Origin of the sequence: Streptomyces spinoverrucosus, assembly GCF_006539505.1 — a bacterium.
Lineage (GTDB): Bacteria > Actinomycetota > Actinomycetes > Streptomycetales > Streptomycetaceae > Streptomyces > Streptomyces spinoverrucosus.
The window spans coordinates 1-49648 of record NZ_BJND01000065.1; the positions used below are offsets into that span (position 1 = coordinate 1).

Here is a 49648-nt window from a genome sequence, read left to right on the forward strand (position 1 = left end):
CGGCAGGCGCGGGGCCCGGCGCGGCAGGCCCGGGAGCCGATACGGCCTGCGTCGGGGCCGGTACGGCAGGCGCGGGACCCGGCACGGCCGCTGCGGGACCCGGCACGGCCGGTGCGGGACCCGGCACGGCCGCTGCGGGACCCGGCACGCCAGGCGCGGGAGACGGCGGCACTGCGGGCGCCGGAACCCCCGGAGCGGGCATCCCGTGCGGCGGCGCCACCGGCGGTGCCATCGCCGTGCCCTGCGCGGGTGTGGTCGCCGGATGCTGTACGGGCGGAGCGGGCGCCCACGGGCCGGGCTCGCCGTAGGGCGGGGTGCTGTACGGGTCGGGATCGTGGAGGGGCCTGACGTCCTCGACGGCGGGCGCGGGGACCGGAACCGCAGCGGACGCGGTCATGTCACCCTTCGATGCCTGCGACGCATCGTCCCGCGAAGCCTCACCCGGCGGCGCCTCGTCGGACGCCGCCCCCTCGGGCACATCCTCCGGGCGCCTCAGCTCGAAGTCGCCCTCCCCCTTGCCCGGCGTCGGCACGCTGCCCTCGTTCATGCTCTCCCCACAGCTGGCCGCGGCCCGGCTCGTCGTTGGTGTGGCCGCAGTTCGTCGATTCCGCGCCGGACGCCGTGGCGTGGGCGCGGTCCACCCTGGATTCAACCAGGTTCGCGCACCGCGCCGCAGGGCCCGGTCAGCGGGGCATGCCGGGAGAGGACGCGGAGGAAGTGGGCGTCCCGTCGGTGACGGGTGCCGCGAGCAGGCCGGGAGCCATGACCTCCGGTGCCGTCGACCAGCTGGTGAGCGTGATCGGCGGGGTCGCCGCCGGCGGACGTATCAACGGCGACGTCGCGGCCGCGCCGACCACCCCGGGAGCCGTCAGCGCGTGCGCCGGCTGGGCCGCAACCCCCGGCAGCAGCGGGGCGGACACCTCCGTCGGGGCCACCGGCGTGTCCCCGAGTGTCCGGCCGCCCTGGCCCTGGGCGAGCAGTGGGCCGGCGCCGCGGCGCCGCTGGTTCTCGGGCACCGTCGCCGTACCCGAGCCCGGGCGGGCCGGGGTCACATTGCTTCCCGAGCCGCCCCGGGCGTCCGTGTCGCCCGGCGCGCCCGTGGTGACGCCGCCCAGGGCGATCGCCGCCAGGGACACCGCCCCGGCGGCCACGAAGGCGAACCGGCGCCCACGCGAGGCCGCCGCCCGCTCGGCCTCACTGCGGCCGACGTCATGGATACGGAAGCCGCGCTGTGCGGATGCGGGCAGCACGGAGGCGTGCGCGGCGGTGGGGACGTACTCGAAGTCGAAGCGCTCGCCGCGCCTCATGCCGAAGACGCCGGTGGCGCCGGGCCGTGCCGTGGGCAGCCCACCGCCGAATCCTCCCCCGACCGGTGGGACACCACCGTCGAGGTCACCTCCTCCGGGGAGCCCCTGAAGACGGGCCAGGAAGCTCTCGGAGGGCGGCGGAGGGGCGGCCTCCGCGAAGACGTTCTTCAGCCGGCGCTGGGCATCGACCTCCGCCTTGCACTTCGGGCAGGTCGCCACGTGCGCCAGCACACGCTCACGCGTGTCATGACCGAGCTCGCCGTCCACCAGGGCGGCGAGTCGGTCTCCCAGGTGCTGCTCTGCGAGGCGCTCCTCGGCAGCTGTCGGTCGTGTGCCACTCACGCGGACGCGCCCCCTCCCCCCAGAGCGGGGATACGGGGCACGAAGGAGCGGCGCTCGGCGCGCGCCTCCGGGGACCGGTGCGCCAGGGCCTTGCGCAGCTGGGAGCGGCCGCGGTGGATCCGGGAGCGGACCGTGCCCAGCTTGACGCCGAGGGTCGCGGCGATCTCCTCGTACGACAGTCCTTCGATGTCGCACAGGACGACCGCGGCGCGGAACTCGGGCGCGAGGGTGTCGAGGGCCTGCTGGACGTCCGCGTCGAAGTGCGCGTCGTTGAAGACCTGCTGCGGGGACGGCTCGCGGCTGGGCAGCCGCTCGGCCGCGTCCTCACCGAGGGCGTCGAAGCGGATGCGCTGCTTGCGGCGGACCATGTCCAGGAACAGGTTCGTCGTGATGCGGTGCAGCCAGCCTTCGAACGTGCCCGGCGAGTACGTCGACAGGGAGCGGAATACCCGGACGAAGACCTCCTGGGTGAGGTCCTCGGCGTCGTGCTGGTTGCCTGTGAGGCGGTAGGCCAGCCGGTACACACGACCGCTGTGGGTGCTGACGATCTCCTCCCAGGTGGGCGGAGTCCACGCCTGCCCGTCCGCGTCGGTGGAGAAGGTCGCGGTCCGGTCGTGGCCGGCGGCGTGGCGGTGGTCAGCAGCGGTGTCGTTCACGGATTTCGGCCTGCCCGCCGACCCGAGGAAGCGCCTCAGCACTCCTGTGCGGGCCACAGGCGCAGCCGCACCTCCCCTGTCAGCTCTGGTGGTGTCCAGTGGAGCCCCTACCATAGCCACCTCGCCCGTTAGCTCCCCATAAGCGGTTTTACGAGAAATTGATCTGTGCTGATACGGCTCATACGGCTGCGTCAGCACTTGCTCGCCGTCCCGCTCGTCGTCGTGATCCAACTGTGTCCCCCGCCGTCGTCTCCCACCCTTCTAAACGCCCGGTCCCATCTGCGGGTTCCCGGCGCCAACGGATACAGTCACGCCCAGGCAACCACGGGGACAGGAGAGGGTCATTACCGGCAACCGGCTGACGAGCTGGGCGTTCGCCGACGCCTTTGTCGCCGAGGACGAGGCGCTGCACTGGGCCCGGGACCGGGCCCGGGAGGCAGGGCTGCGCTCGGTGTCGCCCGGCACGGGCGCGGCGCTGCGGTTGCTGGCAGCCTCCGTGGACGCCAAAGCCGTCGCCGAGATCGGCACCGGCACCGGTGTCTCCGGGATCCATCTGCTGCACGGGATGCGTCCGGACGGCGTGCTGACCACCGTCGACCCCGAGCCGGAGCACCAGCAGTTCGCGCGGCAGGCCTTCCGCGCCTCCGGGTTCGCCAGCAATCGGGCCCGGTTCATCCCCGGCCGGGCTCTGGACGTGCTGCCCCGGCTCGCGGACGCCGGCTACGACCTCCTCTTCTGCGACGGTGACCGGCTGGAGGTGCTGGACTACCTCGCTGAATCGTTGCGTCTGCTGCGGCCGGGCGGGCTCGTGGCGTTCGAGGGTGTCTTCGCCAACGGGCGCACGGTGGACTCGGGGCCGCAGCCGACGGAGGTGCTGCGGCTGCGGGAGCTGCTGCGCGCGGTGCGCGAGAGCCAGGAGCTGGTGCCGTCGCTGCTGCCGGTGGGCGACGGGCTGCTGTGCGCGGTCAAGCGGTGACCCTGTGACTCCTGTGACGCCGGTGGCCTGCATGTTCGTACCGGACATTGCCGGACATGCAGCCGCCCCGGCACCGGATGCGGTGTCGGGGCGGCTGAAAGGGTATGGTCGCCTGCGGGTCAGCCCACGACCTTCTTGAGGGCGTCGCCGAGCGCGTCGGCCTCGTCCGGGGTCAGCTCGACGACGAGCCGACCGCCGCCTTCGAGCGGAACGCGCATGACGATGCCCCGCCCCTCCTTGGTCACCTCGAGCGGGCCGTCGCCCGTCCGCGGCTTCATGGCCGCCATGCTCGTTCCCCTTCCTGAAAACCAGCTCATCGTCAAGGCCGACGGCCCGCTGAAGGGCACGCGCGGTCCGTGAAGCCAGACACGCGACACCGGCATCGAACACATTGCTTCCCAGCCATTATCCCGCATCTCACGACCCGATGACCAACATCAGTCGGCATCGCTTGGGCAACGCGCGCGAGCAAAACCACTCAATTCGGCGATGTGACTGCGATACTGCGCAGCCGCATGGACTTCCGCGGACCGGAAACCGGCCCGAATTCTTTGACGCAGCTCACACGGACGCTCGGGGCCGTTGTCGGTGATCTCCGCCATGCTGTCCTCAGACAGGACGTACCGAGCGGTACGCCCCAAGCCGCCGACCCGGAGGGGATACGCCATGGCCGACACCGTGCTCTACGAGGTGAACGACGGGCTCGCGACGATCACGCTGAACCGCCCCGAGGCGATGAACGCGCTGAACATCGAGGCCAAGGTCGCCCTCCGGGACGCGGTCCAGTCCGCGGCGGCCGACGCCGCCGTGCGGGCGGTGCTGCTGACCGCGGCCGGTGACCGGGCGTTCTGCGTGGGCCAGGACCTCAAGGAGCACATCGGGCTGCTGGCCGCCGACCGGGAGGCGGGCGAGGGGCAGACGATGAGCACCGTGCGTGAGCACTACAACCCGATCGTGCGGGCGCTGACCGACATGGCGAAGCCCGTGGTGGCGGGGGTGAATGGGGTCGCCGCCGGGGCCGGCTTCGGTTTCGCGCTGGCCGCGGACTACCGGGTCGTGGCGGACACGGCGGCCTTCAACACGTCGTTCGCGGGCGTGGCGCTGACGGCCGACTCCGGCGTCTCCTGGACGCTGCCGCGCGTGATCGGGCCCGGGCGCGCGACCGACCTGCTGCTCTTCCCGCGCAGCGTCAAGGCGCAGGAGGCGTACGAGCTGGGCATCGCGAACCGCGTCGTGCCGACGGCTGAGCTGCGGGCGGAGGCCGAGCAGGTGGCCCGCGCGCTGGCCGAGGGGCCGACGGTGGCGTACGCGGCGATCAAGGAGGCCGTGGCGTACGGGCTCAGCCACTCCCTGGCCGAGACGCTGCAGAAGGAGGACGAGCTGCAGTCGCGGGCGGGGGCGTCGGAGGACCACGGGATCGCGGTGCAGGCGTTCGTGAACAAGGAGAAGCCGAAGTACCTGGGGCGCTGAGCCGGGTCCCCCGACAGGCCCTAGCCGATGCGGCGGGCGAGGCAGTCCACGAGGTGGTCGTCGACCAGGCCGCATGCCTGCATCAGCGCGTACGCCGTCGTCGGGCCCACGAAGCGCAGGCCCCGCTTCTTCAGGGCCTTGGACAGGGCCGTCGACTCCGGGGTGACCGCGGGGACGTCGGCGATGGTCTTCGGGACCGGGCGGGTGGCCGGGTCTGGGGCGTGCGACCAGATCAGGGCGTCCAGCTCGCCCGGCGCCCAGTCGGCCAGCGCGCGGGCGTTGGCGAGGGTGGCGTCGATCTTCGCGCGGTTGCGGATGATGCGGGCGTCGGTGAGGAGGCGGTCGCGGTCGGCGTCCGTGAAGCCGGCGACCGTAGCGATCTTGAAGTCGGCGAAGGCGGCGCGGAAGCCGGGGCGGCGGCGCAGGATGGTGATCCAGGACAGGCCGGACTGGAAGGCCTCCAGGGACAGCCGCTCGAACAGCGCGTCGTCGCCGTGGACCGGGCGGCCCCACTCCTCGTCGTGGTACGTCACGTAGTCCGGCGTCGACAGGGCCCAGGGGCAGCGCAGCGCGCCGTCCGGGCCGGCCAGGGCGGTGCCGTCGCTCACCGGTGGTCCTCCTCCCGGGCGGTCCGGTCCGTGGGGACGCGGGCGGCGGCCTGGGCGCCGGCCAGGGCGGACTCCAGGTCGGCGATCCGGGCGTCCCGCTCGGCGAGCTCGGCGGCGATGCGGTTCAGGGCGTCGTCGACGTCGGCCATGCGGTAGCCGCGGGCGGCGAGGGGGAAGCGCAGGGCGTCGATGTCCGTGCGGCTGACCGGGCGGTCCGGGGGCAGCGGGTCCTGCAGCCGCTCGGGCGCGGCCTCGGGGAGCGGGCCGTGCTCGCCGCCGCCGACCACGGCGAGGGTCACCGCGGCGACCACGACGGCGAGGGCGACGACCAGGAAAAAGAACATAACCATCGCTTCAGGGCCCCCACGCGGAGTGTGCCGGCGTACGTGTGGCGTACGACGGCGTCGGATGTGTCAGGGTCCGATCGTGCCATGCGAGTCTGACAGTTAGGGTCGCAGGCGGTCGCAAGGGGCCTGGGGCAGGGCCTAGGACAGGGTCCAGGGCCAGGATGAACGAGGAGAGGTCACAGGGGATGCTCAGGCTGGGCAGGCGGGAGTTCGACCCGCGCGAGCCGGTGATCATGGCGATCGTGAACCGGACCCCGGACTCCTTCTACGACCAAGGGGCCACGTTCGGCGACGAGCCCGCCCTTGCTCGGGTGGAGCAGGCGGTGGCCGAGGGGGCCGCGATCATCGACATCGGCGGGGTGAAGGCGGGGCCCGGCGAGGAGGTGAGCGCGCGGGAAGAGGCGCGGCGGACGGTGGGGTTCGTGGCGGAGGTGCGGCGGCGGTTCCCGGACGTGATCATCAGTGTGGACACCTGGCGGCACGAGGTCGGGGAGGCGGTGTGCGAGGCGGGGGCGGATCTGCTGAACGACGCGTGGGGTGGGGTGGATCCGCGGCTGGCGGAGGTCGCCGCGCGGTACGGGGTGGGGCTGGTGTGTACGCACGCGGGGGGTGCGGAGCCGCGTACGCGGCCGCATCGGGTGACGTACGACGACGTCATGGCGGACATTCTGCGGGTGACGTTGGGGCTGGCTGAGCGGGCGGTGTCGTTGGGGGTGCCTCGGGAGTCGGTGCTGATCGATCCCGGGCACGACTTCGGGAAGAACACGCGGCACAGTCTGGAGGCGACGCGGCGGCTCGGGGAGATGGTCGAGACGGGGTGGCCGGTGTTGGTGTCGCTGTCCAACAAGGACTTTGTCGGGGAGAGCTTGGACAAGCCGGTGAAGGAACGGGTGATCGGTACGTTGGCGACGACGGCGGTGTCCGCGTGGCTCGGGGCGCAGGTGTACCGGGTGCATGAGGTGGCGGAGACTCGGCAGGTGCTGGAGATGGTGTCGGCGATCGCGGGGTGGCGTGAGCCGGCGGTTGCCCGCAGGGGGCTGGCCTGAGGCCTCGGCCCACCCGACTCGCTCGGCCAAGAGGTGGCCCGACTGGGGCTCCGCCCCAGACCCCATTGCCCACCCGCCCACCCGACTCGCTCGGCCAAGAAGTGAACGCCCCTGGGGCTCCGCCAGACCCCGGCGGGGCTCCGCCCCTGCACCCCCGTTGCCCACCCGCCCACCCGACTCGGTTGGGCAAGAGGTGACCCACTGGGGCTCCGCCCCAGACTCCGCCGGGGACTCCGTCCCCCGGACCCCTGACAGGGCTCCGCCCCCGCGCCCCCACCCGACTCGGTTGAGCAAGAAGTGGCCCCCACTGGGGCTCCGCCCCAGACCCCGCCGGGGACTCCGTCCCCTGGACCCCTGGCTTCCGCTCCCGCCTTCCCCAGACGGGTTCCAGCCCACCCAGCAGACTGAACCCACGCCCTCCCCGACCAACACCGTCGGTCCCAACGCCTCAGCCCGTCCGGCGTTTGAGGACGAGGCCGTTCAGGCCGAAGCGGGGGGCTGGGGGCGGCAGCCCCCAGAGGGCGTCGCCCCGGCGCCGGGTGCGGGGCAGGCGCCGGGTGACTGACGGACCGGCTCGAGCCCAGCGCTAGCGGCCCGCCTCCTTCGACACCAGCGCCACCGCCTCGTCCACGTCGTCCGTCAGGTGGAACAGGTGGAGGTCCTTCTCCGATGCCTTGCCCTGGGTGACCAGGGTGTTGCGGAGCCAGTCGATCAGGCCGCCCCAGTAGTCGGTGCCGAACAGGACGATGGGGAAGCGGGTGACCTTCTGGGTCTGGACCAGGGTCAGGGCCTCGAAGAGTTCGTCCAGCGTGCCCAGGCCGCCCGGCAGGACCACGAAGCCCTGCGCGTACTTGACGAACATCATCTTGCGGACGAAGAAGTAGCGGAAGTTCAGGCCGATGTCGACATAGGGGTTGAGGCCCTGCTCGAAGGGCAGCTCGATGCCCAGGCCGACCGAGATGCCGCCCGCCTCGCACGCGCCCTTGTTGGCCGCCTCCATCGCCCCGGGGCCGCCGCCGGTGATGACCGCGAAACCCGCCTCCACCAGGCCTCGGCCGAGGCGCACGCCGATCTCGTACTCGGCGGACTCCACCGGCGTACGCGCCGAGCCGAACACGCTGATCGCGGGCGGGAGTTCGGCGAGCGTGCCGAAGCCCTCGATGAACTCCGACTGGATGCGAAGGACGCGCCACGGGTCGGTGTGGACCCAGTCCGACGGGCCGCCCGCGTCCAGCAGGCGCTGGTCCGTCGTGCTCGCCGTCACCTGGCTCCGCCGACGGAGGACCGGGCCGAGGCGCTGCTCCTCCGGCGGCTGCTGCTTGCCCTCAGGGTTGCCGGTGGCCATGTGCGCTCCCTCCGCTTGCGGGGTGTTTCCACCTCAGCGTAGATCCACGCCGGTTACGGGAGGGGGACATGTGTATGTCTGGCCCAACAAAGCGCGCCCCCGCACGCACAGAGCCCCGCGTGCTCGTCACGTCGTCAGCCAAGCCCGCAGCCGCTCCTCGCCCGCCAGGATCTTCGCCGTCTCCACCCGCTCGTCCCGCTTGTGCGCCAAGTGCGGGTTGCCGGGGCCGTAGTTGACCGCCGGAATGCCCAGCGCGCTGAAGCGGGAGACGTCCGTCCAGCCGTACTTGGGCTGCGGGGTGCCGCCCACCGCCTCGACGAAGGCCGCCGCGGCCGGGTGGGACAGGCCGGGCAGCGCGCCCGGGCTGTGGTCGTCGACGATGAAGTCGGTCACGCCGCAGTCCGCGAACACCTCACGGACGTGGGCGATCGCCTCCTCCTCCGTACGGTCCGGGGCGTAGCGGAAGTTGACCGTGACCACGCACTCGTCGGGGATGACATTTCCGGCCACACCGCCCGAAATCCGTACCGCGTTCAGGCCCTCGCGGTACTCCAGGCCGTCGATCACCGGGTAGCGGGGCTGGTACGAGGCGAGGCGGGCCAGGATCGGGGCCGCCGCGTGGATCGCGTTGGAGCCCATCCAGCCGCGCGCCGAGTGCGCCCGCTCGCCCGTCGTCGTCAGCAGCACGCGCAGCGTGCCCTGGCAGCCGCCCTCGACCTGGCCGTCGGACGGCTCCAGCAGCACCGCGAAGTCGCCCTGGAGCCACTCCGGGTGCGCCTCGGCGACGTGCTTGAGGCCGTTGAGGTCGGCGGCGACCTCCTCGTTGTCGTAGAAGACGAAGGTCAGGTCGCGGTTGGGGGCCGGGACCGTGGCCGCGATGCGCAGCTGCACCGCGACGCCCGCCTTCATGTCGCAGGTGCCGCAGCCCCACAGCACACCGTCGTCGTCCAGCCGGGACGGTACGTTGTCGGCGATCGGCACCGTGTCGATGTGCCCGGCGAGGATCACCCGCTGCGACCGGCCCAGGTCGGTGCGGGCGACGACGTTGTTGCCGTAGCGGTCGACCGTGAGGTGCGGCAGGGCGCGCAGCGCGGTCTCGATCGCGTCCGCGAGCGGCTTCTCGCTGCCGCTCTCCGACGGGAAGTCGACAAGCTGGGCGGTGAGCTGTGCGGCGTCCAGGGTGAGATCAAGCGGGGAGTCGGCCATGCCTTGACCCTAGCCTTTCGCGACCTGGGAGTACTTTCCGCACCAGGCTCCAGTCACTCCGTACTCTCCAGTACCTTGTACGCGTGCCAGAGCCGTCCCCTACTCTCCAGCGTCGCGGCCGCCTCCTCCGTATCGGGGCGGCCTTCGTCGTCCTTCTCGCGGTCGCGGGCTATCTCGCGGTGCAGTACATCACCGGAGGCACCGGCGGCCCGGGATGCAAGGTCGTCTCGGCCGACGGCGACGGGGCGACGTACGAGTTCAGCCCCGAACAGGCCGTCAACGCCGCGACGATCACCGCCGTCGGCACCGCCCGCGGGCTGCCCGAACGGGCCGTCACCATCGCCCTCGCGACCGCCCTGCAGGAGTCCGCGCTGCACAACATCAGCCACGGCGACCGCGACTCGCTCGGGCTGTTCCAGCAGCGGCCCTCGCAGGGCTGGGGCACCGAGGAGCAGATCATGGACCCGATCTACTCGGCGGGCATGTTCTACGACCATCTGGTCAAGGTCCCCGGCTACACCCGGCTGCCCCTCACCGTCGCCGCCCAGCGCGTGCAGCGCAGCGGCTTCCCGCAGGCGTACGCCAAGCACGAGCCCGACGCCACCCTGCTCGCCGCCGCCCTCACCGGGCGCTCGGCGGCCACGCTGACCTGCGAGGGCCGGCCGGGCGCGACCGCGACCGCCGGTCCCGACGCGGTGCGCTCCGCGCTCGTACGGGACTTCGGGCGGGACGCCGTGCAGCAGGCCGGTGCCGAGGTGGGCGCCACGACGCCCTCTCCCACGCCGACCCTGGTGACCGAGACCAGCGGGCGGACCGTGACCGTGCCCGTCGCCGAGGACACCGACGGGCGCAGCGCCCGGGAGCGCGGCTGGCAGCTCGCCCACTGGGCCGTGGCCAACGCCTCCGCGCTGCACATCGAACGCGTCTCGTACGCCGGGCGGGAGTGGGTCGCGGGGCACACCGACAGCCAGTGGCGTGCCGGGACGGGCGACGCGAGCAATGCGGACCGGGCGCAGAGCGCGGGGACCGCGAACGCCGTCCGCATTGTCACTGCGCAGTAGTACGAGCGGTCACTCGCAGGGGTTACGTGCGTCCACTCGGGGCGACGGGGTGCTCAGGTTTTCGCGCCCTCACCCTCGTATGCGTCAAAGCCCTTGGGAACACGGGGCTGTAAGGATTCGGCAGACTTTCGGACCGGGTGTTCTTTGCCCGTTTTTATCCACAGCCGATAATGCGACGCATTACCAACTCTTTACGTTGGCCCGCCGCAACCTTCGGGGGCTTCGAGCGGTAGTCAGTGCGTCCGAGCCCGAGAGCGAGACCCACAACGCGACCGACATCGCGGGGTCAACTCCCGGGCACGGCTGGACACTTCACCGTTATCTCCGTCGAAGGAGCACCATGTCCCTCCCCCTGACCCGTCGGATCGCCCGTGCCGCGCTGCTCGTCGCAGCGGGAGCGGCTGCCGGGGTCGGTGCGGCCGGCTCCGCCAGCGCGGCCCCCGAACTGCCCGCCGCCCCCAACCTCGGCGGACTCTCCGCCCTGGACGGGGCGAGCGTCGGCAACACCGTCGACAGTGCGGCGCAGAGTGTCACCGGCACCGCCGGTGACACCGGCAGCAAGGCGGTCAAGACGGCGGTGCCGGCCGCGGGCAAGACCGGTGGCCAGGCCGCGAAGAAGGCGACGCCGGCCGTGCAGAAGGCCGTGGGTGACACCGCTGGGGCGGCCGGGGTCGCCGTGGGTGACGCCGCGTCCACCGCGACCACGGGCGGGCTGCCGACCGACGGGCTGACCAAGGGCGGGCTGAGCACGCAGTCGCTGCCGACCACCGGGCTGCCGATCGGCTGAGTGCCGGGCGCCGCTTACTGAGCGACGGGGTCCAGGACGTTGTTCCTGGGCGCCGTCGCTGTGCTCAGAGTCCGCTCAGAGTCGCTGTGCTCAGAGGCTCACGCGAGCCGCTTCACCGCTGCCGCGATCCGCTCGTCCGTCGCCGTCAGGGCCACGCGTACGAACTTCTCGCCCGCCTGGCCGTAGAAGTCGCCCGGTGCTACCAGGATGCCCAGGTCGGCCAGGTGGGCGACCGTGTCCCAGCAGGACTCGTCCCTGGTGGCCCACAGGTAGAGGCTGGCCTCGCTGTGCTCGATGCGGAAGCCGTGGCCCAGCAGGGCCTCGCGCAGGGCCGTACGACGGGCCGCGTAACGCTCGCGCTGCTCACGGACGTGGGTGTCGTCGCCCAGCGCCGCCACCGCCGCCGCCTGTGTCGGCGCGGACGTCATCATGCCGCCGTGCTTTCGGATCTCCAGCAGCGGGCCGAGGACGGCCGGGTCGCCGGCGAGGAAGGCGGCGCGGTAGCCCGCGAGGTTGGAGCGCTTGGAGAGGGAGTGGACCGAGACGATGCCCTCGTACGAGCCACCGTTGACGTCCGGGTGGAGGACCGAGACCGGGTCGGCCTCCCAGCCGAGTTCGAGGTAGCACTCGTCGGAGAAGACCAGGACGCCGTGCTCGCGGGCCCAGGCGACGATCCGGGTCAGTTCCGCCTTCGACAGCACCTTGCCCGTCGGGTTGGAGGGCGAGTTCAGCCACAGGAGCCTCAGGTTCGCCGGGTCGAGGTCCGTCGGGTCGTCGTACACCTCGTAGTCCGCGCGGGCCAGGCGCGCGCCCACCTCGTACGTCGGGTAGGCCAGGCGCGGGTAGGCGACCTTGTCGCCGGGGCCGAGGCCCAGCTGGGTGGGGAGCCAGGCGACGAGTTCCTTGGAGCCGACGATCGGCAGGACGTGGTGGTGGGTGACGTCGCGGGCGCCGAGGCGGCGCCGTACCCAGCCGGTGATCGCGTCGCGCAGTTCGGGCGTGCCCCAGACGGTCGGGTAGCCGGGCGAGTCGGCGGCGGCGATCAGCGCCTTCTGGATCAGCTCGGGGACCGGGTCGACCGGGGTGCCGACGGAGAGGTCGACGACGCCGTCCGGGTGAGCGGCGGCCGTCTGCTTGTACGGCGCGAGCTTGTCCCAGGGGAAGGTGGGCAGGCGGTCGGAGACTGCGGACACGGTGTCTGGCTCACTTTCTGCTGCGGCAAACGACTCGGTCCCGTGCGGCGACGATCGGGGTGATCGGGCCGTACGGGACCGAGGCGGCGCGGTTCGGGCCGCTTACGGCGTCAGTCGGCCTGCGGCGGCAGCGCGGCGACGAAGGGGTGGTCCCGCTCGATCAGGCCGAGCTTGCTGGCGCCGCCGGGCGAGCCGAGCTCGTCGAAGAACTCGACGTTCGCCTTGTAGTAGTCCTTCCACTCCTCCGGCACGTCGTCCTCGTAGAAGATCGCCTCGACCGGGCAGACCGGCTCACATGCCCCGCAGTCGACACATTCGTCCGGGTGGATGTACAAGGACCTGGAGCCCTCGTAGATGCAGTCGACCGGGCACTCCTCGATGCACGCCTTGTCCTTGACGTCGACACAAGGCTGCGCGATGACGTAGGTCACGCTGTCGTTCCTCCTCGGATAGGGCGCTGGCGGGCCTCCTCAGGCTCCGCCGCCTGGCGCGCGGGAGCGCGGCGTCGTCGATGCCCGCCTCTAGTATCTCCGTTCCTGGGCATGATCCGAACAGGAGGGGTGAACCGACCTGTGGAAATATCGGCGGCAGGACGCCTTGAGGTCCGTATCACCGCTGCTGACGTGGGCAAACGCGTCTCGGTACGGCGGTTGGGGGACCCTCGTGTCACGGAGCAGAAATTCACCGACACGGTGGGTGTTCTCACATCCTGGGACAAGGGTGTGCTCGTGATCACACGGCGGGACGGCGAACGCGTCCGGATCGAGGAATCCTCGCTGGTCGCGGGCAAGGTCGTGCCTCCGGCACCGGCCCGGCGACGCGGCCCCACGGCCTCCTACGAGGAGCTGGCCAGGGGCACCGCGCGCGCCTGGCGGCCGCTGGAGAGCGAGCGGCTGGGCGAGTGGGAGCTGCGCGCCGCCGCCGGGTTCACGCGGCGCGCCAACTCCGTGCTTCCGCTCGGCGACCCCGGCGTGTCGCTCGACGAGGCGCTGTCCGTCGTACGGCGCTGGTACGGCGACCGCGGCCTGCCCGCGTACATCCAGACCGCCACCGGAGCCGAGGGCACGCAGGAGCTGCTGTGCGCGGAGCTGGAGCGGCGGGGGTGGGTGCGGGAGGTGTCCGCCGAGCTGTGGGTCGGCGGGCTCGCGGCGGTCGCGGATCGGGCCGAGGGTGCCGGGGTGGTGTTGTCCCGGGAGGCGGATGCGGGGTGGCTGGCCCGGTATCAGCGCAAGGGGCTGAGTGAGGTGGCGCTGCGGGTGCTGGGGAGCGGGAGCTCGGTGTGGTTCGCGAGTGTGCCCGGGGAGGGCGACGTGCCCGCGGCCATCGGACGGTGTGTCGTCGACGGGCGGTGGGCCGGGTTCGCCGCCGTCGAGGTGGATCCCGCGCTACGGCGCCGGGGGCTGGCGAGCGAGGTGATGGCCGCGTTGGCCCGGCGGGCGCTGGAGGAGGGCGCGTCGGCGGCGTGGCTCCAGGTCGAGACGGACAATGCCGGTGCACGGGCGTTGTACGCCGGGCTGGGCTTCGGTGTGCACCACACGTACCACCACTTCCGGGAGCCGGAGGGCAGGTAGCCATGCGTCCACCCTTCCCACCACCGCCGGAGCGGTCCGCCGAGCTGCGGCGCCGGTTCGCCGAGGAGGCGCGGGCCGAGCGGCCCGATCTTTCGACGCTGTGTCTGCTGGTGAGCGCCCAGGCCGACGGGACGCTGGACGAGGCGGGCATCGACGCCGCGCAGGTGGAACTGGACCGGCTGGCCGGGCTGCTGCCGTTCCGGCCGGGTGGGGCGCGGGCGTGGGCGGTGGCGTTGCGGGAGCTGCTGGGCGAGCAGTGCGGGTTTCGCGGCTCCGCCGCGGACTATCAACGGCTGGAGTCGTCGCTGCTGCATGCCGTGCTGGTGCGGCGGCGGGGGTTGCCGATTCTGCTGTCGGTGGTGTGGATGGAGGTGGCTCGGCGGGCGGGGGCGCCGGTGTATGGGGTGGCGTTGCCGGGGCACTTCGTCGTCGGGCTCGGCGAGGCGGATGAGCAGGTGCTGGCGGATCCGTTCGACGGGGGGCGGGTGCTCAGTGGGAAGGATGCGGAGTTGCTGGTGGTGGGGGCCACGGGGGCGCCGCTGGATGCTTCGATGCTGGTGCCTGCGGATCCGTTGGATGTGGTGCTGCGGATTCTGAACAACATCCGGGCGTGGGCTGCGGCGCGGGTCGAGCGGTCGGATGTGGGGTTGTGGGCTGTGGAGTTGTCGTTGCTGCTGCCTTCGCATCCGGCTCGGTTGCGGTATGAGCGGGCGCAGTTGCTGGTGCGGCGGGGGGATTTTTTGGGGGCGGCGGAGGAATTGGATGCGTATGCGGAGGTTGTGGGGGCTGTGGATGAGGGGGCGGCGGAGAGGGTGCGGGGGGAGGCTCGGGCGGCTCGGGCGTTGTTGAATTAGCGGTTCGTTGTGGGGGTTCTGAGCGTCGGCGGGTGCGGGTTTGGTGTGGCTGGTCGCGCAGTTCCCCGCGCCCCTGGGGGCGCTGCCCTGATCGGTGCTTATAGCCAGCCCTTGTCTTGGGCGATTCGGGCCGCTTCCGTTCTGTTGCGGGCCGCCAGTTTTTGGATTGCCGTTGAGAGGTAGTTGCGGACCGTGCCCTGGGAAAGGTGCAGGGTTGCCGCCAGTTCCGCGTTTGTGGAGCCGTCCGCTGCCGCTCGCAGTACCTCTCGTTCGCGGTCCGTCAAAGGGTTCGCGCCCTCCGCCAGGGCCGCTGCCGCCAGGGTCGGGTCGATGACCCGCTCGCCGGAGAGCACCTTGCGGATCGCCTCCGCCAGCTGGGCGGCCGGGGCGTCCTTGACCAGGAAGGCGTCGGCGCCGGACTCCATGGCGGTGCGGAGGTAGCCGGGGCGGCCGAAGGTGGTGAGGATGACCAGGCGTACGTCGGGCAGCTCCTGGTGGAGTCGGGCCGCCGCCTCGATGCCGGTCGCACCCGGCATCTCGATGTCGAGGAGGGCCACGTCGACGTCCTGCGCGCGGGCCAGCGGCAGCACCTCGTCGCCGCGCGCCGCCTGGGCGACCACCTCGATGTCGTCCTCCAGGCCGAGCAGCGCGGCCAGTGCCTCGCGGACCATCGCCTGGTCCTCGGCGAGCAGGACCCTGATCGTGCGGCTCATGTCCCGGATCCTACGGCCGGGCCGGCGGGGACCCTCGCGACCAGGCGGAAGCCCTGCTTCAGCGGGCCCGCCTCCAACGTGCCGCCCGCCTTGTGCAGGCGCTCGGCGAGGCCGGTCAGGCCGTGGCCGGGGCCTTCGCCGGTGCCGCCGCCCGTTCCCGGGCCGTCGTCCTCGACGCACAGGTCCAGTACCGGGCCGTCGAGGGTCTGCCGACGGGCCACGGTGACCGTGCATCGGCTGGCGCCGCTGTGCCGTACGACGTTGGTGACCGCCTCGCGCAGCGCCCAGGCGAGGGCGGACTCGCTCTCCTCGGGGACGTCGGCGACGTCCGGTTCCAGCGGGATGTCGGGGGTGACCCCGGCCGCGGTCAGGGCGACCCGGGCGCCCGCGAGTTCGGCGGCCAGGCGGGGGCGCCGGTAGCCGCTGACGGCCTCGCGGACGTCGACGAGGGCCTGGCGGCTGACCCGTTCGATGTCGGCGACCTGCTGGGCCGCCTTGTCGGGGTGGTCCGGGAGCATCCGGCCCGCCAGTTCGCTCTTGAGGGTGATCAGGGACAGGGAGTGGCCCAGGAGATCGTGCAGGTCGCGGGCGAGCCGCAGCCGTTCCTCGTTGGCGGCCAGGTGGGCGACGGTGGCGCGGGCCTCGCGCAGGGCGACGGTGGTGCGGACGAGTTCGCGTACGCCGGTCATGGCGAAGCCGCCGAGCAGGGCCGGGATGAGCAGCCCGGCCAGGTAGGCGGTGCCGTCCGGGACGGCCAGGGCGACGGACGTCATCAGGGCGGCCGCGCCGGGGATGGTCCAGCGCGCGTACCGCAGGGGCAGTGCGGCGCCGGACGCGATCGAGACGTAGACGAAGAGGACCAGCCACTCGCGGCCGAGGGTGACCGCGAGGAGCGTCGACTGGGCGGACAGGACCGCGAGCGAGCCCAGCACCGGGACGTTCCTGTCCCAGCGGCCGGTGCGGAACAGCAGGATCATGTACCAGATGACGAAGGCCACCAGGCCGATCCAGCCGAGGACGCGGACGCCCGTGCTGTGGCCGCCGTGCAAGAGGTCGGTGACGGGGGCGCTCAGGTAGACGAGCCAGATGCCCGTCCACAGGGTCTTGATCATCCGCTGCTTGCGGTTCTGCGGGCGCTGCCCGATACCGACGCCGATGCCGCTCACGCCTTCAGCGAGTCCTTCCGGTACAGCCAGGCCGCCCCGCCCGCGAAGAGCAGGAAGGAGACGGCGAGTACGGCGATGTCCCCGGCCTGCGGGGCCTGGCTCTGTTCGATGGCCCGCCCCAGAGCAGCGTACGCGTGCGTGGGCAGCCACTCGGCGATGTCCTGGAGCCAGCCGGGGAACGTCGTCGTCGGCATCCACAGACCGCCGAGCATGGACAGACCGAAGTAGACGATCATCGTGATCGGGCGGACCGCGTCCCCACTGGCGAGGTAGCCGATGGCCACGCCGAGCGCGGCGAAGACCAGGCTGCCCGCCCAGATCGCGCCGGTCAGGGCGAGCCACTGCCAGGCGTCCAGCCGTACGTCCTTCGCCACCGCCGCGACCACGAAGACGATCACGATCGAGGGCAGGCTGACCACGGCCGCGCTCGCCGTCTTGGCGAGGACGTAGCCGCGCCCGGGCAGCGGGGTGAGCCTCAGTTGCCGTACCCAGCCGTTCTCCCGCTCCTTCGCGATGCGCTCGCTGTTGCCCATCAGGACGGCGGTCAGGGCGCCGAAGGAGGCCATGGAGACCATCATGTACGTCGGGAGGGTCAGGCCCGTGCCGTCGATCGTGGTCGTGCTGTCGGCGGTTCCCGAGATCAGCAGGAACAGCACCGAGGGGTAGATCACCGAGAAGAAGAGGAACTTGCGGTTGCGCAGGGCGCGGGTGAGTTCGAGGGTGACCAGGTTGTTCATGCGGTGCGCGCCTCCTCGGCGGTGGTGAGCGCGACGAAGGCCTCCTCCAGGCCCAGGCCGGCGACTTCCAGGTTGCGGGGGTAGGAGCCCTGGGCGTAGAGGCCGTGGACGGTCGCGTCGGCGTCCGTGGAGCGGATGCGGACGGTGGGTCCGGAGACGTCCAGGGAGGAGACGAAGGGCAGGGCGCGCAGGGCGGTTTCGTCGATCGGGGCGTCGAGGTCGAAGGTGATCCTGCGGGCTCCCGCCTTCGCCTTGATCTCGGTGGCGGTGCCGTCGGCGAGCAGCCGGCCGCGGTGCAGGACGAGGACGCGGTCGGCGATGGCGTCGGCCTCTTCGAGGTAGTGGGTGGCGAAGAGGACCGTACGGCCGTGGTCGGCCTGGTCGCGCATGGTGGCCCAGAAGGCCTGGCGGGTGGTGACGTCCATGCCGGTGGTCGGCTCGTCGAGGACGATCAGGTCGCTGTCGCCGGCGGTGGCGAGGGCGAACCGGACGCGTTGGGACTGGCCGCCGGAGAGTTTGTCGACCCTGCGGTCGGCGAGGCGGTCGATGCCCGCGCGGGACAGTACGTCGGTGACGGCGTAGGGCCTGGGGTGCAGGGCGCAGGCCAGCCGCACCAGTTCGGCGACCGTGACGCCGTCCATCAGTCCGCCGCTCTGCAGCATCGCGCCCACCCGCCCGGCGACGATCGCCTCGCGCGGGGTGCTGCCGAAGAGACGGACCGTGCCGGTGTCGGGCTGCCTGAGGCCGAGGAGGAGATCGAGGGCGGTCGACTTGCCGGCGCCGTTGGGGCCCAGCAGGGCCACGGTCTGACCGGGGTGCAGGGTCAGCGTCAGGGCGTCTACGGCGCGGACGGTGCCGTAGCTCTTGCTCACCTGGTCGAAGGCGACCGCCGTGGTCGCTGTTGTCGTCATGGCAGCCATCGTGTCCGGGCGGGCCGGGCGCCCGGCAGTGTCGGTGATCCTGACTGCCGGATGACAGATGTCATGGACGAGGAGGGCACCCGGCGGGCGGGTGCCCCTTCGCTAGTTGGGGTTGGTGTCGATCGTCGCCACGCGGTTCGTCGTGCTCTTCAGGGCCGGGCGCAGGGCGCCGATGACGTCCTGGACCGTGACCGGGGTCTTCTGGCCGGTGGCCCGGGTGATGAGGACGCCGTCGAAGGTCTTGCCGTAGAGGTCCTTCAGGGCGGCCTCGTCGTAGGTGTCGACGAGCTTGCCGTCGATCGCCTTGACGCGGAGGAACTTCCACAGGGAGTTCTCCGGGCTGAAGGCGATCGTGTGGGCCGCGTCGGTCTGGACGATGACGTTGGCGGACATCGCCGGCTCGGCGAACTCCTTCATCATCCGGTCGACCTCGGCGTTGGACACTGTCGGCTGCTTGGTGGTGGTCGGCACCTGGACCGGCGTGGCCGTGCCGGTCTGCACCTGGGTGCGGTAGGCCTCCTCGACGGCCTCGGTGGCCCGGTCGACGGCGATGCCCTGGCCGGCCTTGCCGTAGACGGCGACCGCCTTGCCCGACTCGAACTTGATCGTGCCCTCGGTGGCGCTGCCCGCGCCGCCCGCCGCGGTCTGCAGGGCGGACTGCAGCTTCTCCTCGTCGACCGGCATGACCGGCTCGACGACCCGCTCCTGCCCGAAGAGCGAGCCGATCACGGAGACGGGGTTGTAGTCGCTCTTGGCGGCGGCGTCGACCGTGGCGTCGGCGTCGAACTGCAGGCCCGACTGGTCCGGCTTGAGCGAGACGGTCTCGCCGTCGACGGACAGCTTCAGCGGGTTGTCGATGCGGTCACCGAGGGCCTCGTCGAGCTTCTTGACGGCGTCGTCGCGGGTGCCGCCGCCGATGTCCACGCCGAGCACGGTGGTGCCCTTGGGCACGTCGGAGTGGTTCATCAGCAGACCGGCGCCGTAGGCCACACCGGCGATGGCGAACACGCCGCCACCGAGCAGCACCAGCTTGTTGCGGCCCTTCTTTTTCTTCTTGGGCGCGGCCGCGGGCGCACTCTGCTGTGCCGGCTCGGGCCGCTTCGGCGGGGTGTGCGGCAGCGGCCCGCCGGTGGGCGCGCCGCCCGGCCCGAACGGCGTGCCTCGGTCGGCGGGCGGCACGACCGGGATGCCGCTGCTGAGGGTGTCCCCGGAGACGTTGTCGACAGGGGCGAAGGGGCTGCCGGGGGGCGGCTCGGGGGCCGGCTTCTGCGGGGTGAGGATCGCGGTGTCGTCGCTCAGCCCGCCGCCGGGGCCGGGGTGCGCGGCGGTGCCGGGTGCGCCGGCCGCGTTCGGCGTCGCGAGGGGGCTGTCGCCGGTGACCGGGCCGCCGGTCGGGCCCGCGGGGCCCTGCGGGCCGACCGGTCCACCGGGGCCGCCGGGGCCGCCCAGGCCGCCGTAACCGCTCGGACCGTTCTGGCCGTTGGGCGCGGCGCCCTGACCGCCGTACGGGGGCTGAGTGCCGTACGGAGCCTGCCCGTTCGGCGCGCCCTGGCCGTTCTGGCCGTTCTGGCCGGGCTCCGTGAAGTACGGCAGGTCGTCGCGGCGCGGCTCGCCCGGGTGGGAGCCGTTGCCGTTGCCGTTGCCCCGCGGGCCCGCCGCGAGCGCCTCGGTGACGTCGAAGGAGCCGGTGCCGCCGCCGTGGCCGGGGGCCACCGGGCCGCCGGTCGCGCCGGGGAGCCCGGCGCCGTTGGTGCCGCCGGGGCGGGCGCCGTTCGGCGCGCCGGGCCGGGAGGCGCCCGGCATGTTCATGGAACCGACGACACCGCCGGGACGCGCGCCGCCCTGAGCGGCGGCCGGGGCGCCGGGATCGGCCGAACCGCCGGACGGGCCCGCGCCGTTGGTGGCACCGCCGCCCTGACCGGGCTTGGGCGCACCGGACTTGCGGGGCGCGAACCAGTCGCTCGTCTTCTCCTCGCCGGTCCCCGGCTGTTGCTGCTCGGCGGGGGACTCGACCGTGCTCGTGGAGGTGGCCGCGCCCGGCGCCGCCGCCTCGGCGCCGCCGCCGTCGGCGCTGTCGGTGTCCGCGACGGGCTTGCGTACGACGACCGGCGGAATGGGCCGCGATCCGGGGATGTTGATCCGGATCCGGGTCGTCAGCGTCGTCTCGGTCTTGCGCTCCTCGGGCTGTCCGCCCGAACGGCCCGCGTCCGCACCGCTGTCGGAAGCCGTGGGGGTGCCGTAGGGCGGCGTGCCCGAGGGGTATGCGGTACCCCCGCGCCCGTTGGGCCCGGAGGACGGACTGTCAGTTTCACGACTCAAGGCAGGTTCTCCCGGTTGGCTCCACCGCCCGTTACGACCTCAGATATACGCGGGCAGCTCGGCGGCGGCTCCACCATACTGGCCACTTCGGGCGGGTATCCCGCGACCGCTGGGGAAACCCACACGGGACTCGCACGAGCGCCTGACGGCGAACTGGTACGTCATTCGCCAAGTCGGACGGACCGGCCACCGGGTTGCCGCGTCGGCGCGAGGGTGGCACAGATCACAGCGACGGCCATCCCGCCGAGCAGGTAGGCGTACGAGCCCACGCCCGCCGCGAAGAGGAAGTCCCCTTCCGGACGGCTGGCGGTGAGGAGGATGACGGCGAGCATCCAGCCGGCCGCGCCCGCGAGGGCCCCACCCCGGCCGCCGGTCGCCCACGCCCCGCCGAGAAACGCCCCGGCCGCGCCCGCGAGGGCCAGCAGCAGCCCGCCCGGGAACCACGCGGCCTGCACCAGCGATCCGGCGGCTCCCACCACCAGGCCGAGCATGAACAGGCCCAGGTAGGCGGCCATCCGCCCGGCGGAGGGGCGGTGCAGGGGCTGCGTGAGCATCGACTGCCGGTCGCTCATGAGGCCACCTCGATCCCGGCGAACAGGTCCGTCTCCCGGCCCTGAGCACCCTGCTGACCGCGCACCAACTCGTAGTACTCGGTGCTGAACAGCGGCTGCGCGAGCTGGTTGGAGAGCGCGAAGTACGGCTCGGCGACCTCGATCTGCGTGGCGTGCGCGGCCATCGCGGCGGCCTTGGCGGCGGCGTACGCGGTGCCGTCGATCTCGGTGGTGATCCGCTCGTCGTCGACCACGCCGGGTACGTCGTCGATCACCGCGCTCTTGGGGAAGGTGAGGCCGGGCAGCACCTCCTGGAGGCGGGCGAAGGCGTCCTCGGCGATGGTGCGCGGGACGCGGTTCCAGTAGACCTTGGCGATGCCGAGGCCCGCCTCGGCGGCCAGGTCGGCGGCGCGCATGGCGATGCGGTGGGCCTGGATGTGGTCGGGGTGGCCGTAGCCGCCGTCGGGGTCGTAGGTGACGAGGACCTGGGGCCGTACCTCGCGGATCACCTCGACGAGGTGGGCGGCGGCCTCGTCGACGTCCGCCTGCCACAGGCAGCCGGGGTCGTCGTTGTCGGGCAGGCCCATCATCCCGGAGTCCTGGTAGTGGCCGGGGCCGCCGAGCAGACGGAAGTCCTCGACGCCGACCGCGCGCATGGCCGCGGTCAGCTCGCGCAGGCGGTGCTCGCCGAGGCCGGCGCCGGTCAGGTGCGCGAGTTCGGGCGGGATGACCTCGCCGCGCTCACCAAGGGTGCAGGTGACCAGGGTCACATGGGCACCCTCGGCCGCATACCTGGCCATGGTCGCGCCGTTGTTGATCGACTCGTCGTCCGGGTGCGCGTGCACCAGCAGCAGACGCCTGGAGGGCCGTTCCGTCATGGACCCCACCCTACGAGCAGAGCGGGCCGCTCAGAACTTGATGCTGCCGATCATGCCGGCGATGTTGGTGGTCAGCTCGCTGATTGTGGGCGCGATGGTGGACGAGGCGAGGTAGAAACCCAGCAGCATGCACACGACCGCATGCCCGGCCTTCAGCCCCGACTTCCTGATCAGCAGGAAGACGATGATCGCCAGCAGCACCACCGCCGAAATCGAGAGTGCCACGGCGGCTCACCTCCAAGAACCCGGGATGTGGGGAAAACAGTGCGAGGGAACTTGTAAATCCATACAGCGGCCAGCAGGTTCATACCCACACAGCGCTAGTGATCATAACTATCCGTACGCGCGCATCGAATGGCGCACAGCCGCACAAGGGGGCGCATGGCCAATATGGTCGGGGCATGACGACCGAGCCTGACTCCTTCCCCCGACGGCACGCCCGCACCCAGCGGTTCACGCTCGGCGCGCCGCGTTCGTTCACCGTGGCTCCCGACGGTTCCCGTGTCGTGTTCCTGCGCTCGCCCTCCGGCACGGACCGGGCGAACGCCCTGTGGGTGCTCGATCTGGCGGACTCCGCCGAGCGCCTGGCGGCCGACCCGCGCGCCCTGCTGGGCGGGGCGGCGGAAGACCTCTCGCCCGAGGAGCGGGCGCGCCGCGAACGCAGCCGTGAGGGCGGCGCCGGCATCGTCGGCTATGCCACCGACACGGCTGTGGAGTTGGCCTCTTTCGCCTTGTCAGGGCGGCTTTTCGCGGCGGAGCTGCGGGCCGGCACGGCACGCGAACTCCCCGTCCGCGCACCGGTGATCGACCCGCGCCCGTCCCCCGACGGGCGGCACATCGCCTACGTCGCGCAGGGCGCCCTGCGGGTGATCGGCGCCGAGGGCGAGGGGGACCGGGCGCTCGCGGAACCTGACGGGGAGTCGGTTTCCTACGGTCTGGCCGAGTTCATCGCGGCCGAGGAAATGGCACGTTCGCGAGGTTTCTGGTGGGCGCCGGACTCCGACCGGCTGCTGGTGGCGCGCGTGGACGACACGCCGGTGCGGCGGTGGTGGATCTCCGATCCGGCCCAGCCGGAACGTGAGCCACACCACGTTCCGTATCCGGCGGCCGGGACGGAGAACGCGGACGTACGGCTGTTCGTGATCGGCCTGGACGGGACGCGCACGGAGGTCGTCTGGGACCGGGCGCGGTATCCGTATCTGGCGCGAGTGCACTGGTCAGCGGCGGGTGCGCCACTGCTGCTCGTACAGGCGCGCGACCAGCGCAGTCAGCTGTATCTGGCCGTCGATCCGGACACCGGGGGCACCCGGATGGTGCACGCCGACGAAGATCCGATTTGGCTGGATCTTTTCCCTGGGGTGCCGTGCTGGTCCCCCTCGGGGCAGCTGGTGCGGATCGCCGACGAGGGCGGCGCGCGGGTGCTGGCGGTGGGTGAACGCCCGCTGACCGGGCCGCAGTTGCATGTGCGTGCGGTGCTCGACGTATCGGACGACGACGTGCTGGTGTCGGCCTCGGCGGGCGAGGAGGCGGCCGCGCCGGAAATCGGCGAGGTGCATGTCTACCGCGTCAATGAACTCGGCCTGGAGCGCGTGTCCCAGGAGCCCGGCGTGCACTCGGCGGTACGCGCAGGGAAGGTGACCGTCCTCGTGACGGCGACGCTCGACCGGCCTGGGGCCCGGGTGCAGGTGCTGCACGACGGCAAGCCGGTGGCGAGCATCCCGTCGTACGCCGAGGATCCCGGTATGTCCCCGCGGGTGACCCTCACCGAGGGGGGCGCACGGCGGATTCCGTGCGCCGTGCTTATGCCGCGTGACTACCCCGGTGACACTCCCCTGCCGGTCCTGCTGGATCCCTACGGCGGTCCGCACGGCCAGCGGGTGGTCGCCGCGCACAACCCGTATCTCACCTCGCAGTGGTTCGCCGACCAGGGATTCGCGGTCGTCGTCGCCGACGGACGGGGCACCCCGGGCCGTTCCCCCGCCTGGGAGAAGGCGGTCCGCGACGACATGGCGTCGGTGGTCCTCCAGGACCAGGTGGACGCGCTCCAGGCCCTCGCCGCCGACTTCCCGCTCGATCTGACCCGGGTCGCGATCCGCGGCTGGTCCTTCGGCGGCTACCTGGCCGGGCTCGCGGTGCTGCGCCGACCGGACGTCTTCCACGCCGGGATCGTGGGCGCGCCGGTCACCGATCTGCGGCTCTACGACACCCACTACCAGGAGCGCTACCTCGGCCACCCGGACGAACAGCCGGAGGTCTACCGGCGCAACTCGCTGGTCGACGACGCGGGCCTGGTGGACGCCGTGGAGCCGGCCCGGCCGATGATGATCGTCCACGGTCTGGCGGACGACAACGTGGTCGTGGCCCACTCGCTGCGCCTGTCCACCGCCCTCCTGGCCGCCGGCCGCCCGCACGAGTTCCTGCCGCTCTCGGGCGTCACGCACATGACCCCGCAGGAAACGGTCGCGGAGAACCTGCTGCTGCTCCAGCTCGACTTCCTGAAGCGGTCGCTGGGGCTGGCGTAGGGACAGCAACAGGCCGGGGCGACATGGCGCGCCCCGGCCTGTTTACGGCACCCGCACGGCCGTACGTTGTAGAGACTGACGCGTCCGTATATCGGAACCGGGTCGGCGGAGTTGCCTGTGTGTTACCGCGTCTCCTCACCGCGTCTCCTCGGGCGGCACGACCTGCTTCTCCTCCGCGAAGAGGCAGGCCGAGTCGTGCGCCGCAGGCCCCGTGGTCAGCCGGAACTCCGCGGGGACCGCCAGCGCCGGGACCTCCAGGGCACAGCGTTCCCGGGCCTTGAAGCAGCGGGTGCGGAAGCGGCAGCCGGACGGGATGTTCGTCGGGGAGGGCACGTCACCGGCGAGGATGATCCGCTCGCGGTGCTCACGGGCCTCCGGGTCGGGCACGGGGACGGCGGAGAGCAGGGCCTGGGTGTAGGGGTGCGTGGGGTGGTCGTAGATCTCCTCGTCCGTGCCGATCTCCATGATCCGCCCGAGGTACATCACCCCGACCCGGTCGGAGATGTGCCGGACGATGGACAGGTCGTGCGCGATGAAGATGTACGACAGGTCGAACTCGTTCTGCAGCCGCTCCATCAGGTTGATGACCTGGGCCTGGACGGACACGTCCAGCGCGGAGACCGGTTCGTCGGCGACGATGATCTCCGGGCGCAGCGCCAACCCCCGTGCGATGCCGATGCGTTGGCGCTGCCCGCCGGAGAACTGGTGCGGGTAGCGGTTGATGTACTCGGGGTTGAGGCCGACGACCTCCAGCAGCTCCTGGACCCTGCGACCCCGGTCGCCCTTCGGCGCCACCTCGGGGTGGATCTCGTACGGCTCCCCGATGATGTCGCCCACCGTCATCCGGGGGTTGAGGGAGGTGTACGGGTCCTGGAACACCATCTGGATGTTGCGCCGTACGGCCTTCAGCGCCTTGCCGGTCAGCTGGGTGATGTCCTCGCCCTTGTACCGGATCACCCCGGCCGTCGGCTTCTCCAGGTTCACCAGCATCCTGGCGACCGTCGACTTGCCGCAGCCGGACTCCCCGACGATGCCGAGGGTCTCGCCGCGGTGCAGCGTGAAGTCGACGCCGTCGACGGCCTTCACCGAGCCGACCTGCTTCTTGAAGAGGACGCCCGTGGTGAGCGGGTAGTGCTTGACGAGTCCGCGCACTTCGAGGATCGGCTCAGCCATGGAGGCACTCCCTCCAGAAGTGGCAGGCACTCCCCCGCTCCTCGGACACCTCGTACAGCGGGGGTACGTCCGTCCGGCACACGTCCCGGGCCATCGGGCAGCGCGGGTGGAAGGCGCAGCCCGGCGGGATGTTCAGCAGGCTCGGCGGCAGGCCCTTGATGGCGTAGAGCTCCTGGCCCTTCTGGTCCAGCCGCGGGATGGAGTCCAGCAGGCCCCGCGTGTACGGGTGGGCGGGCGCCTTGTAGATGTCGTGCACCGGCGACGACTCCACGATCCGGCCCGCGTACATCACGGCGATCCGGTCGGCGACGTCGGCGACCACGCCGAGGTCGTGGGTGATCAGGATCAGCCCCATGTTCAGCTCGCGCCGCAGCTCCGCGAGCAGCTCCATGACCTGGGCCTGGACGGTGACGTCGAGGGCGGTGGTGGGTTCGTCGGCGATGATCAGGGCGGGTTCCAGGGCGAGCGCCATCGCGATCATGATGCGCTGGCGCATCCCGCCGGAGAACTGGTGCGGGTACTGCCTCACCCGCTCCTTGGCGCCCGGGATGCGCACCCGGTCCATCAGCTCGACGGCCCTGGCCCGGGCGTCCTTCTTCGACATCCCCCGGTGGACGACGAACATCTCGCCGAGCTGGTCGCCCACGGTCAGCACGGGGTTCAGCGCGGACAACGCGTCCTGGAAGATCATCGCCATCTCGGCGCCCCGGACCTTCCGTCGCTCCTCCTCCTTCAGCTTGAGCAGGTCCCTGCCCTGGAAGAGGACCTCGCCGCCGGTGATCCGCCCCGGCGGCATGTCGAGGATGCCCATCACGGCCTGCGCGGTGACGGACTTGCCGGAACCGGACTCGCCGAGCACGGCGAGCGTCTCGCCCGCGTCCACGCTGTAGGTGACGCCGTTGACGGCCTTGGCGATCCCGTCCCGGGTGCGGAACTCCACGTGCAGGTCACGGACGTCGAGCAGCATGACGGCACCTCACCTCAGCCGGGGGTCGAGGGCGTCGCGCACCGCGTCGCCGAGCATGATGAACGCCAGCACGGTGACCGCGAGCGCCCCGGAGGGCCAGAGCAGGGCGTGCGGGGCGTTGCGGATGTAGGGCGAGGCGGCGGAGATGTCGATGCCCCAGGAGACGCTGGGCGGCTTCAGACCGACGCCGAGGTACGACAGGGTGGCCTCCAGCGCGATGTACGTGCCGAGCGCGATGGTGGCCACGACGATCACCGGCGCGACGGCGTTGGGCGCGATGTGCCGCAGCAGCAGACGGGAGTTGGAGGCGCCGAGGGCGCGGGCCGCCTGGACGTAGTCGTTCTGCTTGGCGGTGATGACCGCGCCGCGGGCGATCCGGGAGATCTGCGGCCAGCCGAGCAGCACCATGAACCCGATGACCGGCCAGATGGTGCTGCTGGTCACCACCGACAGCAGGACCAGGCCGCCGAGGACGACCGGGATCGCGAAGAAGATGTCGGTGATCCGGGACAGGATCGAGTCCCATACGCCGCCGAAGAACCCGGCGAGCCCCCCGAGCACGCTGCCGAGCACGGCGACGCCGAGCGTGGCGCAGACGCCGACCGCGACGGACGTACGGGCGCCGTAGACCGTGCGCGTGTAGACGTCGCAGCCCTGGCCGTCGTACCCGAAGGGTGCACCTGGCTGGGAGCCCTCCTGGGCCTTGGCGAGGTCGCAGCGCAGCGGGCTGCCGGAGGCGATCGCCGACGGCCACAGGGAGATGAAGATCAGGAAGAGGATCACCAGGGCGGAGACCAGGAAGACCGGGTTGCGGCGCAGGTCGTGCCAGGCGTCGGACCACAGGGAGCGGGGCTTTCCGGTCGGGGCGCCGCCGTCCGGGCCGCCCGGCGCGCGCTCCAGCGTCTCCGCCTCGCTCGCGGCGAGGTCCATCGCACCGCCCATGCCCGTGCCGGCGATGGCGCGCGCGGGTTCCCTGGGGTCAGACATAGCGGATCCTCGGGTCGAGTACGGCGTACAGCAGGTCGACGAGGAGGTTGGCGAGCAGGAAGACCAGGACGAGCACGGTCACGAAGCCGACGACGGTCTGGGTGTTCTGGCGGAGGATGCCCTGGTAGAGCTGGTAGCCGACGCCGTGGATGTTGAAGATGCGCTCGGTGACGATGGCGCCGCCCATCAGGGCGCCGATGTCGGTGCCGATGAAGGTGACCACGGGGATGAGGGAGTTGCGCATCAGGTGGCGGGTGATGACCCGGCGCCTGGGCAGGCCCTTGGCGACGGCTGTGCGGACGTAGTCGGAGCGGCGGTTCTCCGCGATGGAGGTACGGGTCAGGCGGGTGACGTAGGCCAGGGAGACGGAGGCCAGGACCAGGCCCGGCAGGATCAGCTCGTCGAAGCGGGCCTCGGAGGACACCGACGGCCGGACCCAGCCCCACTCGACGCCGAGCAGGAGTTGCAGGAGCAGGCCGGTGACGAAGGTGGGGACGGAGATGACCACCAGCGTGACCAGCAGGACGGTGGTGTCGACGGGGCGGCCGCGGCGCAGTCCGGTGAGCACGCCAAGGGTGATGCCGATGACGATCTCGAAGACGATCGCGACGACGGTCAGCCGGATGGTGACGGGGAAGGCGCTGCCCATCAGCTCGGTGACCGGCTGGCCGTTGAAGGCGGTGCCGAAGTCGCCGGTGAAGACGTTGCCCATGTAGGTCAGGTATTGCTCCCAGACCGGCTTGTCGAGGCCGAACTCCTTCCTGAGCTGGGCGGCCGTCGCCGGGTCGCACTCCCGCTCACCGCACAGGCCGGCGATGGGGTCGCCCATCACATTGACCATGAGGAAGATCAACAGGGTGGCCCCGACGAAGACCGGGATCATCTGCAGCAGCCGCCGGACGACGTACCGTCCCATGGCGCCGCCTCAGCTGACCTTGATCTCGTTGTAGACGGGGACGCTGAACGGGTTGAGCCGGACGTCGGACAGCCGCTCCGAGTAGCCGGCGCTGCCGTTCTGGTACCAGAGCGGGATGGCGGCCATGTTGTCCCGGACGACCTCCTCGGCCTGCTGGAAGGTCGCCACGGCCTTGGCGGTGTCGGTCTCGGCGTTGGCCCGGTCGACCAGGTCGTCGAACTCCTTGTTGCTCCACTTGCCGTCGTTGGAGGAGGCGTTGGTGTAGTAGAGCGGCTGGAGGAAGTTCTGGATCAGCGGGTAGTCCATCTGCCAGCCGGCGCGGAACGGGCCGGTCATCTCGCGGTCGGTGATCTGGCCGCGGAAGTCGGCGAAGGTGCCGACGGGGTTGCTGACGCAGGCGCGGTCGTTGTCGAGGGCGTTGTTGATGGAGTTGCAGACGGCGTCCACCCACTGCTTGTGCGAGCCGGTGTCGGCGTTGAACGTGATCCTCACCTGGCCGCCGGGCAGCCCGCCGCCCTCCTCGATGAGCTTCCTGGCCTCGGCGGCGTCGTACTCGCACCACTCACCGCACAGCCCCGCCTTGTAGCCGCCGTCCTCGCCGAGGACCGGTGAGGTCCAGTCGGTGGCCGGGGTGCGGGTCCGGTGGAAGATGGTCTCTGTGATCTGCTCGCGGTCGATCGCCCGGGACAGGCCCTTGCGGACCTTGTCCATGCCGGGCTTGTTCCAGTTCTTGTCGTAGTAGGGGAAGGCGAGGGTCTGGAGGATGCCGGCCGGGGTGTTGAGGTAGCGGTCGCCGAGGTCCTGCTTGACGTTCTTCAGCTGGGCGGCGGGGACGTCGTCCACGAGGTCGAGGTTGCCGGCCATGAGGTCGGTGTAGGCGGTGTTGTTGTCGGTGTAGACCTTCAGGTCCACGCCGCCGTTCTGCGCCTTGTCGGGGCCGGGGTAGCCGTCCCAGGCGCGCAGCGACATCTGGGAGCCCTTGACGTACGAGTCGACGGCGTACGGGCCGTTGCCGACGGGCCTGGCCAGCCAGGCGTCGTGGTCGTCGAAGAAGGCCCGGGGCAGCGGGGCGAAGGCGGCGTAGCCGAGGGTGTCGGGGAAGCTGGAGAACTTCTGGCTCAGCTTCACGGTGAAGGTGCGCTCGCCGGTGACCTTCAGGCCGGACAGGGTCTCGGCGCTCTGTGCGCCGCCGCCCTCGGGGTGCACCTTGTCGTAGCCGTCGATGTAGCCGAAGAAGTAGGCGTTGCGCTGGTTGTTCCGCAGGCTCGCGCCGTAGTTCCAGGCGTCGACGAAGGAGCGGGCGGTGACCTTCTCGCCGTTGCTGAAGGTCCAGCCGTCCTTGACGGTGATGGTGAAGTTCCGCGAGTCGGTCGTCTCGATGCTCTCGGCGAGCATGTCCTCGGCCTTGCCGGTCTCAGGGTCGTACTTCTTCAGACCGCGGAAGATCATGTCGAGGACCTTGCCGCCCTGCACCTCGTTGGTGTTGGCCGGCTCCAGCGGGTTCTGCGGGTCGCCCCAGGAGGAGCTGAGCACCGCGCCGGTATCACCGGTGCCGCCGCCTCCGCCGCAGCCGGTGCCCAGGAGGGCGAGCGCCGCCGCACACGCGGCCCATCGGGCGTGCCGTGTTCCACGCATGGGGTGCCTCCTCGGGATGCGCTGCCGCCGGCGCCGGGGCGCTGACCCTGTCGACTGTCGGCCACTGTCCTGACCCGCTATCAGCCAATATCCGCGCATACGGTGCGTAACGCACCTGGTGGCGGCTCTTCGGGCTACCGGCCGCAGGCGGCATCCGTTCCCCGACGTAAATCCCGGATTCCTGTACTGATCGGCCGTACAGCAGGCACACTGCCCGGATGGTTGATCGTTCCTTCGGTGACGCCTTACTCGCCGAGCTGTATGAAGCCCTCAATCCATGGGGGCCGGGTGACGACTTCTACCTCGACCTGGTGATGTCCGCCGACTCCGTGCTCGACGTGGGCTGCGGTACCGGGCGGCTGCTGCGGCGGGCCCGGCAGGCCGGGCACTCGGGGCGGCTGACCGGGCTCGACCCGGCCGCGGCCATGCTCGTGCAGGGCCGGCGCGGGACCCGCGAGGTGGAGTGGGTGCTCGGGGACCTGCGCTGCACGGCGTGGCGGGAGGAGTTCGACCTGGTCGTGATGACCGGGCACGCCTTTCAGGAGCTGCTCGGCGACGAGGACCTGCGGCTTTCGCTCGCCGCGGTGCGCGAGTGCCTGCGGCCGGACGGGGAGTTCGTGTTCGACACCCGCAATCCGGGCGCCCGCGCCTGGGAGTCGTGGACCCCGGAGCGGATCCACGAGGTGCGCGGGCCGGACGGGGACGTGGTGCGGGTGTGGCACGAGGCGCTGACGCCGGTCCGGGGCGAGCGGGTGGCGTTCACCGAGACATTCGACGGTCCGCGCTGGGACGTGCCGCAGGTCAGCCACAGCACGATCAGGTTCCTCGACGTGGACGCGCTGGACGGGTTCCTCGCCGGGGCGGGTCTCGTCGTGGGGCAGCGGTACGGGGACTGGGGGCGGGGGCCGTTCACGGGCGCGAGCCCGGAGATCATCAGCGTCGTACGGCGTTCGGCCCAGGGCCCGTAAGCCCGGACAGCCCGCAGCCCCCGGGAACCGCAAGACACGCGTCCCGGGGGCCTCAAGGGCGGGCTCAGTGCTTGTCCTGGGCCTTCTCCAGCGCCTTCAGCGCCGGGTCCAGGACGACGTCCTCGTCGCGGGCCTCCGTGGTCGGCTCCTCCGGGAAGTGGCAGGCCGTCAGGTGGCCGTCGCGGTTGCCGGAGATCTGCACCAGCGGCGGCTCCTCGGTGGCGCACTTGTCCTGCGCCTTCCAGCAGCGGGTGCGGAAGCGGCAGCCGGACGGGGGGTGGATCGGCGAGGGGACGTCGCCGGAGAGGCGGATCCGCTCGCGCTCCTCGGTCTCGTCGTCCATGGCCACCTCGGGCACGGCCGACAGCAGGGCGTGGGTGTAGGGGTGCCGGGGCCGGTTGTAGATCGAGTCCCGGTCGCCGACCTCGACCACCTTGCCGAGGTACATCACCGCGACGCGCTGCGAGAAGTGCCGTACGACGGCCAGGTCGTGGGCGATGAACAGGAAGGCGATGCCCAGCTCGTCCTGCACCTTCTGCAGCAGGTTGACCACCTGCGCCTGGATCGACACGTCGAGCGCGGAGACCGGCTCGTCGGCGACGATCAGCTTCGGGTTCAGCGCGAGGGCCCGCGCCACGCCGATGCGCTGGCGCTGGCCGCCGGAGAACTCGTGCGGGAAGCGGTTGTAGTGCTCCGGGTTGAGGCCGACCAGCTCCAGCAGCTCACGGACCTTCTTCTCCCGGCCGCCCTCGGGGTTGATCCCGTTGACCTCCATCGGCGACTTGATGATGGTGCCGACGGTTTGCCGCGGGTTCAGCGAGGAGTACGGGTCCTGGAAGATCATCTGGATCTCGGACCGCACCGGCGCCAGCTGGCGGCGCGAGGCGTGCGTGATGTCCCGCCCGGCGTACGTGATCTGCCCGCTCGTGGGCTCCAGCAGCCGGGTGACGAGGCGGCCGGTGGTCGACTTGCCGCAGCCGGACTCGCCGACCAGGCCGACGCTCTCGCCGACGCCGACGGTCAGGTCGACCCCGTCGACCGCCTGCACGGCGCCGACCTTGCGTTTGATCGGGAAACCGCCGTAGATCGGGAAGTGTTTCGTCAGGCCCTTGACCTCCAGGAGGGTCTCGGACCCGGTTCCGGTGGCGGCCTGCTGTGCGGGGAGGGTGAGGTTGTCGCTCATGATCTCGGTTCTCCCTAGCGCAGCCGGGGCTGGATCTCGTCGATGAAGATGGTCTGCTTCTGCTCGGCCGTGAGGTGGCACGCGGAGGCACGGCCCTCGCCCAGCGGTGGCCGTACGTTGGTGCAGAGGCTGCCCGACACCTTGTCCGTGAAGGCGCACCGCGGGTGGAAGGGGCAGCCCGACGGCGGGTTGAGCAGGGAGGGCGGGGTGCCCGGGATCGGCGTCAGCTCCGCGTGGATGTCGCCGTCCAGACGCGGCATGGAGCTGAGCAGGCCCCAGGTGTACGGGTGCTTCGGGGTGCGCAGCACCTCCTTGACGCTGCCGCGCTCCACGGCCCGGCCGGCGTACATCACCAGCAGGTCGTCGGCCATGTTGGAGATGACACCGAGGTCGTGGGTGATGAAGATGATCGCGGAGCCGAACTCCTGCTGGAGGTCCTTGAGCAGGTCCAGGATCTGCGCCTGCACGGTCACGTCGAGCGCGGTGGTCGGCTCGTCGGCGATCAGCAGGTCGGGGTCGCACATCAGGGCCATGGCGATCATCGCGCGCTGGCGCATACCGCCGGAGAACTGGTGCGGGTAGTCGTCGAAGCGCACCTTGGGCTGCGGGATGCCGACCTTCTCCAGCATCTGGATCGCGCGGTCCTTGGCCTCCTTCTTGGAGGCGCCGGTGTGCTTCATGTACGGCTCGGACAGCTGGCGGCCCACCGTGTAGTACGGGGAGAGGGCGGTCAGCGGGTCCTGGAAGATCATCGCCATCTTGTTGCCGCGGAGCTTCTCCAGCTCCTTCTCGGTGGCGGTGACGAGTTCCTTGCCGTCGAGGACGATCTCGCCGTCGATGGTGGTGGACCGCGGGTTGTGCAGGCCCAGGATCGTCAGGTTGGTGACGGACTTGCCGGAGCCGGACTCGCCGACGATGCCCAGGGTCTTACCGCGTTCGACGTCGAAGGAGAGGCCGTCGACGGCCTTGACGATGCCGTCCTCGGTGGAGAACTGCACCCGCAGGTCACGGACCGAGAGGAAGCTCTCGGGCCCGGTCGGGGCCGGGGCGTCCTCGGTCTTGGTCAGTGTGGTCACGGTGGTTCGTTCTTCCTTAGGAGAGCCGGACGCGGGGGTCGATCCAGGCGTACACGATGTCGACGAGGATGTTCAGGAGCAGGATGAAGAAGGCGCCGAACAGCATGACGCCCATCGTCAACGGGAGGTCCTTGGTGGTCGCCCCCTGTACCGCAAGGCGGCCGATGCCCTGGAGCGAGAACGTGATCTCGGTGACCACACCGCCGCCGAGCAGGGCGCTGAGGTCGATGCCGAGAACGGTGACGATGGGGATGAGCGAACCGCGCCAGGCGTAGCGGAAGAAGACGTACTTCTTCGGCATGCCCTTGGCGCGGGCCGTGCGGACATGCTCCTCGGCGAGTTGCTCGATGAGGGAGGCGCGCGCCATACGCGTGTACTGGGCGGTGAAGATGGTGGCCATCACGGCCATGGGGATCCACAGGCCGGCGAGCCAGCCGAACGGATCCTCCGTGAACGGCACGTACTTGGGGTCCTCCACCCAGCCGGTGCTGTAGACGAAGATCAGCAGCACGATCGGGCCGAGGAAGTAGATCTGCATCGAGCTGAGCACCATGGACGCACCGGTGGCGGCCTTGTCGATCGCGGAGCCGCGCCGGTAGGCGGAGATCATTCCCGCGCCGATGCCGACGGTCAGGAAGACGATCATGGCGCCGGCGGTCAGCGAGAGAGTCAGCGGGAAGCGGTCCATGATCGTGTCGAAGACCATGTCGCCCGAGTAGAACGACTGGCCGAGGCACGGGGCGGCGCAGTGGCCGTCCGGGAAGTCGCGGCCGGTCACGATGCCGGACATGAAGTCCCAGAACTGCTGGGCGATCGGCAGGTTGAGGCCGAGCGCCTCACGGATGTCCTCCAGTCTCGCGGGCGAGCAGTCCCTGCCACAGGCCAGAGAGGCGTAGTCGGATGGCGCCGCGACAAACAGGAAGAAGGTTGCGGCGCCGATGAGAAACAGGGTGACGATGGCACCGACAGTGCGCCGGATGATGAACTGAAGCATGGCGGGAAGGCTGCTCTCTGCGGAGACGGTGGGAGGTTTGCGCGGAACCGCGGGGGTGCGCTCCGCCTGGTGCACACCCCCGCGATCAGCCGTAGAGAGTTACGACTTCAGGAACAGTCGGGTGACGTCGATGTAGCTGGACTCGGTGCTGTAGCGGGCACCGCCGATGTTCGAGCCGTAGAGCTGGAGCTGCTTGGTGTACCACAGCGGAGCGGCCGGGTTGACCTTCTCCAGGATGTAGTGGTGCGCCTCGATCCAGGTCTTCGCCGCCTCGGTCGGCTCCTGGGTCAGGGCCTTCTTGATCAGCTCCTGGACCTTCGGGTCGTTGATGTGCGAGTAGTTCGGCGAGCCCTCGGCGATCTGGTCACCGTCGTACACCGGCGTGACGACCGTGGCCGGGGACGGCCAGTCCTGGCCCCAGCCCGAGATGTAGATGTCGTACGGGTTGTCGACCTTGCCGATGTTCTCGTAGTAGCTCGCGGCGTCGACCTCCTTGGAGACGATGTCGAAGCCGACCTTGGTCAGCGCGTCCTCGACGGCGACCTTGCGCTTCTGGCCCTGCTCGCTGTTCGAGTAGGCGAAGACGAGCTTCTTCTCGGCGGCCGGGACGTCCTTCAGGAGCTTCTCGGCCTCCGCGATGTTGCCCTGCGGCGTCTTCAGACGGCCGTACGGGTCGTAGCTGGCCTCGTAGCCCGGCAGGGTCGGGGCGAACAGGTTCGGGGCCACGTCGCCACCGTAGGCGCCACCCTCACCGGCGATCAGCGACTTGGAGTTCACCGCGTAGGTGATGGCGTCGCGGACGGCCTTGTTCTTGACCCGGTCCAGGTTGAAGTTCAGCACCTGGACGTAGGGCTGGTAGCCCTTGATCGTGCGCTTGTTGACGGCGGCGTCCCCGACGACGTCCTGGACCTGGGTGGACTCGACGCTGCCCGTGAGCTGGATGGCGTTCTTGGAGTCGCCCTGGTCGGCGATCAGACGCTTGGTCTGGGTCGACTCGGTGATGCCGAACTGCATGTCGAAACCGTCGACGTACTGGTGCCGGACGGAGTCGGTCTTCGGGTCCCACTGGTCGTTCTTGACCAGCTTGAGGGTCTTGCCGATCTTGTACTCGGCGATCTTGTACGGGCCGGTGGCGACCGGAGCCTTGTCGTACTTCTCCTTCGTGTCGGTCTCCTCCGGAACGATGGAGTAGCCCGGCATGGCCAGCGTCTGCGGCAGGTCCGGACGCGCCGTGTCGAAGTGGAAGATGACCGTCTTGTCGTCCGGGGTCTCCAGGACCGAGTCCGGCAGGTGCTTGTCGCCGTAGCCGCCGTCCGGGAGCGCCTTGCGGTAGTCCGGGCCGCTCAGCCAGGTCTGGAGGTACGTCGGGCCGTCGAAGATGAACTTGGCGTACAGGCGCTCGACGGAGTGGCGGACGTCGGCGGAGGTGATCTCCTTGCCGTTCTGGTCCTTGATGCCGTCCTTGAGCGTGAACGTCCAGGTCTTGCCTCCGTCGGAGGACTTGCCGGAGTCGGTGGCGAGGTCACCCACGACGGAGACGCCGCCCTTGCCGTCCTCCTCGAAGTTCGTCAGCCCGCGGAAGAGCAGGTTGGCGACCTGGCCGGCGTCCGAGACGTAGATCTGGCCCGGGTCCAGGTGGGACAGGCCCGACTCCTGGTAGACGGTGATCGTGCCGCCGCTCTTGGCGCCGGGGACCTCCTCGGCCGGGCCGGTCGAGGCCGCGGCATCGGCGTAGGTGACCGCCTTCGACTGGGTCTTGGCCTCCTCCTGGTCCTTCTTGGAGTCCTTGTTGGAGCTTGTGCCCGTGTTCTCGGAGCATCCGGTGAGCGCGAGGGAGCCGGCCGCGAGGGCGACGACTATGGCGCGCGCTCTGCGCGAGGTGAACGACTTCATAGCGGTGTATGCACCTACCTGTCGGTTGTTATCCATGAGTACTGCCTGACGCGGCTGGTAGGCCGTCGCGGGGGCGGCAGTCACCCCCCACCAATGGACGATTACCGCCCGGACTTGGGGTCGAAGGCATCCCGTACGGAGTCGCCGAGGAGGTTGAAGCACAGGATGAAGATCACCAGCGCGACTCCGGGGAAGAACATGAACGCCGGGTTCTGCTCGGCGTACTTGGCGCCGGCGGCGAACAGTCGTCCCCAGTCCGGTGTCGGTTCGACGAAGCCGACACCGGCGAAGGAGAGGAACGCGATGGAGAGGATGGTGCTGGGCAGCTGGTACGTGAACTGGATCAGGATCGGCGAGACGATGTTCGGCAGGATCTCCTTGCGCACGATCCGCCCCGGAGATGCGCCGGCCACCTTGGCGGCCTCGACGAACTCCCGCTCGCGCAGCGACAGCACGGTGGAGCGGACGATACGCGCCATGCCCATCCAGCCCAGCAGCCACAGCACGATCAGGATCGCCAACGCGCGGAAGTACGTGGGGGTCTCCTCCCGCGGGTCCACGAAGAACGCGGTCACGACGGGCATGAAGGCGATGAAGAACAGCTGCTGCGGGAACGAGAGGAAGAAGTCGGTGACCCGGCCCAGCCAGTAGTCGGTACGGCCGCCGAAGTAGCCGCCGACCATGCCGATGATGATGCCGGTCAGCATCAGCAGCGTGGTCACGCCCAGCGCCATGAACAGCGAGGTGCGCATGCCGTACACCAGCATGGCGAACAGATCACGACCGTACTGCGGCTCCACACCGAACCAGTGGTCCGCGGAGACGCCGCCGAAGTAGCCGAGCGGCAGCCCGAAGTCGTCCAGCACGGGCCGGTCCGCGTACGTGGGGTCCTGGCCGTACAGGGTGTACGGGTTGGTGCCGCTGATCGAGGTGAGCAGCGGGGCGCACAGCGCGACGACGAAGTAGAAAATCACTACGCCGGCACAGAACATCCCGGTACGGTCGCGCTTGAAGCGCTGCCACATCAACTGCCCGGGGGAACGACCCTCAAGCTTCTTCGTTCCCTTGGTGACCTCGGAGGTCACCTCGAGCTCTGGGTCCAAGGCGACCGTGGACCCCGAGCCCTCGGCCTTGGTTGGACTGGTCATGTGTGTTCTTCCCCCGGGGGGTTGGAGAGCTGAGCGCAGCACAGATACCGGCAGGTTCTGTGGTTTGGGGGAACTTTCGCCAAGGGCATCAACGCGCGTCAAGGGCGGAAGGCACAGGGATCTCCCTACCGTCCATTTTTTGAGCAAAAATTGCAAAGATTGACACCTGCGCGCGCTTGACAGGTGAGACGTGAAATCGGCGAATCGGACATAGCGGGAGGGATTTTTGTTTACATGTCCGAAACTTGATCGCCGGAGCACCGATATGCGAACAGGGCTTCACGGCCTGCCGACAAGCGCCTGAACGGACGCAGCCCGAGGACCCGGCGCCCCTCCGTCGCGGGAGGGGGCCGGGTCCTGTCACAGGGCCCTTGAGAGGCCGTCAGCCGTGCTTGGCGCGGCTCGCGGCGCGGGCCCGCTCGCGGGCGTCCAGGTTCACCTTGCGGATGCGCACCGCCTCCGGGGTGACCTCCACGCACTCGTCGTCGCGGCAGAACTCCAGGGACTGCTCCAGCGACAGCTTGCGCGGCGGCACGATGGACTCGGTCACATCGGCCGTGGAGGAGCGCATGTTGGTGAGCTTCTTCTCCTTGGTGATGTTGACGTCCATGTCGTCGGAGCGGGAGTTCTCGCCGACGATCATGCCCTCGTACACCTCGGTGCCCGGCTCCACGAAGAGCACGCCGCGCTCCTGGAGGTTCGTCATCGCGAAGGCGGTGACGGCACCGGAGCGGTCCGCGACGAGCGAGCCGTTGTTACGGGTCTGCAGGGGGCCGAACCACGGCTCGAAGCCCTCGTGGATGGAGTGCCCGATGCCGGTGCCGCGGGTCTGGGTCAGGAACTCCGTCCGGAACCCGATGAGACCGCGCGACGGCACGACGAACTCCATCCGCACCCAACCCGACCCGTGGTTGGACATGTTGTCCATACGGCCCTTGCGCACACCCATGAGCTGGGTGACCGCGCCCATGTGCTCCTCGGGCACGTCGATGGTCATGCGCTCGACCGGCTCGTGGACCTTGCCGTCGACGTCCTTGGTGACCACCTGGGGCTTGCCGACGGTCAGCTCGTAGCCCTCGCGGCGCATGGTCTCGACGAGGATGGCCAGCGCCAGCTCGCCGCGGCCCTGCACCTCCCAGGCGTCCGGGCGCTCGGTGTCCAGCACGCGGAGGGAGACGTTGCCGATGAGCTCGCGGTCCAGGCGGTCCTTGACCTGACGGGCGGTCACCTTGCGGTCCTTCACGGCCGCCTTGTTGTCGGCGCCCTTGCCGGTGGCGCCGCGGCCGACCAGCGGGGAGGTGTTGGTGCCGATGACCATCGAGATGGCGGGCTCGTCGACCGTGATGAGCGGCAGCGCGACCGGGTTCTCGGTGTCGGCGAGGGTCTCGCCGATCATGATGTCCGGAATACCGGCGACGGCGCAGATGTCACCGGGGCCGGCCTTCTCGGCGGGGCCGCGGGTGAGGGCCTCGGTCATCAGCAGCTCGGAGATGCGGACGCTACTGACGCTGCCGTCGCGCTTCATCCAGGCGACCGTCTGGCCCTTGCGCAGCTCGCCCTGCTGGACGCGGAGCAGCGCGATACGGCCGAGGAAGTTGTCGGCGTCGAGGTTGGTGACGTGCGCCTGGAGCGGGGCGCCCTCGTCGTAGGTCGGGGCCGGGATGTGCTCCAGGATCGTCGAGAAGAACGGCTCCAGGCTGGTGGAGTCGGTCGGGACGGTCCCGTCCTCGGGCTTGGTGAGGGAGGCGATCCCGTCCCGCCCGCACGCGTAGACGATCGGGAACTCGATCTGGTCCTCGTCGGCGTCCAGGTCGAGGAAGAGGTCGTAGGTCTCGTTGACGACCTCGTCGATACGGGCGTCCGGGCGGTCCGTCTTGTTGATGCACAGGATGACGGGGAGCCGGGCCTGGAGCGCCTTGCGCAGCACGAACCGGGTCTGCGGGAGCGGCCCCTCGGAGGCGTCGACGAGCAGCACGACACCGTCGACCATGGACAGACCGCGCTCGACCTCGCCGCCGAAGTCGGCGTGGCCGGGGGTGTCGATGATGTTGATGGTGATCGGGTCCCCGCCGTCCTTCGGGTGGTACTTCACCGCAGTGTTCTTGGCGAGGATCGTGATGCCCTTCTCACGCTCCAGGTCGTTGGAGTCCATGACGCGGTCGTCGACCGACTCCAGCTGGTGCGCGGCGAAGGCACCGGCCTGCTTGAGCATGGCGTCGACGATGGTCGTCTTGCCGTGGTCGACGTGGGCGACGATGGCGACGTTACGGATGTCGTGGCGCGTGGCCATATTGCGGCGTACTCCCGGGATGGTGAGGACGGCTACGCGTAGGACTGTGTTACGCGCGCCCTGCCGGGCTTGACACGCCACGGCCTCACCCCATGGTACGGGGCTGCGGTGGGTGGGGCTTGCGGGGATGCGTTGGTGCAGGTGGGGGGCGTTATTGGGGGGCTGGGCAGATCGGCGTTTGCGGGTGCGGGGCGTTGGCGGTTGGGCGCCCGGCGTTGACAGGCACCCGGCGTCGGTGCCGTGCGGGGTCGGCCCCACAGCCCGGCGTTCACAGATACCCGGCGTCAGTGCCGGGGATCGGTCGCGCAGCCCGGCACTGCAGGGTGCCGCTGCGGCCACCCGTGCCGCCCCAGCGGCACGACTGCCCGCAGCTGGGGCGGCTACGACGGCAGCGCATAACTGGGGCGGCGCGACGGTGTCGGCAGCACGGCTGGGGCGGTGGGGTCGATTGGGCAGCTGGGGCCGCTGGGGCGGCGGAGGCTGGGCGCAGCTGCGACAGCGCGGCGACGAAGACAGGGGCGCGTCTGTGCCCGATCCTCCGCGGCGTCGGCGTGCGGCGCGCCAGCCCATGCCGCGGCGTCCGCCGCGCCCGAAGCCCCAGCTCAGCTCCGAGCCGCCTGTGTTGCCTTCCTGGTCTTCTTCAGGAAGCCCATGTCCTCGTACACCGGTGTCTCGAAGCCGAAGGAGCCGGTGTTGGCGAGGTTTTTGCGGGCGGCGGTGAGTTGGGGGCGCTGGTAGAGGGGGACCGAGCCGGCGGCGGCCCAGATGCGGGAGTCGGCCTTGCGGACGAGGTCGCGGGCCTCCTCCTCGTCCAGCGTGGCGATGGCCTGGTCGAAGAGCTGGTCGACCTGGTCCGTGCCGACCCGCGTGTAGTTCTGCTCGATGGTCAGGGAGCCGTCGGCGGCCGGTACCGGCTTGGCGTAGATCGGCCGGGCGTCGGTCGCGGGGAACGCCGACGCGGGCCAGGAGTACAGCGCGAGATCGTACTCACCGTTCGCGATGTGATCCTTGAAGTAGCTCGCGTCGGAGACCCTCGTCGTCTCCGTGAGGATCCCCACCCGCTGCAGCATGCGCGAGATCCGGTCCGCGACCCTGCGCAGCGTGTCGGACCCCGGCCCCGACGGCAGTACGAAACGCAGCGTGAGCGGCTTGCCGTCCTTGGCGAGCGGCCCGGCCGCGGCCCCCGGCGCAGCGGTGCCCTTGGGGGCGTACGCCCCCTGCGCCCCACCCCCCTGCCGGACGTGCTGCTTGCCGTCCTGCGCGAGGTGCGGCGGTTCCCCCTGGGGGTCACGATCACGCCCCTCGGGGTCCTCCCCCGCCTTCCCGTCCTCCCCCACGATGTACGTCCCGTCGTCCTCCCCCGCCGACTTCCCGGGCGATGGCGACGCCGACGCCGATGCCGACTCCCCCTCCGACCCCGCCGCCTTCTGCTCCTCCTTCTTCTTCGGCTCCTTCAGCGGCCCACCCCGCACCCACCCCGCGTCCGCGAGCAGCGCCTGCGCCTCCTTGGTGTCCTGGCCCCCGAGCGCCCCGCTGTTGTCGGTGTACGCGGCCTGCCCGGACAGCGCGAGGTGGCTGCCGACCGGCACCGCGGGCAGCCCCAGCGGCTTCAGGACGACCTCGGCCAGTTCCTCGCGGTCGAGGGCGCGGGCCACGGCCCGGCGGACCCGTTCGTCGGCGAGCGGACCGTCGGCGCCGTTGAGGGCGAGTTGGGTGAAGGCCGGTTCCAGTGACTTGCGGACCTCGTAGCGGGCCAGCGGACCCGCGTCCGCGGTGCCCGCCGCCTTCGAGCCCTGGAGCGGCGTAGCGGTCCCCTTCGGGCGCGAGGCGAGGTCGATGCGCTGGGCGGTGGCGGCGTCGATGTCGGCCAGGTCCACGGTCCCGGCGGCCAGCGCCTCGGCCCGCTTCTCGCGCGGTACGGCCACCAGCACGATCTTGGAGAGCTTGGCCGGCTCGCCCCACCAGCGCGTACTGCGGACGAGGGTGACCTCGTCCTTCTTCTTGTCGACCTGCTGCACGGTGAACGGCCCGGCGGTGACCTTGAGCTTGGTGCGCGCCCCGTCGTTGAAGGCGTCGGGCGTGCCCATGACCTCCTTCGGGTACAGCGGCGTGAACAGCGACTTCCAGTCGGCGTAGGGCCTGCTGAAGGTGACCTTGACCTCCAGGTTGCTCTTGCCCCGCTCGATCCGCTCGATGCGGTCGTACCCGGCGTTGCGCGCGGTCCAGTAGGCGCTGTCCTTCCCGGACAGGGCCCGCCACTGGGCGGCGAAGTCGGCCGCGCCGATCTCCCGGCCGTCGCTCCAGACGGCCTGCTGGTTGAGCTTGTACAGGACCACCTGCCGCGGCTCGGTGTCGACGACCTCGGCCGACTCCAGGTAGTCGGGGTTGATCTCCGGCCGCCCGCTGTCGTTCATCCGGTACATCGACGGCAGCACGGCCTGAGCGATCTTCGTGGTGGTCGCGTCGGCATCGGCCTGGAAGGCGTTGAGCGTCTCCGGTACGGAGTCCACGGCCCAGCGCAGAGTGCCCCCGTCGGCGACCTGCGCCCGGGCGGCCGGCGCGATGTCCTGTCCGGCCAGCGGCTTGCCGGCCTCGTCGTCCGAGCCACACCCGGCCAGGGCGGGCACCACGAGCACGCCCGCGGTGAGGAAGGCGATGGAGCGCATCACCGCGCGCAGGCCGACGCCGTCGTGTGACATCTCTGCTTACCTCCGGGAGCCGCGGGGGTTACGATCACTTTTGGCGGTATATGGAGCTGATCAGATGTTTTCGGCTTTATGCGGCCACTGAAGAGGAAAGGGTTCGGCAACACCGGGCGACACGGCGGCCACCGCCGGGAAGCCCACCCGTGCGGCGCAACGCACCACGGAATGCACCTGCACGCCTCGGCCAATCGGTGCACATCCCTTCCCAGCGACAGGTGTGACGCGCAACACTCGCAGGCGCATGACCGTTGCCACCCACGGCCACCGGGCCGACGGAAGTGAGGTCACGTCATGTCCGTGCACGACGAAATGACATCGATGCAGCGCTGCCTGGACGACCTGTCCCGGTCGCTGGGCCGCCTGGAGCAGCAGCTCGGCACCGGCGGGCTCGACATAAGGCGCGTCCGCACCGACTGCGAACACCTGCGCGAGAGCGTCGCACTGCTCCGCGACGCGGCCAGCACACCGGCCGCGCAGCGGCGCCCGGAGCTCGTCACCATCCCCGACACCCCGTACGACAACAGCCTGTGGGTCGACACGGACGACGAGGGACTCGGCGCCCGCGACCGACGCGCTCCCTGAACCGACCCGAGTCCGCAACCGACCGGAGTCACACCTTGGCCACTGGTACGGAACCCACAACCACAGATCCCCATCCCCCCGGCGGCGTCCGGTCGGTCAACCGCGCCGCGATCGCCGCCCCGCATCTGCGGACCGACCGCTGGTGGCTGGCGCCGGCCACCACCGCCGCGGGGCTGCTCGCCTTCATCGTGTACTCGACCTGGCGGGCCTTCGCGAACGCCGACTACTACGCGGCCCCGTACGTCTCGCCGTTCTATTCCCCGTGCCTGGCGGAGAACTGCGAGCCAATGAAGGCGGGCCCCAACTGGGAGATCTTCGGCAGCTGGTGGGGCATCTCCCCCGCGATCATCATCCTGATCTTCCCGCTCGGCTTCCGCCTGACCTGCTACTACTACCGCAAGGCCTACTACCGGGGCTTCTGGGCGTCCCCGCCGGCCTGCGCGGTGGCCGAGCCGCACAAGAAGTACTCCGGTGAGACCCGCTTCCCGCTGGTGCTGCAGAACATCCACCGGTACTTCTTCTACGCCGCGATCCTCGTCGCCGGAATCCTGACGTACGACACCGTGCTCGCCTTCCGCGACGAGAACTACGAGTGGGGCCACATGGGCCTCGGCACCCTGGTGTTCCTCGTCAACATCGTGCTGATCTGGGCGTACACGATCTCCTGCCACTCCTGCCGGCACATCGTCGGCGGCAAGCTCAAGCACTTCTCCAAGCACCCGGTGCGCTACCGGATGTGGCAGTGGGTGGGGAAGCTGAACGCCCGTCACATGATGCTCGCCTGGACGTCGTTGGTGAGCGTGGCGCTCGCCGACTTCTACGTCTATCTCGTCGCGTCCGGTGTCTTCGACGATCCGAGGTTTTTCTGATGTCCGTGGTGGAGCGACAGGAGTGGGACGTCGTCGTGGTCGGCGCGGGCGGCGCCGGACTGCGGGCCGCCATCGAGGCACGCGAGCGCGGGGCCCGTACGGCCGTGATCTGCAAGTCGCTGTTCGGCAAGGCGCACACGGTGATGGCGGAGGGCGGTATCGCCGCCGCGATGGCCAACGCCAACCCGCACGACAACTGGCAGGTGCACTTCCGCGACACGCTGCGCGGCGGCAAGTTCCTCAACCAGTGGCGGATGGCCGAGCTGCACGCCCAGGAGGCCCCGGACCGGGTGTGGGAGCTGGAGACCTGGGGCGCCCTGTTCGACCGTACGAAGGACGGCCGGATCTCGCAGCGCAACTTCGGCGGCCACGAGTACCCGCGCCTCGCCCACGTCGGCGACCGCACCGGCCTTGAGCTGATCCGCACCCTCCAGCAGAAGATCGTCGCGCTCCAGCAGGAGGACTTCAAGGAGACCGGCGACTACGAGTCCCGGCTGAAGGTGTTCCAGGAGTGCACGGTCACCCGCGTCCTCAAGGACGGCTCCCGGGTGAGCGGTGTCTTCGCCTACGAGCGCGAATCGGGCCGTTTCTTCGTGCTGGAAGCCCCGGCCGTGGTGATCGCGACCGGCGGCATCGGCAAGTCGTTCAAGGTCACGTCGAACTCGTGGGAGTACACCGGCGACGGCCACGCGCTGGCGCTGCTGGCGGGCGCGCCCCTGCTGAACATGGAGTTCGTGCAGTTCCACCCGACGGGGATGGTCTGGCCGCCCTCGGTGAAGGGCATCCTCGTCACGGAGTCCGTCCGCGGCGACGGCGGCGTGCTGCGCAACTCCGACGGCAAGCGGTTCATGTTCGACTACATCCCGGACGTCTTCAAGGAGAAGTACGCCGAGACGGAGGACGAGGCCGACCGCTGGTACGACGACCCGGACAACAACCGGCGTCCCCCCGAGCTGCTCCCCCGCGACGAGGTCGCCCGGGCCATCAACGCCGAGGTCAAGGAGGGCCGGGGCTCCCCGCACGGCGGTGTCTTCCTGGACGTGTCGACGCGGATGCCCGCCGAGGTGATCAAGCGCCGGCTGCCGTCGATGTACCACCAGTTCAAGGAGCTGGCCGACGTCGACATCACGGCCGAGGCGATGGAGGTCGGGCCCACCTGCCACTACGTGATGGGCGGCATCGCCGTCGAGTCCGACTCGGCGGCGGCGCGCGGAGTGCCGGGGCTGTACGCGGCCGGTGAGGTGGCGGGCGGCATGCACGGCTCCAACCGGCTCGGCGGGAACTCGCTCTCCGACCTGCTGGTGTTCGGGCGCCGGGCGGGACTGCACGCCGCCGAGTACGCGGCCGGGGTGACGGCGGACCGCCCCCGGGTGCACGACGGCCAGGTGTCCTCGGCGGCGGCGGAGGCGCTGCGCCCCTTCTCCGTCGAGGCGGAGATCGAGGAGCCCGCCGGCGGGCCGCCGGAGAACCCGTACACCCTCCACCAGGAACTCCAGCAGACCATGAACGACCTGGTCGGCATCATCCGCCGCGAGCCGGAGATGAAGCAGGCCCTGGAGAAGCTGGCCGAGCTGCGAGTACGGGCCCGGCGCGCGGGCGTCGAGGGCCACCGCCAGTTCAACCCCGGCTGGCACCTCGCCCTGGACCTGCGCAACATGCTGCTGGTCAGCGAGTGCGTGGCGCGGGCCGCGCTGGAGCGCACCGAGTCGCGCGGCGGCCACACCCGCGAGGACCACCCGTCGATGGACCGCAGGTGGCGCCGTATCAATCTGCTCTGCGGCCTCACCGACCCCACGGGCGGCCTGACGGCCACGGACCCGCTCCGGGGCCAGATCGCCCTCACCCGCGAGACCACCGAGCCCATCCGCCCCGACCTGCTCGCCCTGTTCGACAAGGAGGAGCTGGTCAAGTACCTCGCCGAAGAGGAGCTGTACGAATGAGCAGCTACGAGGCCCGCTTCAAGGTGTGGCGGGGGGACGCGGACGGGGGCGGCCTGGAGGACTTCAAGGTCGAGGTCAACGACGGCGAGGTCGTCCTGGACATCATCCACCGCCTCCAGGCCACCCAGGCCCCCGACCTGGCCGTGCGCTGGAACTGCAAGGCGGGCAAGTGCGGTTCGTGCTCCGCCGAGATCAACGGGCGGCCCCGGCTGCTGTGCATGACCCGGATGTCGGTGTTCGACCGCGAGGAGACGATCACCGTCACTCCACTGCGCGCCTTCCCGGTCGTACGAGATCTCGTGACGAACGTCGGCTTCAACTACGACAAGGCGCGGGAGATCCCGTCCTTCGTCCCGCCGCCCGGCCTCGGGCCCGGTGAGTACCGCATGATGCAGGAGGACGTGGACCGCTCCCAGGAGTTCCGCAAGTGCATCGAGTGCTTCCTGTGCCAGGACACCTGCCATGTGGTCCGCGACCACGAGGAGAACAAGCAGGCCTTCGCGGGCCCCCGCTTCCTGATGCGGGTCGCGGAGCTGGACATGCACCCGCTGGACGCGGCGGCCGAGTCCGGCCTGGACCGCAAACGCGCCGCCCAGGACGAACACGGCCTCGGCTACTGCAACATCACCAAGTGCTGTACGGAGGTCTGCCCCGAGGGCATCAAGATCACGGACAACGCCCTGATCCCGCTGAAGGAGCGGGCCGTCGACCGCAAGTACGACCCGCTGGTCTGGCTCGGCAACAAGATCCGCCGCCGGTCCGCGTCGTCAGGCGGCTGAGGCCCGCAGATATCCCGAGTGCGCGGCCTGCCCGAGGAAGGTGAACCGGGTGTCGGAGGTCATGTGCTTGTCGAAGGCCTCCTTGATGCCCGGCCACTTCGGATGCCCGAAGTCGTCGAGCACGACGATCCCGCCGGGCGCGACGATCCGCTCGGCCCACTCCAGGTCCTTGGCCACCCCTTCGGCGGAATGGTCGCCGTCGACGACGACCACGCCGTAGGCCCGGTCGGAGACGGCGGCGCGCACCTCGGGGTCCTCGGAGAAGCCCTGCTGGATCCGGGCCGCGCCACCGGCCGCGCCCGCCAGCGCCAGATTGCTCCGCACGGCGGCCTCGCGCACCGGCGTGCCCGTCGCATCCGCGCCCATGCTGGTACCGGGCTGGAGCTGCTCACCGGCCAGCGGATCGACGATCGTCAGCCTCGGATCCCGCCCCGCGCGCTCCATCATCCGGATCAGGGCCGCGCCGAACATGCCGTACAGCGTGCCGATCTCCAGGATGTCGTCGTTCGGCGGATCGAGCAGCGGTACGGCGGAGAGCTTGCCGCAGATGTTCATCGTGCCGCCCGCCATACGGCCGACGCCCAGCGCCTCCATCGCGATGACCAGCCGAAACGCCTGCGCGACGGCCCGCTCGGCGTCCGCCCGCTCCCCGGTGAACCGGGTCAACTCCTCGATCAGCCCGTTCAGGTGAGACGCCGACGGCAACCGTGACACACCGCGTCCGGTCCCGTCGAAGAACAGCTCCAGGGGCCGCTGGCGGTTGCGCACCTGCTTCAGCTCCTGGTGCACGGCGCCGTAGGAGGTGCTTCCGAGCACCCGTCTGACCTCACGCTCCACGCGCTGGTCGATCAGTGTCGTGATGGGCCGCAGGGCACGCCGAGCGACCTTGCTGGTGAGTAGTGCTCGCATGAAACGGTGACCCCTCACAGGGATGGCAGAAGTGGCGTGGAACGCAGGACGCCCGGCAGCCACTCCACAACTAACAGGGGAACCCTCGCAGGGAAAGCACATACGACATTTGTCCGACGAACGGATTACATGACAGGACCGCCATATGGGACGGCGAGCGGCGCGAAGTTCCCGTAAGGGATGCGCACCACTCGCGGAGCCGCATTCCTGCTCATACGCTCCGAAATGTGACGCCATCCTCGCTACGCGGCCGACCCCGGCGTGGGACCTCGCACATATCCGTGCGGGTCGCGCACGGGCTGATCGGCGGGGTGGTGGCGGTGCTGTGGCTGCTGTGGCCCGAGCTGACGGCCTCGTGGAGCGGTGACCGTCCGGGCGTCCCGAGTGCGGTGGCGCAGGAGGAGGTGGAGGGGACGGTGGAGGGGACGGTGGAGGAGACGCCCACCGCCGACCTCGTCCTACCGCTCATCGCGCTGGGCACGGCGGCGGTGCTGGCCGTGTACGCCTACATCCGCCGGGCCCGACGGACCCGCACCCGTACGACACCGGGCGGCCTCCCGTCCGCCACGCTCCCCGCCCCCTCCCCTCTGACCGAACTCGACGAACAGGCGCGGGCGTTACTGGTCGAGGCCGACGACTGCGTACGCACCAGCCGCGAGGAACTCGCCTTCGCCGAGGCGGCGTCGGGCCGTGAGGCGATGGATCCCTTCGCGCGGGCGGTAAGGGAGGCGGAGTGGGAGCTGTCGGCCGCGTTCGCGATGCGGCAGCGGTACGACGACGGGGTCCCGTTCGAGGCATCGGCCCGGCGGCAGGCGCTCGCCGGGATCGTCGGGCGGTGCACGGAGGCCGGGCGGCGGCTGGACGCGGAGGCGGCGGGGTTCGACGCGGTGCGGGGACTGGAGCGGGGGATCGAGGCGGCGCTGGAGGTCGCGGAGGCGAGGTTCCGGGAGGTGGCGGGCCGTACGTCGACCGCGGAGGCGACCCTGGAGGAGCTCGGCAGGCGGTACGCGTCCACGGCGGCGGCCCCGGTCGTCGGATTCCTCGAACAGGCCAAGGATCGCCTGGTGTTCACCACCCTCCATCTCAATCAGGCCCGGCAGTCCGCCGACCTGGGCGAGCCCGACCGCGCCGCCGCCCACCTGCGCGCGGCCGAGGGCGCGGTCGCGCAGGCCGCGATCTTCGTGACCGCCGTCGACCGCCTCGCCGGAGAGGTGTCGACGGCCGGGACGCTGATTCCGGCGGCCCTCACGGGCGCGGAGGCGGAGATCGCGGGGGCGCGGAAACGGGTGGCGGAAGGTGCCCCTGCCGCCGACATCCCCCTCGGCGAGCTGGAGTCGCGCATCATGCACGCCGACGCGGTCCTGACCGCCGTACGCGAAACGCTGACCACCGGGCCGTACGACCCCCTCGACACCCTGCGCCGGGTCGTGCGGGCCGTCACGCCGGTCGCGGCGGGGCGGGCCGGGGTGCTGCCGGTGGCCGGTGAGCTGGTCGCCCGGAGTGCCACGGCGGCGGCGGGCGACTTCGTGGCGACGCATCGGGGGGTGGTGGGCGCCGAGGCCCGCACACGCCTCGCGGCGGCACAACGGCTCCTGCCCGAGGAGGCCCTCACCGCGGACACCCTCGCCCGCACGGCCCTGCATCTGGCCGAACAGGACGTCCGTATGCACGGCACGCCGGTTGCTGGAACGGCCCCGCACTCCACCGGCATCGGCGGGGCGCTCCTCGGGGGGATCCTGCTGACCGAGGACTCAACTCCCGGCGCGCCCACGAGCTTCGGCGGGCCCAGGACCCGTGCGCGCCGCAACTTCCCACTCTCGTAACAAACTTCCCGCCCCGTCAGACACAGCCCGTCCCTTTATATGATGATCGGACCTGATGGAGAGTCGGTCCGATGACGCGCGGACGAGCGGGGGCGGTTGAGCGTGATCAAGCCGGAACAGATCCCACAGTTCACCGGTGACCTGGCGCAGTTGGAGACGGACTACGCGGCGCTGAAGACGGACGCGGGGAATGTCCGTACTGCGGGTTCTGATGTGCATTCGCAGTTCCAGGGCTT

Annotated in this window: 44 protein-coding genes and 1 pseudogene; 14 read left to right on the forward strand and 31 right to left on the reverse strand. The window is 70.7% G+C overall.

Annotation, left to right across the window (positions count from 1 at the left end; translation table 11 throughout):
* The 3 genes and pseudogenes from SSP24_RS43600 to sigE all read right to left on the reverse strand — a co-directional run.
* Positions 1-547: pseudogene (locus SSP24_RS43600) on the reverse strand (protease); the annotation flags it as partial.
* Between the two features lie 136 nt (positions 548-683).
* Positions 684-1649, reverse strand: coding sequence for a zf-HC2 domain-containing protein (locus SSP24_RS33805; RefSeq protein WP_141313791.1), 966 nt, complete (start codon positions 1647-1649; stop codon positions 684-686).
* Entirely contained in the window at positions 1646-2347 is a 702-nt protein-coding gene (sigE, locus tag SSP24_RS33810; RefSeq protein WP_141313831.1) for an RNA polymerase sigma factor SigE, read from the reverse strand. Before sigE ends, SSP24_RS33805 begins: the two co-directional genes overlap by 4 nt.
* Positions 2348-2582: 235 nt before the next feature.
* Between sigE and SSP24_RS33815 the strand changes: the two genes are divergently transcribed.
* Positions 2583-3281 (forward strand): O-methyltransferase, encoded by a 699-nt coding sequence (locus SSP24_RS33815; protein ID WP_280527091.1) that lies wholly within the window; start codon positions 2583-2585, stop codon positions 3279-3281.
* Between the two features lie 119 nt (positions 3282-3400).
* Here the strand turns inward: SSP24_RS33815 and SSP24_RS33820 are convergent, their stop codons facing one another.
* Positions 3401-3568 carry a DUF3117 domain-containing protein gene (locus tag SSP24_RS33820; protein ID WP_003966491.1) on the reverse strand — a complete coding sequence of 56 codons (168 nt, stop codon included), beginning with the start codon at positions 3566-3568 and terminating at the stop codon, positions 3401-3403.
* Positions 3569-3947: 379 nt separating this feature from the next.
* Here SSP24_RS33820 and chcB point away from each other — a divergent pair, with 379 nt between their 5' ends.
* Positions 3948-4751 (forward strand): 2-cyclohexenylcarbonyl CoA isomerase, encoded by an 804-nt coding sequence (gene chcB / locus SSP24_RS33825; protein ID WP_141313793.1) that lies wholly within the window; start codon positions 3948-3950, stop codon positions 4749-4751.
* A 20-nt stretch (positions 4752-4771) separates the two neighbouring features.
* Here the strand turns inward: chcB and SSP24_RS33830 are convergent, their stop codons facing one another.
* Positions 4772-5359: a DNA-3-methyladenine glycosylase I gene (locus tag SSP24_RS33830; RefSeq protein ID WP_141313794.1), complete on the reverse strand. Its 588-nt coding sequence runs from the start codon at positions 5357-5359 to the stop codon at positions 4772-4774.
* Positions 5356-5709 carry a DivIVA domain-containing protein gene (locus SSP24_RS33835; protein WP_141313795.1) on the reverse strand — a complete coding sequence of 118 codons (354 nt, stop codon included), beginning with the start codon at positions 5707-5709 and terminating at the stop codon, positions 5356-5358. The genes SSP24_RS33830 and SSP24_RS33835 overlap by 4 nt, the downstream gene beginning before the upstream one ends.
* Before the next feature lie 182 nt (positions 5710-5891).
* On the opposite strand from SSP24_RS33835, the gene folP reads away from it, so the two are divergent.
* Complete coding sequence (gene folP / locus SSP24_RS33840; RefSeq protein ID WP_141313796.1) at positions 5892-6752, forward strand: dihydropteroate synthase; 861 nt, start codon at positions 5892-5894, stop codon at positions 6750-6752.
* A gap of 586 nt (positions 6753-7338) precedes the next feature.
* Here folP and SSP24_RS33845 read toward each other — a convergent pair.
* Entirely contained in the window at positions 7339-8097 is a 759-nt protein-coding gene (locus SSP24_RS33845) for an LOG family protein (protein WP_141313797.1), read from the reverse strand.
* A 126-nt stretch (positions 8098-8223) separates the two neighbouring features.
* Positions 8224-9303, reverse strand: coding sequence for a succinyl-diaminopimelate desuccinylase (gene dapE / locus SSP24_RS33850; protein WP_141313798.1), 1080 nt, complete (start codon positions 9301-9303; stop codon positions 8224-8226).
* An 83-nt stretch (positions 9304-9386) separates the two neighbouring features.
* Between dapE and SSP24_RS33855 the strand changes: the two genes are divergently transcribed.
* Positions 9387-10364: a VldE C-terminal domain-containing protein gene (locus SSP24_RS33855; RefSeq protein ID WP_141313799.1), complete on the forward strand. Its 978-nt coding sequence runs from the start codon at positions 9387-9389 to the stop codon at positions 10362-10364.
* A gap of 340 nt (positions 10365-10704) precedes the next feature.
* A complete protein-coding gene (locus SSP24_RS33860) occupies positions 10705-11151 on the forward strand; it encodes an ATP-binding protein (protein WP_141313800.1) in 447 nt (148 codons plus the stop codon).
* A gap of 98 nt (positions 11152-11249) precedes the next feature.
* On the opposite strand, the gene SSP24_RS33865 is transcribed toward SSP24_RS33860, so the two are convergent.
* Both SSP24_RS33865 and fdxA read right to left on the reverse strand, forming a co-directional pair.
* Positions 11250-12344: a bifunctional succinyldiaminopimelate transaminase/glutamate-prephenate aminotransferase gene (locus SSP24_RS33865; RefSeq protein WP_141313801.1), complete on the reverse strand. Its 1095-nt coding sequence runs from the start codon at positions 12342-12344 to the stop codon at positions 11250-11252.
* A gap of 110 nt (positions 12345-12454) precedes the next feature.
* Positions 12455-12775: a ferredoxin gene (gene fdxA, locus SSP24_RS33870; RefSeq protein ID WP_141313802.1), complete on the reverse strand. Its 321-nt coding sequence runs from the start codon at positions 12773-12775 to the stop codon at positions 12455-12457.
* 141 nt (positions 12776-12916) lie between these two features.
* Between fdxA and SSP24_RS33875 the strand changes: the two genes are divergently transcribed.
* Positions 12917-13915: a GNAT family N-acetyltransferase gene (locus SSP24_RS33875; RefSeq protein ID WP_141313832.1), complete on the forward strand. Its 999-nt coding sequence runs from the start codon at positions 12917-12919 to the stop codon at positions 13913-13915.
* A gap of 2 nt (positions 13916-13917) precedes the next feature.
* Positions 13918-14769 carry a transglutaminase family protein gene (locus SSP24_RS33880; RefSeq protein WP_141313803.1) on the forward strand — a complete coding sequence of 284 codons (852 nt, stop codon included), beginning with the start codon at positions 13918-13920 and terminating at the stop codon, positions 14767-14769.
* A gap of 98 nt (positions 14770-14867) precedes the next feature.
* Here the strand turns inward: SSP24_RS33880 and SSP24_RS33885 are convergent, their stop codons facing one another.
* The 8 genes from SSP24_RS33885 to SSP24_RS33925 all read right to left on the reverse strand — a co-directional run bounded on the left by SSP24_RS33885 (position 14868) and on the right by SSP24_RS33925 (position 22278).
* Positions 14868-15482, reverse strand: coding sequence for a response regulator transcription factor (locus tag SSP24_RS33885; protein WP_141313804.1), 615 nt, complete (start codon positions 15480-15482; stop codon positions 14868-14870).
* Entirely contained in the window at positions 15479-16648 is a 1170-nt protein-coding gene (locus SSP24_RS33890; protein WP_167529782.1) for a sensor histidine kinase, read from the reverse strand. The genes SSP24_RS33885 and SSP24_RS33890 overlap by 4 nt, the downstream gene beginning before the upstream one ends.
* On the reverse strand, positions 16645-17385 hold the full coding sequence (locus SSP24_RS33895; RefSeq protein ID WP_141313805.1) for an ABC transporter permease: 741 nt from the start codon (positions 17383-17385) through the stop codon (positions 16645-16647). The genes SSP24_RS33890 and SSP24_RS33895 overlap by 4 nt, the downstream gene beginning before the upstream one ends.
* The gene (locus SSP24_RS33900) at positions 17382-18296 is read right to left on the reverse strand and encodes an ABC transporter ATP-binding protein (protein WP_141313806.1); all 915 of its coding nucleotides are present in this window, start codon (positions 18294-18296) and stop codon (positions 17382-17384) included. Before SSP24_RS33900 ends, SSP24_RS33895 begins: the two co-directional genes overlap by 4 nt.
* Positions 18297-18407: 111 nt before the next feature.
* Entirely contained in the window at positions 18408-20624 is a 2217-nt protein-coding gene (locus SSP24_RS33905; RefSeq protein ID WP_167529781.1) for a hypothetical protein, read from the reverse strand.
* Positions 20625-20785: 161 nt separating this feature from the next.
* On the reverse strand, positions 20786-21196 hold the full coding sequence (locus tag SSP24_RS33915) for a DUF6113 family protein (RefSeq protein WP_141313809.1): 411 nt from the start codon (positions 21194-21196) through the stop codon (positions 20786-20788).
* Positions 21193-22053 (reverse strand): N-acetyl-1-D-myo-inositol-2-amino-2-deoxy-alpha-D-glucopyranoside deacetylase, encoded by an 861-nt coding sequence (mshB, locus tag SSP24_RS33920; protein ID WP_141313810.1) that lies wholly within the window; start codon positions 22051-22053, stop codon positions 21193-21195. Before mshB ends, SSP24_RS33915 begins: the two co-directional genes overlap by 4 nt.
* A 30-nt stretch (positions 22054-22083) precedes the next feature.
* Positions 22084-22278, reverse strand: a complete 195-nt coding sequence (locus SSP24_RS33925) for a hypothetical protein (protein WP_141313811.1) — start codon at positions 22276-22278, stop codon at positions 22084-22086.
* Between the two features lie 176 nt (positions 22279-22454).
* On the opposite strand from SSP24_RS33925, the gene SSP24_RS33930 reads away from it, so the two are divergent.
* On the forward strand, positions 22455-24575 hold the full coding sequence (locus tag SSP24_RS33930; protein ID WP_141313812.1) for a S9 family peptidase: 2121 nt from the start codon (positions 22455-22457) through the stop codon (positions 24573-24575).
* Between the two features lie 135 nt (positions 24576-24710).
* On the opposite strand, the gene SSP24_RS33935 is transcribed toward SSP24_RS33930, so the two are convergent.
* The 5 genes from SSP24_RS33935 to SSP24_RS33955 are packed head-to-tail and all read right to left on the reverse strand — an operon-like array spanning position 24711 to position 30253.
* Complete coding sequence (locus SSP24_RS33935; protein WP_141313813.1) at positions 24711-25748, reverse strand: ABC transporter ATP-binding protein; 1038 nt, start codon at positions 25746-25748, stop codon at positions 24711-24713.
* The gene (locus SSP24_RS33940) at positions 25741-26715 is read right to left on the reverse strand and encodes an ABC transporter ATP-binding protein (RefSeq protein ID WP_141313814.1); all 975 of its coding nucleotides are present in this window, start codon (positions 26713-26715) and stop codon (positions 25741-25743) included. Before SSP24_RS33940 ends, SSP24_RS33935 begins: the two co-directional genes overlap by 8 nt.
* 9 nt (positions 26716-26724) lie before the next feature.
* Positions 26725-27702, reverse strand: coding sequence for an ABC transporter permease (locus tag SSP24_RS33945; RefSeq protein ID WP_141313815.1), 978 nt, complete (start codon positions 27700-27702; stop codon positions 26725-26727).
* Positions 27695-28618 (reverse strand): ABC transporter permease, encoded by a 924-nt coding sequence (locus SSP24_RS33950; RefSeq protein ID WP_141313816.1) that lies wholly within the window; start codon positions 28616-28618, stop codon positions 27695-27697. The genes SSP24_RS33945 and SSP24_RS33950 overlap by 8 nt, the downstream gene beginning before the upstream one ends.
* 9 nt (positions 28619-28627) lie before the next feature.
* Positions 28628-30253: a peptide ABC transporter substrate-binding protein gene (locus SSP24_RS33955; RefSeq protein WP_141313817.1), complete on the reverse strand. Its 1626-nt coding sequence runs from the start codon at positions 30251-30253 to the stop codon at positions 28628-28630.
* A 218-nt stretch (positions 30254-30471) separates the two neighbouring features.
* On the opposite strand from SSP24_RS33955, the gene SSP24_RS33960 reads away from it, so the two are divergent.
* A complete protein-coding gene (locus tag SSP24_RS33960) occupies positions 30472-31221 on the forward strand; it encodes a class I SAM-dependent methyltransferase (protein ID WP_141313818.1) in 750 nt (249 codons plus the stop codon).
* Positions 31222-31285: 64 nt separating this feature from the next.
* Here SSP24_RS33960 and SSP24_RS33965 read toward each other — a convergent pair whose 3' ends face one another.
* The 7 genes from SSP24_RS33965 to SSP24_RS33995 form a co-directional block, all read right to left on the reverse strand.
* Positions 31286-32404 (reverse strand): ABC transporter ATP-binding protein, encoded by a 1119-nt coding sequence (locus tag SSP24_RS33965; protein ID WP_141313819.1) that lies wholly within the window; start codon positions 32402-32404, stop codon positions 31286-31288.
* 14 nt (positions 32405-32418) lie between these two features.
* The gene (locus tag SSP24_RS33970; protein ID WP_141313820.1) at positions 32419-33480 is read right to left on the reverse strand and encodes an ABC transporter ATP-binding protein; all 1062 of its coding nucleotides are present in this window, start codon (positions 33478-33480) and stop codon (positions 32419-32421) included.
* A gap of 16 nt (positions 33481-33496) precedes the next feature.
* A complete protein-coding gene (locus SSP24_RS33975; protein ID WP_141313821.1) occupies positions 33497-34474 on the reverse strand; it encodes an ABC transporter permease in 978 nt (325 codons plus the stop codon).
* Between the two features lie 99 nt (positions 34475-34573).
* Positions 34574-36367, reverse strand: a complete 1794-nt coding sequence (locus tag SSP24_RS33980) for an ABC transporter substrate-binding protein (protein WP_141313822.1) — start codon at positions 36365-36367, stop codon at positions 34574-34576.
* A gap of 101 nt (positions 36368-36468) precedes the next feature.
* Positions 36469-37515 carry an ABC transporter permease gene (locus tag SSP24_RS33985; RefSeq protein WP_167529783.1) on the reverse strand — a complete coding sequence of 349 codons (1047 nt, stop codon included), beginning with the start codon at positions 37513-37515 and terminating at the stop codon, positions 36469-36471.
* A gap of 382 nt (positions 37516-37897) precedes the next feature.
* Positions 37898-39805 carry a translational GTPase TypA gene (typA, locus tag SSP24_RS33990; protein WP_141313823.1) on the reverse strand — a complete coding sequence of 636 codons (1908 nt, stop codon included), beginning with the start codon at positions 39803-39805 and terminating at the stop codon, positions 37898-37900.
* Between the two features lie 602 nt (positions 39806-40407).
* Positions 40408-42504, reverse strand: coding sequence for an ABC transporter family substrate-binding protein (locus SSP24_RS33995; RefSeq protein WP_141313824.1), 2097 nt, complete (start codon positions 42502-42504; stop codon positions 40408-40410).
* Positions 42505-42801: 297 nt separating this feature from the next.
* On the opposite strand from SSP24_RS33995, the gene SSP24_RS34000 reads away from it, so the two are divergent.
* The 4 genes from SSP24_RS34000 to SSP24_RS34015 are packed head-to-tail and all read left to right on the forward strand — an operon-like array spanning position 42802 to position 46680.
* Positions 42802-43092: an Rv0250c family protein gene (locus SSP24_RS34000; RefSeq protein ID WP_141313825.1), complete on the forward strand. Its 291-nt coding sequence runs from the start codon at positions 42802-42804 to the stop codon at positions 43090-43092.
* 35 nt (positions 43093-43127) lie between these two features.
* Positions 43128-43961, forward strand: a complete 834-nt coding sequence (gene sdhC, locus SSP24_RS34005) for a succinate dehydrogenase subunit SdhC (protein WP_141313826.1) — start codon at positions 43128-43130, stop codon at positions 43959-43961.
* Positions 43961-45901, forward strand: coding sequence for a fumarate reductase/succinate dehydrogenase flavoprotein subunit (locus SSP24_RS34010; protein ID WP_141313827.1), 1941 nt, complete (start codon positions 43961-43963; stop codon positions 45899-45901). Before sdhC ends, SSP24_RS34010 begins: the two co-directional genes overlap by 1 nt.
* Positions 45898-46680: a succinate dehydrogenase/fumarate reductase iron-sulfur subunit gene (locus tag SSP24_RS34015; RefSeq protein WP_141313828.1), complete on the forward strand. Its 783-nt coding sequence runs from the start codon at positions 45898-45900 to the stop codon at positions 46678-46680. The genes SSP24_RS34010 and SSP24_RS34015 overlap by 4 nt, the downstream gene beginning before the upstream one ends.
* Here SSP24_RS34015 and SSP24_RS34020 read toward each other — a convergent pair.
* Positions 46669-47589 carry a class I SAM-dependent methyltransferase gene (locus SSP24_RS34020; RefSeq protein ID WP_141313829.1) on the reverse strand — a complete coding sequence of 307 codons (921 nt, stop codon included), beginning with the start codon at positions 47587-47589 and terminating at the stop codon, positions 46669-46671. The genes SSP24_RS34015 and SSP24_RS34020 overlap by 12 nt on opposite strands.
* A gap of 227 nt (positions 47590-47816) precedes the next feature.
* Here SSP24_RS34020 and SSP24_RS34025 point away from each other — a divergent pair, with 227 nt between their 5' ends.
* Positions 47817-49412: a hypothetical protein gene (locus SSP24_RS34025; protein ID WP_141313830.1), complete on the forward strand. Its 1596-nt coding sequence runs from the start codon at positions 47817-47819 to the stop codon at positions 49410-49412.
* Positions 49413-49648 lie beyond the last annotated feature (236 nt).

What these genes read in the sequence shown, in the direction of transcription:
- SSP24_RS33820 (WP_003966491.1), bottom strand. Translation starts at nt 3,568, where the DNA reads ATGGCGGCCATGAAGCCGCGGACGGGCGACGGCCCGCTCGAGGTGACC.
- chcB (WP_141313793.1), top strand. Translation starts at nt 3,948, where the DNA reads ATGGCCGACACCGTGCTCTACGAGGTGAACGACGGGCTCGCGACGATC.
- SSP24_RS33835 (WP_141313795.1), bottom strand. Translation starts at nt 5,709, where the DNA reads ATGGTTATGTTCTTTTTCCTGGTCGTCGCCCTCGCCGTCGTGGTCGCC.
- folP (WP_141313796.1), top strand. Translation starts at nt 5,892, where the DNA reads ATGCTCAGGCTGGGCAGGCGGGAGTTCGACCCGCGCGAGCCGGTGATC.
- SSP24_RS33845 (WP_141313797.1), bottom strand. Translation starts at nt 8,097, where the DNA reads ATGGCCACCGGCAACCCTGAGGGCAAGCAGCAGCCGCCGGAGGAGCAG.
- dapE (WP_141313798.1), bottom strand. Translation starts at nt 9,303, where the DNA reads ATGGCCGACTCCCCGCTTGATCTCACCCTGGACGCCGCACAGCTCACC.
- SSP24_RS33860 (WP_141313800.1), top strand. Translation starts at nt 10,705, where the DNA reads ATGTCCCTCCCCCTGACCCGTCGGATCGCCCGTGCCGCGCTGCTCGTC.
- SSP24_RS33880 (WP_141313803.1), top strand. Translation starts at nt 13,918, where the DNA reads ATGCGTCCACCCTTCCCACCACCGCCGGAGCGGTCCGCCGAGCTGCGG.
- SSP24_RS33885 (WP_141313804.1), bottom strand. Translation starts at nt 15,482, where the DNA reads ATGAGCCGCACGATCAGGGTCCTGCTCGCCGAGGACCAGGCGATGGTC.
- SSP24_RS33895 (WP_141313805.1), bottom strand. Translation starts at nt 17,385, where the DNA reads ATGAACAACCTGGTCACCCTCGAACTCACCCGCGCCCTGCGCAACCGC.
- SSP24_RS33900 (WP_141313806.1), bottom strand. Translation starts at nt 18,296, where the DNA reads ATGACGACAACAGCGACCACGGCGGTCGCCTTCGACCAGGTGAGCAAG.
- SSP24_RS33915 (WP_141313809.1), bottom strand. Translation starts at nt 21,196, where the DNA reads ATGAGCGACCGGCAGTCGATGCTCACGCAGCCCCTGCACCGCCCCTCC.
- mshB (WP_141313810.1), bottom strand. Translation starts at nt 22,053, where the DNA reads ATGACGGAACGGCCCTCCAGGCGTCTGCTGCTGGTGCACGCGCACCCG.
- SSP24_RS33930 (WP_141313812.1), top strand. Translation starts at nt 22,455, where the DNA reads ATGACGACCGAGCCTGACTCCTTCCCCCGACGGCACGCCCGCACCCAG.
- SSP24_RS33935 (WP_141313813.1), bottom strand. Translation starts at nt 25,748, where the DNA reads ATGGCTGAGCCGATCCTCGAAGTGCGCGGACTCGTCAAGCACTACCCG.
- SSP24_RS33940 (WP_141313814.1), bottom strand. Translation starts at nt 26,715, where the DNA reads ATGCTGCTCGACGTCCGTGACCTGCACGTGGAGTTCCGCACCCGGGAC.
- SSP24_RS33945 (WP_141313815.1), bottom strand. Translation starts at nt 27,702, where the DNA reads ATGTCTGACCCCAGGGAACCCGCGCGCGCCATCGCCGGCACGGGCATG.
- SSP24_RS33950 (WP_141313816.1), bottom strand. Translation starts at nt 28,618, where the DNA reads ATGGGACGGTACGTCGTCCGGCGGCTGCTGCAGATGATCCCGGTCTTC.
- SSP24_RS33955 (WP_141313817.1), bottom strand. Translation starts at nt 30,253, where the DNA reads ATGCGTGGAACACGGCACGCCCGATGGGCCGCGTGTGCGGCGGCGCTC.
- SSP24_RS33960 (WP_141313818.1), top strand. Translation starts at nt 30,472, where the DNA reads ATGGTTGATCGTTCCTTCGGTGACGCCTTACTCGCCGAGCTGTATGAA.
- SSP24_RS33965 (WP_141313819.1), bottom strand. Translation starts at nt 32,404, where the DNA reads ATGAGCGACAACCTCACCCTCCCCGCACAGCAGGCCGCCACCGGAACC.
- SSP24_RS33975 (WP_141313821.1), bottom strand. Translation starts at nt 34,474, where the DNA reads ATGCTTCAGTTCATCATCCGGCGCACTGTCGGTGCCATCGTCACCCTG.
- SSP24_RS33980 (WP_141313822.1), bottom strand. Translation starts at nt 36,367, where the DNA reads ATGAAGTCGTTCACCTCGCGCAGAGCGCGCGCCATAGTCGTCGCCCTC.
- SSP24_RS33985 (WP_167529783.1), bottom strand. Translation starts at nt 37,515, where the DNA reads ATGACCAGTCCAACCAAGGCCGAGGGCTCGGGGTCCACGGTCGCCTTG.
- typA (WP_141313823.1), bottom strand. Translation starts at nt 39,805, where the DNA reads ATGGCCACGCGCCACGACATCCGTAACGTCGCCATCGTCGCCCACGTC.
- SSP24_RS33995 (WP_141313824.1), bottom strand. Translation starts at nt 42,504, where the DNA reads ATGTCACACGACGGCGTCGGCCTGCGCGCGGTGATGCGCTCCATCGCC.
- SSP24_RS34000 (WP_141313825.1), top strand. Translation starts at nt 42,802, where the DNA reads ATGTCCGTGCACGACGAAATGACATCGATGCAGCGCTGCCTGGACGAC.
- SSP24_RS34010 (WP_141313827.1), top strand. Translation starts at nt 43,961, where the DNA reads ATGTCCGTGGTGGAGCGACAGGAGTGGGACGTCGTCGTGGTCGGCGCG.
- SSP24_RS34015 (WP_141313828.1), top strand. Translation starts at nt 45,898, where the DNA reads ATGAGCAGCTACGAGGCCCGCTTCAAGGTGTGGCGGGGGGACGCGGAC.
- SSP24_RS34020 (WP_141313829.1), bottom strand. Translation starts at nt 47,589, where the DNA reads ATGCGAGCACTACTCACCAGCAAGGTCGCTCGGCGTGCCCTGCGGCCC.